The following is a 56,089-nucleotide window of genomic DNA, read 5'->3' on the forward strand; positions in this document are numbered from 1 at the left end:
CGAGGCGTACCCAGCGTTTACCAACGATGGGATCGACGAGCTGAAGGAGCGGATCGCCGCCCATACGGCAGAAAGTGATCTGCTCCCGAGGAAACCGTAGCTCCCGCGTCCTTCGCCGGATGGATACCCCGATTGTGAACATCGGGCCTGTTCAGGCCGATCAGACAGACCTGACCGCGCCGCTCGACCGTGATCTTGCGCCCGTCCGACGGCGGGTTCGGGCCGTCGATAACGCGTTCCGAGGCCTGCGAACCCTCGGCCGGAGCACCCTAGGCGAGCAGGCCTGACACCGACCCGACAAGGGAAGACATGACGAGCGCGCGCCGCGACGGTCGGGGCATCGGAACTGACATCGGCATCACCTTATGCTTCGAAGACGTAACTCGGTGCCAGGCCTCGCCAGCCGAGCCGAACGAGGCCTGAACCTCGAATACCGCGGCATCCTCGACCGCGAGAACGGAGGCCATTGACGATAGATGCCGACCATAATAGATGATGGTCTTAATTTCAAACCGTCGACTGGCCGTGGGGGAACTGGCTATGGATGCGAGGTGGGTGATCGGTCTGGCTGGGGTGGCCGTCACGGTTGTTTCGGCCTGCTCCCCGGCCGAGACGGCCGTGACGCCGGAGCCTCCGTTGGTGCAGGTCGCCGAGGTCGCCCCGGGCATCGGTGGGGTGTCGCGCTACACCGGCGTCATCCGCGCGAGGACCGAGAGCAACCTAGGCTTCCGGGTCGGCGGCAAGATCTTCGAGCGTCTCGTCGATCCGGGTGACCACGTGCGCCTCGGCCAGCCCCTTATGCGCCTCGACCGCACCGACTTCACCCTGGCCCTCAACGCCGCCCGATCCTCCGTCGAGGCGGCGCGCGCGCAGATGATCAAGGCCAAGGCCGACGAGGAGCGCAGCCGGAAGCTCGTGGGCGATGGCTGGACCTCGAAGCAGACCTACGACCAGAACAAGGGCGCGGCGGACTCCGCCATCGCCCAGTTCGCCAACGCTGAGGCGCAGGCCAGCCAAATCGAGAACCAGGCCGGCTATTCCGAGCTCAAGGCCGACGCCGACGGCGTCGTCATGGATGTGCCTTCCTATCCGGGAGAGGTGGTCGCCGCCGGCCAGACCGTGGTGAAGCTGGCGCGTGATGGGGCACGCGAGGCCGAGATTTTCCTGCCGGAGGCCAGCCGGCACCTGGCGAAGGGCGATGCCACGGCGACGCTGTATGCCGATGGCGAAGTGACCTTTCCGGCCCGCCTGCGCGAGTTGTCGGCCATCGCCGATCCTGCCACGCGGACTTACCGGGCCCGCTACATCCTTTCCGGCGACGGCGAGGACGCACCGCTGGGCGCCACCGTAACCCTGCAACTCAAGTCCCGGGAGGTGGCTCGCGCCGCCACGGTCGAGGTGCCGCTCGCGGCCCTCTTCAACCAGGGAACCGGCGCATCGGTCTGGCGCTACGACGCCGCCACCGAAACCGTGAAGCCACAGGCCGTGAAGGTCGCCCGCATGGGCGAGGAACGCGCTGACGTCGTCGGTGGCCTCAACCCGGGGGACCGGATCGTGGCGCTCGGCGCCCATCTGCTGAAGCCCGACCAGAAGGTCCGCCTCGCGCCCACCAGCATGACGGGAGCCGTGCGGTGAACGCGTCCCACTTCAACCTTTCGGCCCTGGCGGTGCGCGAGCGCGCCGTCACCCTGTTCCTCCTGATCGCCCTCGTCGGCGCCGGCTTCTTCGCCTTCGAGAAGCTCGGGCGCGCCGAGGACCCGGCGTTCACCGTCAAGGTCATGACGGTCTCTGCCGCTTGGCCCGGAGCGACCGCCGAGGAGATGCAGCGGCAGGTCGCCGACCCGCTGGAGAAGCGGCTGCAGGAACTTGTCTACTACGACCGGGCCGAGACGACGGTCCGTCCCGGCCTGATGGTGACCAAGGTCATCTTCAAGGACCAGATGCCGCCGGCCAAGCTGCAGTCGGAGTTCTACCAGGCGCGCAAGAAGCTCTCCGATCAGGCTTCCAGCCTGCCCCGGGGCGTGATGGGTCCTCTGTTCAACGACGAGTTCTCGGACATCTACTTCGCCCTCTACGCTGTGCAGGCCAAGGGTCTGCCACACCGGCAGTTGGTGCTTCGGGCGGAGGACATGCGCCAGCGGCTGCTGCGCGTGCCCGGCGTCGAGAAGATCAACATCCTCGGCGAGCAGGCCCAAAAGATCTTCGTCGAGGTCTCCTACCAGCGCCTCGCGACCCTGGGCATCACCGGCCAGCAGCTCCTGGCGGCGCTCGCCAACCAGAACGACGTGACGCCCGCCGGCTTCGTCGAGGCCGATGGCCCGCGCGTGTACCTCCGCCTCGACGGCGCGATCGACAACCTCGACGCCATCCGCGACCTGCCGGTGGCGGCCGGCGACCGCAGCCTCAAGCTCGGCGACATCGCGCAGGTGAAGCGCGGCTACGAGGACCCGAAGACCTTCGAGATCCGCAACGACGGCGAGCAGGCCCTGATGCTCGGCCTCGTGATGAAGCCCGGCTTCAACGGGCTGGCCCTCGGCGAGGCGCTGAACGCCGAGGAGGTGGCGATCCACCACGAAACGCCGCTGGGCATCACCTTCACCAAGATCACCGACCAGGCGAAGGTCATCGACGACGCCATCCACGAGTTCATGGTGAAATTCTTTACCGCGCTCGGCGTGGTGATCTTCGTCAGCCTGGTGGCGCTGGGCTTCCGGGTCGGCATCGTGGTCGCCCTCGCGGTCCCGCTCACCCTCTCGGCCGTGTTCGTGGTGATGATGCTCACCGGTCGCGACTTCGACCGCATCACGCTCGGCGCCCTCATCATCTCGCTCGGCCTCCTCGTCGACGACGCCATTATCGCCATCGAGATGATGGTGGTGCGCATGGAGGAGGGCTACGACCGCATCGAGGCCGCGACCTACGCGTGGAGCTCGACCGCCGCGCCGATGCTCACCGGCACCATCGTCACCATCGCGGGCTTCCTGCCGGTCGGCTTCGCCGCCTCCACGGCGGGCGAGTATGCCGGCAACATCTTCTGGGTGGTGACCTTCTCTCTGCTCATTTCGTGGATCGTGGCCGTGACCTTCACGCCGTATCTCGGCGTCAAGCTCCTGCCGGACATCAGACGAGTCGAGGGTGGCCACGACGCAATCTACGCCACGAAGAACTACGAGCGCCTGCGCCGGGTCGTACGGCTCTCGGTCGACCATAAGTGGATGGCTGCGGGCGTCACCTTGGCGCTCTTCGCCGGGGCCGTGGTGGCCATGGGCAAGGTCGAGCAGCAGTTCTTCCCGAACTCGGAGCGACCCGAACTCATCGTCGAGGTGACCCTGCCGGCAGGCTCGGCCTTCGCCACCACCGAGGCCAGCGTGAAGAAGGTCGAGGCGGCGGTACGCGACCTGCCGGAGGCCAAGGAGATCACGAGCTACATCGGCCAGGGCATGCCGCGCTTCGTCCTGTCCTTCGATCCCGAGCTACCGGACCCCGCCTTCGCGCAGATCGTCGTCCAGACCGCCGACGCCCACGCCCGCGACGTGCTGCGCGGCAAGGTGCGCAAGCTCGTGGACGACGGCCGCTTCCCCGAGGCGCGGGTGCGCGTCCTGCAGATCGTGTTCGGGCCGCCGGTGCGCTTCCCCGTCGCCTTCCGGGTGGTCGGCCCCGACCTCGACGTCATCCGCCGCATCGCGGCCGAGGTCGCCGGAGTGATGGCGACCAACCCGAACATGCGGATGGTCCACCTCGACTGGGGCGACAAGACGCCGACCTTGCACCTGACGCTGGACCAGGAGCGCCTTCGCCTGATCGGCCTGACGCCCAAAGAGGCCGGCCAACAGCTGCAGAACTACCTCAACGGCACGCCGGCGACCCAGGTTCGCGAGAACTTGCGCTCGGTGGACGTGCTCCTGCGCAGCCCCGGTCCGGAGCGCCGCTCGCTCGGCGACATCGGCGACCTGACGCTGGCGACGAAAGACGGTCGGCAGGTGCCGGTCTCCCAGGTCGCCCGCCTGGAAACCCGCTACGAGGACGCGGTGCTCAAGCGCTACAACCGCGAGACATACATCCGCGTTCAGGGCGACGTACTCGACGGCAAGCAGCCGCCGGACGTCCACTTCCAGGTCCTCCCCCTGCTGGACCCGATCAAGGCGAAGCTGCCGCCGGGCTACCGCATCGACACGGCCGGCTCGGTTGAGGAGAGCGCAAAGGCGCAGATGTCGCTGGCTGCGGTGTTCCCGCTGATGCTGATCGTGACCCTGACGGTCATCATGCTCCAGGTGCGCTCGTTCGCCACCATGTTCATGGTGCTCGCCACAGCGCCGCTCGGCCTCGTCGGGGCCGCGCCGACGCTGCTGCTCTTCCACCAGCCCTTCGGCTTCAACGCGATCCTCGGCCTCATCGCGCTGTCGGGTATCCTGATGCGCAACACGCTGATCCTTGTGGACCAGATCCACCACGATCAGGCGGCGGGCCTGGGGGACTACGACGCCATCGTCGAGTCGACGGTGCGGCGTGCCCGTCCGGTGATCCTGACGGCGGCCGCCGCGATGCTCGCCTTCATCCCGCTCACCCACTCGGTGTTCTGGGGGGCGCTGGCCTACGTCCTCATCGGCGGCGTCGGGGTCGGCACGCTCCTGACGCTCCTCTTCCTGCCCGCGCTGTACGCCCTGTGGTTCCGGGTGAAGCGCGAGCCGCGAGAGTCGCAGGGCGCTACCCGAGCCGACACGATGCCGATGCCGGCCAAGGGCTGAAGCACGAATGACCATCCAACGACGTCCTGCCGACGGGACGTCCCGAGATCGCGCGCTTGTCCTCCGAGCGTGCGGTGCATCGGCCGACCTGCGCTTCGCCCCCTCGCGCAGGTCGGTCGACAGCCTCAACCCGAAGCCTGGGGGGGATTGGACGGAGCAGCACGTCCGACCTTCCACAGGGGCTTCAATACATGACCGCTCGCATCTATATTGGGCTCAATCTCATCGAAGGACGGTAGGATGCCGAGGGTCTCACAGGAGCAAGCCAAGCTGAACCGCCAGCGCGTGGTCGAGGTCGCGTCCTCCCTGTTCCGGGAGCGCGGACTGAACGGCATCGGCGTCGTGGACATCATGGCGGCCGCAGGCCTGACCCATGGCGGCTTCTACGGTCAGTTCGCCAACAAAGAAGCCCTCGCGGCTGAGGCGTTCGACGCCGCCATCGGCAACGAGTACAGGGCGGATCTCGACACCTTCATCGAGAACTACCTGTCTCTCGGCCACGTGCGCACACCCGGCAGGGGCTGTCCCGTCGCGGCACTGGTGAACGATATCGGGCGCGAGCCGCCGGGAAGCGTGCTGCGGTCCCGGTTCACCCATGCGGTTAAGGGGCTCGCCGGACTCATCGCGGATCGACTTCCCAAGTCGTCGAAGGAGCGACGCAGGCAGCGGTCCTTGATCGCGTTGTCGACCATGGTCGGTGCGGTCGTGCTCGCGCGCGGCGTCGACGACGAGGCCTTGGCCGACGAACTGCTCGCGACTGCGCGCGCCACCATCACCGGCTGAACCATTTCTCGCTAGCATTCTTCGGCGCCCTCCCTCTTCCGAGACGAATCCCGGTTGACCCATCCCGGGCGCTTCAATAGATTACGATCATAATCTACAGCGTCGATTCCTGGCCGAGGCCGATGGGCATGGCTGGCCGACGCGCCTGACCTACCCGGAGGAGTGCGCAATGAAGAACTCACCTCGCCAAGTGCGACGCGGCTTACGTTTTCCGGCGGCGGTGGGACTGTCGCTCATCGTCGCGTCCTTGAGCGTGACCGCCTTCGCCGCTGGTGGGACGACGAACGTCCGGTTGCCGGACGGAAGTCGCTTCCCGGAAAGCGTGACCTCCGACGCGAACGGCACCCTCTTCGTGAGCAGCATCGCGGATGGTGGCGTGCTCAAGGTTGCCGCGGATGGCGCCGTCACGGCCCAGTTCCTGAAGCCGGGCGACCACGGCACCCGGTCCACCTTCGGTTTGCTGGCGGATCCCAAGCGCGGGGTGCTCTGGGTCGCCTCGAACGACGCCACGGCCCTGGGAGCGAAGGGGCCAACGGACACGGAAGGGGCGTGGATCAAGGCCTTCGACGTCGCGACCGGTGCCATGAAGACGAGTGTCAGGCTGCCGGGCGCCAAGGCGCTCGCGAACGATATGGCCCTCGACGGCGACGGCTCGCTCTACGTGACCAACACCTTCGCCCCCCAGATCCTGCGGCTCAAACCCGGTGCGAAGGAGTTCGAGGTGTTCGTCGAGAACCCGGTGCTCGCCAAGGGGCTCGACGGCATCGCCATCGGCGGCGACGGCAACCTCTACGTCAACACCTTCATGGGCGGCGAGCTGTTCCGCATCGCCATCAAAGAGGGCGTCGCCGGTGAGGTCACGCAACTTGAGACGACGCGGCCGCTGAAGTTCCCGGACGGGCTGCGGACCTTCAAGGACGGCTTCCTGATGGTCGAGGGCAGCGGTGCTCTAAGCCGCGTCACGGTCTCCGGAAACGCCGCCAAGATCGAGCCTATCCACCAGTTCGCCGGTCCCACCGGTGTGACGGTCGCAGGTGACAAGATCTGGGTGGCCGAGGGGCAGTTGGGCCTGATGTCCAAGCCGGTCGAGGTCGGCAGCGAGGCGCCGAGCTTCCATCTCCGCTTCGTGGACGCGCCATAGCGCGTCGCCCGACTGTCTCCGTCGAACGGGGCTGCGTCGGGCGCAAAGCTTGATGCCCGACGTTCGATAGTTCACCGTGAAGGTCCAGCGATGATCGACGAAGTGCCTCCGAAAACGCATGCGCCTTCACGGCGCAGGACGGTCGAGTGGGCCGATCCACGCACCATCGCCACGGCGGGACAGAGCCTTTCTGGTATCGACTTCCTGCGCGCACTCCTGGCGGGGGAAATTCCGCCGCCGCCTGCGATCCAGCTGCTCGGCATCGAGTTCGTCTCGGTCGATCCTGGCACGGCCAGCATGCGCATGCCGGCCGCGGAGTATCTCTTCAACCCGCTGGGGTCCGTCCATGGCGGGTCCCTCGCCACGCTCCTCGACAGCGTCATGGGGTGTGCCGTGCATTCCACGTTGCCGGTCGGTCGCGGCTACACGACGCTTGAGTTCAAGATGAATTTCATGCGTGCGGCGACTGGGAGGTCCGGTCTGCTGACCGCCTCCGGACAGGTCATCCACTCCGGGCGGCAGCAAGCCGTGGCCGAAGGCCGTCTCAGCGACGAGTCCGGCCGCCTCGTCGCGACCTCAAGCACGACCTGTCTCGTGTTCGATCTGCCCGGGGCCGCGAAACATGGGTCGGCCGGCTGACCGAGCAGAAGCTTTGACCCCCACAGTCCACGCGAGCGAGTTCCACAGATGACGTCACGCCAGATCGTTCTCTGCCATCCCGTCCGCACAGCGATAGGGGCCTATGGCGGTAGCCTCAAGGATGTCGCCGCGACCGAACTCGGTGCGGCTGCGGTCCGGGAAACCCTGCGCGGAGCCGGCCTCGACGCGGGCCGGCTCGGCAGCGTGACGATGGGCAACGTCGTGCAGGCCGGCAACCGCATGAACCCGGCCCGGCAGGCTGCGGTGAACGGCGGCGTGCCGGTCAACGTGCCGGCGCTGACTGTCAACCGCGTGTGCGGCTCAGGCGCGCAGGCCATCGCTACAGCGGCCGACGAAATCCGGCTTGGCCATCACGACGTCGCGGTCGCGGGCGGGATGGAGAACATGGACCGGGCGCCGTACCTGATGGAGGGCGGGCGCTGGGGCCATCGGATGGGTCACGCCCAAATCCTCGATAGCATGCTCAATGACGGCCTCGTCGATGCATTCTCGGGCGAGCATTCAGGCTGGCACACCGAAGACTTGGCAAGCCGGTCCCAGATCGGCCGTGAGGCGCAGGATGCGTGGGCGGCCCTCTCTCAGGCACGGTTCGCGAGAGCGCAAGCGGCGGGCGTATTCGAAGCCGAGATCGCACCCATCGAGGTCAAGGGCCGCAAGGGCGCCGAGACCTTCGCGCGGGACGAGGCGCCGCGTCCCGAGACAAGCGTCGAGACGCTGGCCAAGTTGAGGCCGGCCTTCCGCAAGGACGGGACGATCACGGCCGGCAACGCACCGGGTCTCAATTCGGGCGCGGCGGCGATGATCGTGGCCGAGAAGGGTTTCGCCGAGGCCAACGGCCTCGACGCCTTCGGCCGCCTCGTCGCCTACGGCGTCGGCGCCTGCGAGCCGGGCCTGTTCGGTCTCGGGCCTGTCCCGGCGGTTCGGCAGGCGCTGGAACGGGCCGGCTGGTCACTCGGAGACCTCGACCGGGTCGAGATCAACGAGGCGTTCGCGGTCGTGCCGCTCGCCGTCGCGAAGGAACTTGGCCTACCCGAGGACATCGTCAACGTCGAGGGCGGGGCCATCGCCCACGGCCACCCCATCGGCGCGACCGGCGCGGTCCTGACGACCCGCCTGCTCCACTCATTGCGCCGGGATGGCCTCCGGCGCGGGATGGTCACGCTGTGCATCGGCGGCGGCCAGGGCATCGCACTGGCCATCGAGGCGGCCTGAGCCGATGCGCTAGACGGCGCCAACCCGCCGTTCTGAGCGCATGGGCTTGCGGTTCATGATCTCGCGAGAGTTCCACCATGGACACACGCACACGCCGCCTGCTGGAAGCGCCTCTCGTGCCGACCCTGGCTCGGATGGCCGCGCCCAACGTCGTGGTGATGGTGGTCCAGACCTCCGTAGGGCTGATCGAGACGTACTTCGTGTCGACGCTCGGCACCGACGCACTGGCCGGGATGGCCCTCGTCTTCCCGGTGGTGATGCTGGTCCAGATGCTCTCTGCCGGCGGCATAGGCGGAGCGATCCAGTCGGTGGTCTCGCGTACCCTCGGTGCGGGCCGGCAGGCGGACGCCGGACTTCTGGCGTGGCACGCGACGGCAATCGGCCTTGGGCTCGGGATAGCGACCAGCCTCGTCGCAATCCCGTTCGGGCCATCCCTTTACGCGCTCATGGGCGGGGAAGGCAGCTCGCTCCAGGCCGCGACCACCTACGCCAGCATCGTCCTCGGCTGCGCGGTCCTCATCTGGCTGTTCAACGCCCTGTCGGCGGTGATCCGAGGCACCGGCAACATGGCGCTTCCGGCTATGGTCACCTGCGTCGGGGCTATTGTGCTGGTCCCGCTCTCGCCCGCGCTGATCTTCGGCTGGGGCCCCCTTCCGGCGCTCGGCATCAGGGGTGGGGGCGTGGCGTTCGCCGCCTACTACGCGGTCGGTACAGCGGTTTTCGCATTCTACCTGTGGTCAGGTCGCGGCGTGCTGCAGCCGACCCGGCGAGTGCCAAGGCTGACTTGGGCCCCGTCGCGGGAGATCCTGCGCATCGGGGTGTTGTCGGGCATCGCCAGCGTGACCTCCAACGTCACGGTCATCGCCGCCACCGCCTTCGTCGGGGCGGCCGGCCCTGCCGCCGTAGCCGGCTACGGGACCGGCGCACGGCTCGAATACCTACTCGTGCCCCTCGTCTTCGGTCTCGGCTCGCCCATCGCGGCCGTCGTCGGCACGGCGCTGGGGGCCGGCGACCACGCCCGCGCGCGTCGGGCCGCCATGACCGGTGCGGCCGTCGCGGGCGTCCTGACGGAGGGCATCGGGATCGCGGCGGCCCTGCATCCGGCGGCCTGGCTCGGTTTGTTCGGAGACGACCCGGCGATGGTCGCCACGGGCTCTCTCTACCTGCGTGCCGTCGGCCCGTTCTACGGGTTCTTCGGCGCCGGCCTGGCCCTCTACTTCGCCGCCCAGGGCGCAGGGCGTGTTGGCTGGCCGGTCGCCGCCAGCCTGCTCCGGATGGTGGTAGCTCTCGGCGGTGCATGGACCGCCTCGGCGCTCGGGTTCGGGCTGACCGGCACCTTCTTCGCGGTGTCGGCCGGGTTCGTCGTGATGGGTCTTGTCAACGCGGCCGCATTCGCGTCGGGCAGCATGATCCCACGTGCCGCCTTCGGGGAACCATCCTTTGGTCCGCTGCCTCTCGCGCCTGCGAAGAAGCCCTGAACGCCCTGCCTTTGGGAGACATCATCGATGCGTGCCACGTTCGATTGGCGACGTCTTGGCGACCGAGCGCTCCGTCTCCTGCTCTCGACGGTCTTCACGGTCGCGGGCGGGATGAAGGTCGCGGCGGCGGAGTTCGAGGTCTCGAATTTCGAACGGTTCGGCTACGCGAACTGGTTCATGTACGCCGTGGGCATCGCCCAATTGCTCGGAGCGGCCTCGCTCTGGGTCCAGCGCTACGTCGCCTACGGGGCGCTGTTCCTGGCCACCATGATGGCCGGCGGTGCCGTCAGTCACCTCCGTGCCGGCGATCCGGCCGTCATGGCGGCTCCGGCGCTCGTGCTGCTGGCGCTTCTGTGCGGCCTGGCCTTCACTCGGCGAGGCGAGCTTTCCACCGCCTGACGCCGGATCAGGGAAACCCGTGGCGACCGAGGTGCACGGCGCCGGCTCGGTCGCGTCGAAGGTCGCGGCGGGACGAAAACTTCGCCGGCCGAGCCTTGATAATAAATATTATGGTCTTAATCTATTAGTGTGGGCGGCAGTCGGCCCGCCGCCTCAACGGGAGGACATCGTGGCCCAGGGAAACATCAAGACCGCAATCGTCACGGGCGCAGCCTCCGGGATCGGACTGTCGACCGCGCAAGCCCTGGGGGCCGCGGGCTACCGGGTGTTCGGGACCAGCCGGAAGGCTGCCCCGGACATGGGTGGCGGAAGCAGGATGCTCGTGTGCGACGTCACCGACGAGGCGTCCGTGGCCGACATGGTCGAGACGGTCTTCGGCGAGACTGGTCGCGTCGACCTTCTCGTGAACAACGCAGGCTTCGGCATCAGCGGCCCAGCCGAGGAGACCTCGGTCGCGCAGGCCCAGGCCATGTTCGACGTGAACCTGTTCGGCGTGATCCGGACGACCCAGGCGGTCCTCCCCCTGATGCGCGCCCAGAAGGGTGGCCGGATCGTCAACGTCAGCTCGGTGCAGGGCTTCATTCCGGCCCCGTTCATGGCGCTGTACGGCGCCAGCAAGCACGCGGTCGAGGGCTACTCGGAGTCCCTCGACCACGAGGTCCGTGGCCAGGGCATCCGGGTCGTGCTCGTCGAGCCTGCCTTCACGAAGACCGCCTTCGACCAGAACCTGGTCCAGCCGGACAAGCCCCTCGACATCTACGCGGCGGACCGTGCCAGGCGAGGCAGGTTCTGGAGCGAGGTCATGAAGACGGCCGACGCACCGGAGGTCGTGGCGAAGGTGATGGTGACGGCCGCCACGGCGGAGGCACCCAAGCGCCGCTACACCGCGGGACCCAAGGCCCGGCAGGTCAGCTTGCTGCGCCGGTTCGTCCCAGCCAGCGCCTTCGACAAGGCTCTCAGGAAAGAGATGCAACTTCCGCCGGCAGCATAACTACTGGGATCATCCTGAAAATCAGCCACTATTACAACCGAGGAAGCACATGAAACTGCAAGACATCGACTATGCCCGCTCGACTGCTCTTGTCACAGGTGCCAGTTCAGGCATCGGTCGCGCAATCGCATTCGAGCTCGCCGCACGCGGGATCAGGAAAATGGTGGTCGTCGCCCGCGGCGAGGAGAAGCTCGCCAAGGCCGCGTCCGAACTCAGGCAATCGGCCCCGGGCATCGACGTGCGAAAGATCAGCATCGATCTGTCGAGGCACGACGCGCCGGCGGAGGTTCAACGGCAAGTCGAGGCTTGGGGCTGGCAGGTCGACCTGCTGGTGAACGACGCCGGCCTGGGCCGCAAACAACTGTTTGCCAAGGATATGGAAACGGACGTCTCGCTTCTGACCGTCGACCTGATGATAAGGGCGGTCGTGGATCTCTCACTGCGCTTCCTCCCGCCGATGGTCGAGCGGGGTCATGGCGGCATCCTGAACGTCTGCTCGACGGCAGCCTACAATCCCGTCCCCTTCACCGCGATGTACGCGGCGAGCAAGGCGTTCATGCTGTCCTGGTCCCAGGCCGTCCGCGAGGAGAACCGCGACACGGGCGTCCGGGTGGCCTGCATCGTGCCCGGCGTGACGGAAACCAACCTCGACGGCGATGGGCACGGAGAACGTCGCGGGCTCCTGGACGCGGTCGGCATCGATCAACCGGAAGATGTCGCCAAGGCGGCCGTGGACGCCCTTGAGGAGAACGCCGCCCAAAGCATCGTTGGCCTCAACAACAAGCTCGCGAAGGCGGTCCAGGGATTGTTGCCCGACGCGCTCAATGCCCGCTTGATCAGCAAGGCCCGGGGCGCGCCCGAGGAGAGCGACAACGTCGGTCCGAACCAAGGCTGAGGCACGACACCTCGTCAGGCGGCCGTCCGACGACCAACGTCGCCCCTGACGGAGGAGAAGCGTGAAATGAGTGGACGACGGCCACCCACCGCGAAGGCGTTCGCTCGTCCGGTGGGTGGGAACGCCATTCAGAACAATGCCGCTCGTCTCGGGCAAATTGGAACGATGCTTCGCACCCCACGTGCATGCTGGCTGAACTCGATCTCACCCCGTGTTCACGGGAAAACTCGAAGTCTTATCCCGGCCCGCGATTTCCAGCCGTCAATCCATATCGCTGCTTTTCGTCCACGGCATCAACGTCGGCGCCTGGGTGTGGGAAGACCACTTCCTCGATTATTTCGCCGAGGCTGGGTTCAACGCCTATGCGGTGAGCCTGCGCGGCCACGGACGCAGCTGGGGCTCCGAACACATCCGGGAATGGACGCTGGCCGACTACGTCGATGACCTGGTCGAGGCGACCGGACAAATCGAGGGGCCCCTCGTGCTGGTCGGCCATTCGCTCGGCGGTGCCATCGTCCAGAAGTTCGTCCAGGGTGGGGGACGGGCCGCCGGCATGGCCTTGTTGGCTTCGGTCCCGCCTTGGGGGCTCGTTCCGTCGGCGATCCGGATGGCCGCTCGATCACCGCGGATGCTCACCGTTCTGCTGGAGATGTCATCGGGACGCCGTCCTCCGGCCGACAAGGGGCTGCTACGGCGGATGCTGTTCACGCCGGATACGCCTGACGTCGAGCTCGATGGGTTTCTTTCCCGCGTCGGCCCCGAGTCGCCGAAGTTGGGGTTGCAACTCCAAGGCTGGCCGCCGCTCGCCCCCGCCCCCTTGCTTGCGCCGAAGGTCTTCGTGCTCGGCGGAGCGGACGATGCCATCGTCCCGAGCGACGAGGTCTGGCGGACCGGTCTATATTACGGATGCTTCCCCGAAATCATACCGGGGCTCGGCCACATGGTCATGTTGGGACCTCTATGGAGGGCATCGGCGGTTCGTCTTGAAGAATGGCTCAAGGTAACAGTCAGGTGATTGTAGTCCATTGTCTGCTTTTGGAAGCCGTCAAGCCGACAGTAAACGACCGCGTTGGGTCGCGTGCGGAACGTCCGCATACGGCCGCATCACCGGAGCATCAGTTCGGGTGTCTCCTCGCCTCGTCGGCATAGGCCGGCGAGGAGACAGACGATGGGACATTCTGCACACGATCCGGCCGTCAAAGGACGGCCGGCCTGGAATGCTGGCCGCAAACTTGGCGCCAAACGGGCCCTCAAACCTCAGCAGGTCTGGGCCGTCCGGTTCTGGCTCGACCGCGAACGGCGCACACGCGACCGGGCAATGTTCGACCTTGCCATCGACAGCAAGCTGCGCGGCTGCGATATCGTCAAGCTAAAGATCGGCGATCTCGTCAGTGGCGGCCGCGTTCGTAGCCGGGCTATCGTCATCCAGCGCAAGACCGGCCGACCGGTGCAGTTCGAATTGCTCGAAACCGCACGAACCAGCATCCTCGCATGGCTGGAGGCCAGGGGTGGTACGCTCGACGACTACGCTTTCCCCAGCAGGCTCGACGGCGTCACGCACATCAGCACCCGGCAGTATGCGCGCTTGGTCGATGAGTGGGTGACTGGCATCGGGCTGCGCAGCGAGGATTATGGCACCCATTCCCTTCGCCGCACAAAGGCATCGTTAATCTACAAGCGAACCGGCAATCTGCGCGCCGTCCAGATCCTACTCGGCCATACCAAGATCGAGAGCACGGTCAGATACCTCGGCGTCGACATCGAGGATGCCCTGACCTTGGCAGAGGGAACTGAGATTTGAGCGTTCGGCCCCTCGGCTTTCGTGTCGAGGGGCTTCGGAACCGGTCCGGCAGCAAAGCGCCCATTCCAGTCACCTGACGCCCCTCGTGCGCGTCTCCGAAGCGGACATCGGTCAAGCCGGCGGCCACAGTATTCTAATGTCGGGGCCGATTGTCATGGTAAGCCGCGGTTCCGGTCAGCCGCCCCGGCACGAAGCCGCACGGTGGTTTCCGGGGACAGCCCGGCCTCGGTCCCTGGCGCGCGCCATGCCGCCGGCGATCACGAGGTGTCAGGCAACAGGAGGCATTCACGCGATGATAGCGACCGCGCCGCATCCTCCTCGCTGAACCAGGAGCGCCGCGTCGAACGAAGGGCCTCCGCACGTCCGGACCGCCCATGCTCAGGTGCTACTCCTACATCCGGTTCTTGCGTCCCGAACAGATGCGCGGCGACAGCCTGCGGCGGCAGACCGAGGCCGCCGAGAAGTGGGCCGCCGACAACGGCATGGTCATCGACGAGAGCCTGACGGACCTCGGCGTCAGCGCCTACCGAGGCCTCAACAGACTGAAGGGCGCGCTCGGCAAGTTCCTCGAACTCGTCGCGAAGGGCCAGGTGCCGAAGGGCTCGTTCCTGATCATCGAGAGCCTGGACCGATTCAGCCGCGAGGACGCCCTCGACGTCATCGGGGAGTTCTCCACGGTCCTGAAGGCCGGCATCACCATCGTCACGCTGCTCGATGCGGGTCCGAGGGAGCTAGGACGCGCCAGTCGGTACGGATGCGCCGGCCCTCCGCGATCCGTACCGTGAAGCCGCTTTCGTCGAAGAACTCAAGCAGTGGCATGGTGATGTTGCGGCCGATGCCGGCGGTCTCGCGGAAGCGTCCGACGGTGAGAAGGCCCTCAGGATGCTCGCGCGCCACCGCGTCCGCGATCCTCGCCAGTTCGGTGACCGCCCGCGGCAGGGCGTAGTAGTTCTTCGAGACACGCAGGAGCCAACCGAGGCGGCCGACCTTGTCGAGGAGGTGACGCAAATTATCCGGCTCGCGGCCCAGGCGCTCGGCGAGGACGGTGAGGCGGGGCTGGTCCAAGCCCGCCTCCTCCAGCACGGCGCGCACCGCATCGTAGACGACGGCGTCGGCCGGACGCAGGCGCGCCACGTGGCCGGGGAGGTGCAACAGCGGGCCGTGCCGCACCAGTCGTCCCGTTTGCAGGAGGCCATCCAGCGCCGGAGGAAGGGCCGGTCGTTCCCGGGGCGGGACGGCAGCCCCGATCTCGGCGCGCGTAAGCCCGGGATTGTCGGGCTGCGCCATGTGCGTCCAGGCCAGGTCCGACACCACGCTCGCGGCCAGCGCCGTGACCCGCGCGCCTTGGAAGGCGAGCCGCGGAGCGCCCTCCGCGACGACTGCCCCCACGTCAGCGAGGAGGGCATCCAGTGTCGCCACGGGCAGGTTACGCAAGCGGGCGAAGCCGGCGAGATCGATGCCAGGTCCCGAGGCGGCGAGAAGACTACGGACGGCGAGATCGTCATCCGGGGTGTCGAGGGCGTCGACGACCGCCCGGCGTTCTGGGTTCCAAGGGGCACGACGCGGTCCGTCCACGTCGATCACCCGACCGCCCCCGAGCGTGCGCACGGCCGAGATGTCACGCAGAATGAAGCGGTCCCCGGCGAGGGCGCCGATCTCGCGGTCGAGCGTGATCAACGCTCGGGCCGACGCGCCGGGCTCCACCGACCCACTCCCGGCGAGCAGCAACCGTCCGGTCACCGAGGCCGCGCCGAGATGGAGATGCACCGGGGTTCGGTGGCGTAGGGGGCGACCTTCGTGCGGTAGCGTGCGCACGGATACGTCGAGGCGGATCGCCGGCCCGTGCAGTTCCGGCGCCAGGACCCACGTGCCCCGGCTCACGTCGTCCAGGGACAGGCGCGGGCCGACCAGGTTAAGGGCGCAGCGCTCCCCGGCGCGCGCGGTCTCGGCTACCGCGTCGTGGACGCGCACGCCCCGAACCCGGACCTCGCGCGCCCCGGGCGAGACGAGCAGCCGGTCGCCCACCCGCACCGTGCCCGCATGTACGGCCCCGGTCACGACCAACCCGGCACCGGGCACGGTGAAGTGCCGGTCGACCGCGAGCCGGAAACCTCGCTCGGCACCTGTCGGCCAGTGGGAGCCAACTGCGGCCTCCAGCAGGCGGGCAAGGTCGTCGATGCCTGATCCCGTCAGCGCAGAGCAAGCGACGACCGGTGCCTCCCCGAGCCCGGTACCGGCGAGGAGGGCGTGGATCTCCGCGGTCACCGCCGCGATGCGGTCCGGATTGGCGCGGTCGGCCTTCGTCACGGCGACCACGCCGCGGTCGAGGCCAAGAAGGTCGAGGATGGCGGCGTGCTCGCGCGTCTGCGGCATCACCCCGTCGTCGGCGGCGACCACCAGCAGCGCGCAGGCCACGCCGGTGGCGCCCGCCACCATGGTGCGCACCAGGCGTTCGTGCCCCGGCACGTCGACGAAACCGAGCGGCACCCGCAGGCGACCGTTCCTCGGAGCGTAGGCGAAGCCGAGGTCGAGGGTGATGCCCCGGGCCTTTTCCTCGGGCAGGCGGTCGGCGTCGACCCCCGTCAGGGACTTCACCAGGGCCGTCTTGCCGTGGTCGATATGGCCGGCGGTGGCGACGATCATGCGGCCTTCTCGTCCGCGAGAGGTGGCGGCGCGGGAGCCCCCCGCGCCGCCTTCCGCCTCAACCCTTGATCCGGGTCTCGGCGAGCTCGGACATGCAGGTGTCGTAGGGCGTGAACTCCACCCGGTCCGACACCGCGAACAGCGTGTACGGCGAGTACAGGAACAGGGCCTTGGCCTCGTCCTGCAGGTACCGCTCCACCTCGCGCACTACACCCTCAGTCCCGGTCTCCGGCGTATGCAGGAGCTTGTCGTAGAGCGCGTCGAACCTCGGATCCTCCGGACCCTGGCGCAGGGTCGCGTCCTTCCCGAAGAACTCGCGGTGCACGCAGGCCACCGGATATTGAGGCGTCCAGTCGAAGTACCATTCGAGCTTGACGTCGAACTCCTCCGGCAGGTCGCCCCGGTCGCTGACGAAGCGGCAACCCAGGCCGACCTTGGCGAGGCACTGGCCGATGGCGTCCACCACGCCCTTCCAGGCGGGCGAGGCGACGAAGACGAGTTCCCGTCCCCCGAGCCCCAGGCCGTCGAGCGTGCGCTTGGCACCCTCGGGGTCGTGCGGCATCGGCTTCAGGCCCGGGTCCGCGCCGTAGCGGCCGGGCTGGATGAAGGCCGGGATCACCGTGCCGTAGCCGTGCGCCCCGTGCTGGAGCACGAAGGCCTGGTCGATGGCAAGGTTGAGCGCTCGGCGGGCCTCCTGGTTGCGCCAGGGCGAGTCCGGAGGGTTCTCGTTGAAGACGCCCGTCAGGATCGTCTTCGCCTTCTTCGTCTGGATCCTGCCCTTGTCGCTCGCCGGGAAGGCGTGCGCCTCGTCCGGCATCAGGTCGAACACCACGTCGACCCGGCCGTCACCGGCCGCCACCGACTTGATGCCCTCGGCCTTGCCGATGACGTTGTCGTAGACAATCCGGACCGTCGGCCTGCGGGCCGGGTTCCAGTACGTCGGGTTGGGCTCCATGACCACGCGGTCGGAGCGGCTATCGATGAGCGAGACGCCCTCGGTGAGCACGAACGGGCCAGTCCCCCACGGACCAGGCGCGTCGATGACTCACCAGTGACCTTCGGCCGACCCCGTCTTCGGGTCGACGAAGCCCCACTCGTTCCAGAACCGCGTCGACGGCAGGTGCATGCCGCGCAGCTTCATCAGCGCCGCGGAGTCCCCGCCGGGGAAGCGCATCCGGATGGTGCGGTCGTCCACCGCCTCGCAGGTCACGTCACGTGCGAAGTTCAGGAAGGCGCCCGGCGGGTGCGGGTTGGTCCATTCCTGGACCTTGTCGAAGCCGAGCTTGAACATCGCCGCGTTGAAGGGTTCGCCGTCCTGGTAGACCGCGTCCCGCATCTTGAGTTCGAGGGTCTCCCCGTCGACCCAGCGCCAGCTCTCGGCGAGGCTCGGCTGGCCGATCCCGTCGTGGTCGACGCGGTTGGCTTCCTCCATCGTGTTCCAGGTGATGGAGAGCCAGTTGACCGGCGACGGGTCGACCACCGTCACCGTGTTGTGGGATCCCCAGGGCTGGCCGCCCCCCGGATCCCCGGTCGCTCGCGCGTCCATGTCTCTTCCTCGTATTCTGCCCGCATGGCGTGCGGGCACCGTCCGGCCCTTAGCGAGCCGACAAGTTGGAGGGCGCCTGCCGGTTCGCAGGGCCCTCGATTGGTTCGCCCGGGTCGCCGGTCAAGCCGCCGTCCGACCCACGCAAGATAAGGTCGCCTTCGCAGGGGGTATCGCCGCGTGCGTGCGGCACATCCTCAGTCGGGCTCGCCTCCCCGGGCGATGCCCGCCGCGGCGACGCGGTCAGCGAGATCCTTCAGCTCCTGGCGCAGATCGGCGAGGTCGCGTTCGCCGAGGCCGGTGCGGCAGACGACGGCCTGCTGAGCCTCCGAGACCCTGTCCTCCAACGACCGACCCGCCTCCGTTAGGGTGACGAGGACGACGCGCCGGTCCTCGGCTCGGGCGCGAATGACGAAACCCGCCGCCTCCAACCGGTCGACCAGGGGCGTGATCGCGCTGGATGTGAGTTGCAGCCGGGCGGCCAGGTCGTGCACCGCCGTGACGCCGTCCTGCCAGAGCGCCAGCATGACGAGGTACTGCGGGTAGGTCAGGCCGACCTCGCCCAGCAGCGGCCGGTAGGCGCGCACGACTGCGTTCGTCGCTGCGTAGAGTGCGAAGCAGAGCTGGTCGTCCAGCCGTAGCCCGTGTCGCTTCGTAGACGTCGCCATGGACCGGCGCTCCGTTCAGACCTTAATCATTCACGCGTGAGCGAAGCTGTCAACCGGCGGTCTCAGCGCATCGCCTTGAGGGTGGGTAACGCGGGCCTGACCCGGTTCACGCTGAAACCTTTCGAACCTGACCTCCGTACAGGTCAACGTATGCCCGGCCAGGGCGCGGCGCGGGCCCTGCTCCGGCGCCCGACAAGCTGTGCCCAATCGCCAGCGTTCAAGGATATTTCATTCGGAAAAACAGGAACTTACGACGCAATCGCCATCTTGCCCCACTGTGCGAAGGGGATTCCTTCCCCGTACAGGAGACATCGAATGAAGATCACCACCCTCGCGCTCGCCGCCTCGGTCCTCGGCAGCCTCACGCTCAGCATCGGCGCCGCCTCGGCCGCCCCGATGGGCCCGAACGGTCTTCAGGCCGGCCCGGCGGGCGTCACCCAGGTCCGCATGACCCACGGTGACCGGATGATGATGAAGAAGCGCATGATGCATCGGAAGATGATGCGCCGGCACATGATGAAGAAGCGCATGATGAACCGCATGTAAGCGGCCACAAGAAACGCGGCGTACCGGCCACGGGTCGGGCGCCGCCCTCCCTCGCCAAACCATGAGGGTTCCAGACAGGAAGCAATCGGTGGACGCCGCATTCCGGACCCCGCACATGGAAGCACCGGGAACGGGACGGGTACGCAATGCGCCCTCAGTCACGGAGGACAGCATCAAGGGTGCGGCTCGGCAGCCGGGCCTACCGCTCGGCGATGAGGTCCTTGATGCGGGTGGCGAGCGTCTCCAGCACGAATGGCTTGGTCAAGACCTGCATCCCGGGGCGCAGGTAGCCGTTCCCCAGCACCGCGTTTTCGGCGTAGCCGGTGATGAACAGCACCTTCAGGTCGGGACGACGCTCGCGGCCGGCATCCGCCATCTGCCGTCCGTTCATGCCTCCCGGCAGACCGACGTCGGTCACCAGCAGGTCGATGCGCACGTCCGACTGCAGGACCTTCAGCCCGGCGACGCTGTCGGCGGCCTCGATGGCGGTGTAGCCGAGGTCCTCCAGAACCTCGGTGACCAGCATGCGCACCGAGGGCTCGTCGTCGACGATTAGCACCGTCTCGCCCTGGCGAGCCTGCCCGACCTCCTCAAGCCTGCGTGCGACCTCGTCCTCGTCCGCCTCGCCGTAGTGGCGCGGCAGGTACAGGCAGACGGTCGTGCCCTCGCCGACCTCGGAGTAGATCCTGACCTGCCCGCCGGACTGCTTGGCGAAGCCGTAGACCATGGACAGCCCGAGGCCGGTGCCCTCGCCGGTCGGCTTGATCGTGAAGAACGGCTCGAACACCTTCTCGATCAGGTCCGGCGCCATGCCGGTGCCGGTGTCGCTCACGCAGACGCCGAGGTACTGGCCGGGGGCGAGGTCGTGCAGGCGGCCGCCGGCCTCGTCGATCCACCGATTGGCGGTCTCGATGGTGATGCGCCCGCCGTCCGGCATCGCGTCCCGGGCATTGATGCACAGGTTGAGCAGCGCGTTCTCCAATTGCCCCGGGTCGATCAGCGCCGGCCACAGCCCCGCGAGGCCGACGACCTCCAGGTGGACGGCTGGACCGACGGTGCGCCGGACCAACTCCTCCATGTCGTTGACGAGGCGGTTCACGTTGGTGGGCTTCGGGTCCAGGGTCTGGCGGCGGGAGAAGGCCAGCAGGCGGTGCGTCAGCGCGGCGGCGCGCTTGGCCGCGCCCTGGGCGACCGTCATGTAGCGGTCGAGGTCGCCCAGCCGCCCCTGGCCCATCCGGGTCTGCATCAGTTCGAGCGAGCCGGAGATGCCCGCGAGCAGGTTGTTGAAGTCATGCGCGAGGCCGCCGGTGAGCTGGCCGACCGCCTCCATCTTCTGGGACTGGCGCAGGGCCTCTTCCGTCTTCGCGAGGGCCTCGGCCTGCCGCTTGATCTCCGTCACGTCGCGCACGGAGGCGTAGATCAGGCCGTCGCGCGGGACCGCGTTCCACGACAGCCAGACGTAGCTGCCGTCCCTGTGGCGATAGCGGTTCTCGAAGGTGAGTTGCGCCTTCCCGTGCGCCAGGCCGCCCGCCGCCGATACGGTCGCCTCGACGTCGTCGGGGTGGACGAAGTCGAGGAACGGGCGCGCCTTCATCTCCGCGTCGGTCCACCCGAGGGTCCGGGGCCAAGACGGGTTGAGGCTGACGAAGTAGCCGTCGAAGTTGGCCACGCAGAGCAGATCGGACGAGGCCTGCCAGATCTGGTCGCGCTCGGCGGTCCGGGCGGCGACCTGGCGGGCGAGGTCGGCCTCGGTCTGCACCCGGACGGTCACGTCCTGCACGAAGACGTGGAACCCGTCGATGCGGCCGCCGGCGTCCCGGCGCGGCAGGTAGCGGATCTCCGCGACGCGGTGGCGCCCGTCGCGGTGCGGCCAGTCCATCTCGAAGGTGACCGGATCGCCGCCGAGCGCCCGGTCGATGAAGGGCCGGCGCGCCGCGTAGGCCTCCGGCCCGACCAGGTCGCGGACGTCGCGGCCGACGATCTCGCTTGCGGGCACGAAGAACCAGTCGTCGTAGGCCTCGTTGGCGAACCGGTAGACGAGGTCGTCGCCGATGAAGGCGATGAGCACCGGCAGGGCGTCCGCGATCAGGCGGAGCTCCCGCTCGCCGGCCTCGGCGCGCTGCTCGACCCGCCGCCGCTCGGTGATGTCCGAGAAGAAGACCGCGACCCGGTTGGCGCCGGGCGCGCCGGTCCGCAGGGCCCGCACGTCGAACCAGCGCCCGAACACGTCGGCGTAGTGCTCGAAGTGGGCCGGCTCGCCGGTCAGCGCGACGCGCCCGTAGGTGTCGAACCAGTGGCGCTCCAGGCTCGGCGCGAACTCGCTGACCCACTTGCCCGCGACGTCGGCCCCCGTCTGCGCGACGAAGGCGGGGTTGGCCTCGACGATGCGGTAGTCGACGGCGCGCCCGCCCTCGAACCTCATCTCGATGATGCAGAACCCGACCTCGATGCTCTCGAACAGGGTGCGGTAACGGGCGTCGCTTTCCCGCAGGGCGGCATCGGCGAGGGTGCGTTCGGTGACGTCGTGGCCTTCCACGAAGATGCCCTCGACCCGACCGTCCGCGCCCGCGACCGGCTGGTAGACGAAGTCGAGGTAGCGCTCCGTGACCGGTCCGCCCGGGCCGTCCGGCAGGGCGAGCCTCGCGCCGGTCGCCCGATGGGGCCGGCCGGTCCGGAAGACCTCGTCGAGCAGGTCGACGTAGCCCTGGGCGGCGGCCTCGGGCAACGCCTCGGCCACGGTGCGTCCGACCACGTAGCGCCCGCCCACGGCGCGTTGGTAGGCGGCGTTCGTCAGGGTGAAGCGGTGCTCGGCCCCGCCGAGCAGGGCGATGAAGCTCGGGGCCTGCTCGAACATCTGCGCGAGGGATGCCGAGTGCCCTCGCAGGAGGCGGACCTCCGCTTCGAGTTGCTCGCGGGACATCGTCCCAGGGTCCGGTCGCGTTGCATTCATAAGGGCTGGCTTGGTGTCGGCCGACGGCAAGGGGGGCCGAGGGCGGATATGGAATCGGCTTCCGGCTGAACCGTTCGGCGGCTTGTCGGATGCGCGGATCGTCCCGTACCGCGGCGTCGCTACCGGAACGCCGCGGTACGGGGATCCTCGTCAGGACGCGCTGATCGGGCCGGGCGGCTGCGGTGCCGGCGGCTCCGACGGGGAATCCCCCTCGGGCGGGGCCGGGTCCGGCGGTGGGTCGCCGATGGGCGGCAACGGCTCCTCCCCAGGGCGCGGCGTATCGGATTGCATGCTTGTCCCCCCTCGTCGGCCGGTATGGCGACGGTCAACAACGCGCGTAGGCCGCCGTGGGTGCGCCCCTGGCCGACGCTTTCCACGGTTCGGTGGCGGCTCAGCCGAAGGTCAGCGCCAACCGCTCCCTCAGGGCCTTGCGCAGCGCCCGGCTGAGGTCGGCGACCGAGTACGGCTTGCCCAGCAGCGGGAAGCCGTCGGTGCCCTCGGAGGCCAGGACGTGGCTGTACCCGGAGGTCAGCACGACCGGCAGGTAGGGCCAGCGCCGCCGGATCTCCCGGGCGAGGTCGACCCCGTTCATGCCGGGCATCACCACGTCCGAGAAGACCACCTCGAACCGCTGGCCGGACGCCTCGATCTCGGCCAGGGCCGCCTGCGCCTCCTTCACCCACACGGCCTGGTAGCCGAGCTCGACGAGCGCCTGCGTCGCGAAGGAACCGACCTCCACGTTGTCCTCGACCACCAGGACCGGCGTCCCGTGTCCTTCCGCCAACGGTCCCGGATCGTCCGGCACGGCTTCGCATGCCTCGGTGTCGGCGGCGCGCGGCAGGTACAGGGTGAAGGTCGTCCCGACGCCGACATCGCTGTCGACCGCGACGTCACCGCCCGACTGCTTGGCGAAGCCGAACACCTGGCTGAGGCCGAGGCCGGTGCCGTGCCCGACGCCCTTCGTCGTGAAGAACGGCTCGAAGATGCGCTCCAGCAGGTCCGCATCGATGCCCGCGCCGGTGTCCGAAACCGACACCGCCACGAAGTCGCCCGGCACGGCCGCGTGCGCCCGCAGGGCCGGGATGCGATCGGCCCGCCGGACCGCGATGCGCAGACGCCCCTCGCCCTGCATCGCGTCGCGGGCGTTCACGACGAGGTTCACCAGCGCCGTGTCGAACTGGCTCGGGTCGGCGTCGACGTGGCAGGAAAGCGGCCGGCCGAGCCCGTCCGAGCCGGCACCGGTGTCCGTCTGGACGCGGATGCGCGCGCCGGTCAGCGTGCGGACCATGTCGGCGATGGCGGCCACCGACTGCGAGGCATCGAAGACGGTCGGGCGCAACGCCTGCCGACGCGCGAAGGACAGCAACTGGCTGGTCAGCCTGGCGGCCCGGTCGACCGTGTCGGAGATGGCGTCGACGTAGCGGACCCGGCGCTCGTCCGCGAGGTTCGGTCGCTTGAGTAGGTCGGTCGAGGACTTGATGACGGTCAGCAGGTTGTTGAAATCATGCGCCACGCCGCCGGTGAGCTGCCCGACCGCCTCCATCTTCTGCGATTGCCGCAACTGCTCCTCAAGCGCCCTGCGCTCGGTCACGTCCCGGCCGGTGGCGTGGAAGCGGTTCCCCTGCGGGATGGCGTTCCACGAGATCCAGCGATGCCCGCCGTCCGCGGTCCCAAACCGGACGTCGAGGTCGGAGACGTGCCGGCCCGCCCGCAGCGCCTCGAAGGCATGCGTCGCGGCCTCCCAGTCTTCGGCGTGCACGAGGGTGTCGATCCGGACGCCGACCAGGCCGCCGGCCGGCCAACCGAGCAGGTCGGTCCAGGCCGGGTTGACGGCGCGGCAGGTGCCGTCGAGGTCGCACACCACGAGGAGGTCGCGGCTCGTCCGCCAGACCAGGTCGCGCTCGACCGTCCTGTCCCGGTCCCGCGCCTCGCGCCGTGCCTCGCCCTCCTGCCGGGCGGCGGCGTCCTCAAACAGCACCGCGACGCGGCGCTGCGCCTCGTCGCCGACGCGGACCGCGTGGACGTCGAACTCGCGTCCCTGCGGCGAGGCGGCGCCCCGGAACCGGGCGTCGCGCCCGGTCCGTACGACGTCGCCGAACGCGTCCAGCCAGTGATGCCCGTGCCCGGGCTCAAGCTCGCTCATCCACCGGCCCGTCGCGGCCGCGAGGCCGGATTGGCGTTCGAAGGCGGCGTTGATCTCGACGAAGCGGTAGTCCTCGGCCCGGCCCTCCGCGCCGAAGCGCACCTCGACGATGCAGAAGCCGGCCTCGCCGTCCTCCAGCAGGCTGTGGAACGAGGCGCCCTGCCGGACGGCGCGCCCCTCCGGCTCGCGGAACCGGGTCAGGTCGAGCTGGCTGCCGAAGAAGAACAGGAGTTCTCCGTGAAGCCCGAAGACCGGGCTGACGTAGAGCTCGTTGACGAAGGTGCTGCCGTCGCGCCGGTAGTTCAGCAACTCCACCACCACGTCCCGGCGGGCGGCGACCGCTTGCCGGATGCGGTCGACGTGGGCCGGGTCGGTCTCCGGACCCTGGAGGAAGCGGCAGTTCCGCCCGATCAGCTCCTCGGCCGCGTAGCCGGAGAGTTCCAGGAAGGCGCGGTTGGCGAAGACGATGGGGTTGTCCGGCAGGTTCGGGTCGGTGACGATCATCGCCATCCGCGTCTTGTCGGCGGCGGTGAACAGCAGGTCGGACCTGAGGGTCCCGACGCCGGCCCCGCTCGCCGTGGAGGGGGCATCCGGTTCGCGGCCTGCGCGCAGGCGGGAGTTCTCCGCCAGCAACTCGCTCTCGCGCCGGCGCAGCCGCGCGACCTCCCCCCGAAGATCCTCGTCGCTCATGCCCCGGTCTCTAACCACCGTTCGTGCGGAGGCCAACGCCATCGGGGGCGCCGGGCCGGAAGTCGGGTGCGTCCTTTGGTCTGGCCGAGGCCGGAGCGGCCGAGAATTTCGTCGGCATCATCGTCCCCCGGCCCTGGCCGCCTCGGCCCGGTCGACGGCGTCGCGGAAGCGGCTCTCCAGGAACGGCCGCTCGACAAAGGGCACGTGGCTGGGCAGGTCCCCGGGCCGCGGTGTTACCTGCGCCGACACGACGACGACGGCCACGTCCGGCCGGCGACGGATGACCTCGCGCGCCAGCGCCAGGCCGTCCATCCGCCCCGGCATGCGCACGTCGGTCACCACCAGCGCGACCCCGTCGTCGAGCCGTTCCAGGGCCTGGGCGGCGTTGTGCGCCTCGACCACGGCGTAGCCCTCCGCCTCCAGGAGATCGCGGACCTCCAGGCGGAACAGCATCTCGTCCTCGACCACCAGGGCCGTCTTCGCGTTCGGGGCATCGGTCATGGCAGGCGGCAACGGCCCGCCCGGCCCTTCGTTGCGCCGCACCGTCAAGCGACCGCCTGGAAATCGGCCAACGACGCCTCGACGACACACACGACCCCCTCCGGCCGGTAGTCGAGGGAGAGGCTGGCGTTGACCTGCGCCGTCAGCCCGCGCTCGATCAGCCGCGACCCGAACCCCTTTCGCGATGGCGGCACGACCGGCGGGCCGCCGCGCTCGGTCCAGGCGATGCGCAGGCGCGGCGCCTCCTCCGGCCCGACCAGCGAGGCCGTCACGGCCACCGTCCCGCCGGGCACCGACAGGGCCCCGTACTTGACCGCGTTCGTCGTCAGCTCGTGCAGCGTCAGGGCGAGGGACAGCGCGGCCTTGCCGCCGATCTCGACGTCCGGCCCCTCGAACGCGACGCGCCGACCGGCCGATTCCTGAACGCCCACGCCCTCCCGGACCACCGCGGCCAGGGATGCGCTCTCGGCGGCGCCCCCGAGGAGCACGTCGTGAGCCTTGCCCAGCGCGACCAGCCGGCTTCCCAGGACCTCCCGCGCCGCGTCCATGTCGGTGGCGCCGCGCAGGGTCGAGGCGGCGATGGCCTGCACCATCGCCAGCAGGTTCTTCATCCGGTGCGAGAGCTCCTGGTTGAGGAGGTCCTGCCGTTCCTCGGCCCGGCGGCGGGCATCGATGTCGGCGACCGCGACGACCGCGCCGACGACCGTGCCCGCCTCGTCGCGCATCGGTACGCCGACGATCTCGACCCACAATCGCGTGCCGTCGCCACGCTGGTACGCGCAGCGCATCTCGGCGTGTTCGATGCCTTCCCGGATGATGCGGCTGAGCGGGTACTCGGCGGCCTCGACCGGCCGTCCGTCCTCATGGAAGGCGACCCACTCGCCGTAGCTCTCGGCGTCGGCCGAGGGCAGGACGGGATGGCGGAAGATCTCCTCCAGCCGGCGGTTGCCGGCGACGATCCGGCCCGACGGCGCCTCCGCGAACAGGATGCCGACGGGCACGGTGTCCAGCACGGCGCGCAGCGTCGCCTCGCTCGCCTGCAGGGCCTGACGGGCGCGGTGCTGGTCCGTGAGATCGCGCGTGACGGTGCCGTAGCCGAGCTTGCGCCCGTTGGCGTCGCGCACGGGAAAGAGGTTGTACAGGACCGGGACCGCAGCCCCGGTGACCACGTGGCGGAAGTGCAGTTCGCCTTCCCAGAAGCCGTCCCGCTCGACCGCCGGCAGCACCTCGTCGAGGACACGCGTGCGCTCCTCCGGCACGAAGTAGTCCACGATGGGCATCGCCCGGGCCGCGGCGAGGTCGGGCAGGCCGATGAGGCGCCGACCGGCCTCGTTGACGAAGTCGACGCTCCCGTCGGGGGCGGCCAGGCCGATGAAGTCCTGGCTCTGCTCGACCAGGGCGGCGAGGCGGCGCGTCTCGGCATCGGCCCGGCGCTGGTCGCCGACGTCGGCCACCACGGTCACCGCGGCCTGGATCGCGCCGTCGGCGTCGCGCACCGGACCGCTCGACACCTCCAGGAGGCGCACCTCGCCCGTCGCGGCGTTGCGGTAGCGCATCTCCTCGCCGCGCACCGTCTCGCCCTTCCGCAGGGCGCGCAGGGTCGGGTACTCGGCCGGCTCGTACCTTTGACCGTCCGGGTGTAGGGCGCCGTAGGAGACGTAACGGGCGTCGCCCTCCGTCCCGAGCCCATGGCCGAGGATCTCCTCGGCCTTGGCGTTCAACGATGACGGCATGCCGGCCTCGACCCCGGCGATGGAGATGCCGACGGGGGCCTGTCGAAAGATCGCCTCCAGCAAGCCGCGCTCAAGCCCTAGGCGGCGCTCGCTCTCCCGCATGGCGTCCTCGGCCCGCTTGCGCTCGGTCAGGTCGAGCATCGCGCCGATCATTCGGCAAGCCCGGCCCTCCGCGTCGCGCATGACGTGGCCGCGGTCGAGAACGTTGGCGTAGGACCCGTCCGCCCGCCGGAATCGGTACTCGTCCGTCCAGGTCGTACCGACGCCATCGATGACCGCGTGGATGGAGGCATCGATGCGGGAACGATCCTCGGGATGGATCTGCGCGATCCACCAGTCGCCGGTCGGCTCGACCGTCGCGGGCGCATGGCCGTACGCCTCGGTCAGGGCCTCGTTCCACAGGACGTGCCCGGTGGCGAGGTTCCAGTCCCAGATCGCGTCGTTCGTGGCCCGGGCCGCCAGCCGGTAACGGTCCTGGCTTTCCTGGAGGCGTGCGGCGGCCTCCTTCTGCTCCGTCCGGTCGCGCAGCATCTTCACGAAGCCGATGGCGGCGCCGGCCTCGTCGCGCAGCACCATCATCTCGCCGTTGGCCCAGAAGCGCTCGCCGTCGCGGCGCAGGTGCCAGCGCTCGTCGATGCCGGTGCCCTTCTCCAGGGCCGACTGCATCTCCATGGCCGGGATGCCGTCGCGCCGGTCCTCCGGCGTGAAGAAGGCGTCGGCGGTCTCGCCGCACATCTCCTCGGGGCGCCACCCGAGGATACGGGTCGCGCCGGCGTTCCAGTCGGTGACCTTGCCGTCGAGGTCGAGCAGGATGATGGCGTAGTCCTGCGCGCTGTCGAACACGGCGCGGCGCCGGTACTCGGTCAGGGCTGCCGCCCGGTTGGCGGCACGCTCGCCGGCCTCGGCAAGGCCGGAGGCGACGGAACCGGCAAGGACGCCGAGAACCTGCAGGTCCTCCCCGGCGAAGGCGTCCGGGCGGCTCGATTGCAGCTTCAGGACCCCGACCACGACACCGCCGCGGCGGACGGGCACCAGCATGCACGAGCGCTGTCGTAGCCGCTCGGCCAGTTCAGGCTCGACCCGGTCATCGCACAGGACGTCGGGGACGAGGAGCGGGACGCCTTCACGGTAGCAGGCACCCGCGAGGCTTCCCCGGAGCGGGACGCGAAGCCCGAGGTGCGTCGCGAGGCTCTCCGTCACGGCGCGATAGACGAGGGAATCCCCCTCGCGGATCTCGACCGTGCCGGCCTCGGCGGCGGGGACGGCGCGCATCGCGCCCGCGAGCACCGCCCGGAAGCTCTCGTCGAGGTCGCCGCCCGCCGCCGCGACGCCGGCCAGGGTCACCGCGACAGCCTCGCCCTGGCGCCCGGCGCGGTCCCGGTCCGACAGGGAGCGGCGCAGCAGGAGCTGGTCCATGACCTGCCGGGCGAGCGCCTCAAGGTCCCCGACCTGTTCCGGCGAGAGGCCCGCCGGGCGCGGGGCGTGGTCGATCACGCACAGGCTGCCGAGCACCTGCCCCTCGGGCGTGCGCAGGGGTGCGCCGGCGTAGAAGCGCAGGCGTGGCTCGCCGGTCACCAGCGGGTTGGCGCGGGTGCGCGGGTCGCGGGTCAGGTCGGGGATCTGCAGGACGCCCGGTTCCGTGAGGACGAACTTGCACACCGAGCGGTCTAGGTCGGTCTCGCAGGGCGGGAAGCCCACGCGCGCCTTGAACCACTGGCGGTCGCGGTCGACCAGGCTGACCAGCGCCACCGGCGCGCCGCAGAGGCGGCGTGCGAGATGGACGATGTCGTCGAACCCGCGCTCGGGGGGGGTGTCGAGGATGTCGAACGCGGCGAGCGCGGCCAGCCGCGCGTCCTCCTCGACCCGGGCGGGACGCAAGACCTGGTTCACGGGGTCGCGTCCTTCACGAGCGCGGACGGGGGGCGCAGCCGTTCCGGGTCGCCGATGTCGACGGCGATGATGCGGCCGCCCGGGGCATAGACCGCTCCCATCACTTCCTCGAAATGCCGCCGGACCGCGGCGTGGCACTCGCACGAGCCAGCCTCGGCGCGCTCCCGGTCCGGGAGGGTGATACGTCCGTGGCCGATGACGATGAGGCCGTCGCGCTGCATGCGCCCGAGCACCTCGGTCAGGTAGGCGCGACGCACCCCGAGCATGTCAGCCAGGAGTTCGTGGGTGACCGGCAGTTCGGGCGTGCCGACCCGGTCCTGCAGGGTCAGGAGCCAGCGCAGGCAGCGGCGCTCGATGGTGTGGGCGGCGTTGCAGGCGACCGACTGCAGCACCTGCGCCAACAGGCAGTCGGCGTAGCGGACGAACAGGTCGCGGATGCCCTTCGATGCCTGCTTGGCCTCGGACAGGCGAGCGGCGTCGATCCGGATGACCGGTCCGCCGACCTGGACGACCGCCTGCGCGAACGCCGGCAGGTACCCGTGACTGACGACGCCTCCCATGGCGCCCTCGCGGCCGACCGTGGCGGTCTCGACCGACTTCCCGTCCATGAGCGGCACCACCAAGGTGACGACGCATCGCTGGGCGGGGAAGGTGACGTGGCTGACGTCGTCCCCAGCGCGGAACAGGACGTCGCCACGTCGGACCTCGCGGCGCTCGGCGTGGGGCGCGAGCAGGGCGCGGTCGCCCGCGTCGAGGGCTTCGAGCAGCAGGTTGCCGTCGATGGCGGGCGAAGGTCGTAGGGTCACGGGGGATGGTCGCGGCGCTAGCGGTCGGGTTGTCCACTAGCGGACTTCCTGGCGCAAAGATGTCCGATACCTGACAACCGGAAGGAAGTTTTGTCCTTTCGCCCACGGTCGTGGTGAAGGAGGGATCATACCGGTACGAAATGACCCTGGCGGCGTTAGGGAGGGCATGCCGGTCGTTGCCCGGCGGCAGGGAGTTCAGCGTATGCCGACGGACGTGACGGACGCCGCGAAGCCACCGGCCCAGGTGCCACCGCCCCTCGTGCCCGGCCTGCGTGGCCTCCTGACCCTTGCGGTCGGTGTCGTGCTCGTGGAGGCCCTGTACTACGGGCGGGAGGTGTTCATCCCCCTCGTACTGGCGGTGCTCCTCAGCTTCGTCCTGGGTCCGGTGGTCAACCTGCTGCGAAAGGCGAGGCTAGGCCGCGTGCCCTCCGTCATCGTCGCGGTCCTCCTGGCCCTCGGGGTCATCGGCGGGATCGGGGCCGTCATCGGCACACAGGTCGCGGGCCTCGCGGGCAACCTGCCGCAGTACCAAGCGACCGTGCAGAAGAAGTTCGCCGGGTTGCAGGAGGGCTGGCTGGGCGAGGCCAACCGGATCATCGCGAAGTTCAGTCACCAGGTCGAGACCGCGACGCAGAAGGCCGACGCTTCCGGCACCGCAGCGGCGACGGGTCCCGCCGGGGACACGCCCAAGGCGCAGTTGGTGCGCATCCAGGAGCCCGAGATCTCGCCCCTGGAACTCGCCAGGAAGGTGCTCGGCCCGGTCTTCGAGCCGTTGACGACGGTCGGCATTGTGCTGGTCGTCGTCGTGTTCCTGCTCCTGCAGCGCGAGGACCTGCGCAACCGCATGATCCGGCTGTTCGGGTCGAGCGACCTCCACCGCACCACGGTCGCCATGGACGACGCGGCGAAGCGGCTGGGGACCTACTTCCTGGCGCAATTGGGCATGAACGCCGCCTTCGGCGTCATCGTCGGAATAGGCCTCTAATTCATCGGCGTGCCCAACCCGCTCCTGTGGGGCGTCTTCTCGGCGCTGATGCGGTTCATCCCCTACATCGGCGCCTTCGTCTCCGGGATCTTCCCGGTCGCCCTCGCAGCGGCGGTCGATCCGGGGTGGTCGATGGTCATCGCGACCGCCGCCCTTTTCATGGTCGCCGAGCCCCTGTTCGGTCAGGTTGTGGAGCCGCTGCTCTACGGGCACTCCACTGGTCTCTCGCCCTTCGCGGTCATCGTCTCGACCCTGTTCTGGGGCTTCCTGTGGGGACCCATCGGCCTGATCCTGGCCACGCCGTTCACGGTCTGCCTCGTCGTGCTCGGCCGCCACGTCGACAGCCTGGAGTTCCTCGACATCCTGCTCGGCGACCGGGCGGCCCTGACCCCGGTGGAGAACTTCTACCAGCGCATGCTGGCCGGCGACCCCGACGAGGTGCGCGACCTCGCCGAGGGCATGCTCAAGGACCGGTCGCTGTCGTCCTACTACGACGAGGTCGCGCTCAAGGGCCTGCAACTCGCCGCCAACGACTACGCCCGGGGCGTCGTGACGCCGACGCAGCTTGAGAACATCCGCTCGTCGTCGCGCTCCCTCGTCGAGGACTTCGAGGACCACGAGGACGCCGAGCCCAGCATCGACGGCAAGGCCGCGAGCCCGGCAGACACCCCGACGCTGGCCGAGCGGAGCCATCCGAAGACCGAGGCCGTGCCCGGCCAAGCGCCCCGGCGCGAGGAACTTCCCGAGGCGTGGCGGAGCGAGGCCCCCGTCCTTTGCCTCGCCGGCCGCGGCCCCCTGGACGAGGCGTCGTCGGCGATGCTGGCGCAACTGCTGCGCAAGCACGGGCTCGGCGCCCGCGTCGTGCCCCATGCCGCGGCGTCCCGCGAGGGCATCCGCGAGCTCGACGTCACCGGCGTGGCGATGATCTGCGTGTCCTACCTCGACATCGCCGGCAACCCCTCGCACCTGCGCTACCTGCTGGAGCGGTTGAGGCGCCGCACCCCGGGCGTCCCGGTCCTGGTGGGCCTTTGGCCGGTCGGCGAGAAGGTCCTTACCGACGCCGCCGTGGGACGCGAGGTCGGCGCCGACGCCTACGTGTCCTCGCTGCGGGATGCGGTCGAGGCCTGCCTCAGGACCGCCGAGGGGAAAGGAAACCCGGACCGGGAAGCCGCCTGACCGAATCTTGAAGTCGGTTCGAGGCTCCCCGGCATAGTTGCGGCAGAGGCCTGCCCCATCGTCGAGGTCATCGTCTGGGGACGGGCTTCGGACTTCACTTCCACGGGACCGGGCCCGGAGCCGCCGTAATCGCGTGGCAACCGGGCCGGGGCGAGGATTTGGTAACCATTATCCCGTCCTGCCTCATCCAGGTTCGTCGCGGGGAAGCCGGTGTTCGGGACGTTCGTGGGGAAACGTGGGATCGCCGCCGCCGCGGCCCTCTCGCTCATGGCCGGTTGCGCCGGGCGCCCGACCGGCGTGCTGCTTCCCGTCGCGGCCGTGGAGACCGTCCCCGGCACGTCGCGCGTCGACATGCTGGTCGCGACCACGCGCAAATCCGCCGCCGACCGGGGCGTGCTGTTCTCGGGCGAGCGCGGCGACGCCGTGACCTACACGGACCTTTCCGTTTCCATCCCGCCCGACGGCACCCGCCAGCCCGGCTCGGTGCAGTGGCCCAAGACCCTCCCCGGGAACCCGGCGACCGACTTCGTCGCCCTCCGGGTCGAGCCGGTCGAGCGCGCCAAGGTCCCCAGCTGGACCGGCCGGGCCGTCCGGCGCGGGGCCAAGCGCCACGTGCTGGTCTTCGTGCACGGCTTCAACAACAAGTTCGAGGACGCCGTCTTCCGCTTCGCGCAGATCGTCCACGATTCCGGGGCGGAGGTCGCCCCGGTGCTGTTCACGTGGCCCTCCAAGGGCTCGGTCCTCGCCTACGGGTATGACCGGGAGAGCACCAACTTCTCCCGCAACGGCCTGGAGACGCTGCTGCGCGACCTCGCCCGCGACCCGAACGTCGGCGAGGTCACGGTTCTGGCCCACTCCATGGGGAACTGGCTGACCCTGGAGAGCCTGCGCCAGATGGCCATCCGCGACCGGCGCGTGGCGCCCAAGATCCGCAACGTCATCCTCGCCGCCCCGGACGTCGACATGGATCTCGCCCGCGAGGCGTTTCGCGACATGGGTCCGAACCGGCCGCGGCTGACCCTGATGGTGTCCGGCGACGACCAGGCCCTGGCAATGTCGCGGCTGGTCTGGGGCGACAGCGTGCGCCTGGGCGCCATCGACCCGAACGTCGAGCCCTACCGGTCCGAGCTTGAGCGCCAGAACATCGGCGTCCTGAACCTCTCGACGGTAAAGGGCGACGACCCGCTGAACCACGGCAAGTTCGCCTCCGGGGACGTCGTCGCCCTGTTAGGCAAGCGTCTCGCGGACGGTCAGCCGATCTCCGATGGGCAGGTCGGCTTCGGGGACAAGCTGGTGAGCACGGCGGCCGGGGCCGCCTCGACTGTGGCGACCGGCGCGGCCTTGGCGGTTGCGGCCCCGGTCGCCCTCGTCGATCCGCAGACGCGCGAGACTTACGGTGAGCACCTGTCAAACGTCGGATCCGGCCTCCGGGACACGGTCGGCTCAACGGTCGATTTGGCCGGCGCGCCGGTGAGGGCCATGACCGGCGGCCGCTAAGCCGGCAAAGCCACGGGCAACGTTGAAGCCGGGGTTCCGGCACGGGGGAATGGACGATGGCGCGTCGGGTCGGGTTGGCCGTTTTGGTCGGGATTTCGGCATGGTCGGGCGCCGCCCAGGCCCAGGGGCTGGAACGCGGGGCGCAGGAAGGCGCCAACCGCGGCGAGATGATCGCCGGTCCCCTGGGCGCCGTCGTCGGCGGTGCGGTCGGTGCGGCGGTCGGCACGGCCAACGGCATCCTCGGCATCGACCGGCGTGAGCGCTTCCGCGTCTACGCCACGGGCGAGCGACGTCCGTCCTTCGCCTATCCGGGCACCCTGAAGGTCGGGACCGTCCTCCCCGAGGACGGGGTCGTCTATTACGACGTCCCCCCCGAGTTCGCCCTGCCGAACTACAACTACACTGTGGTGAACGACCACCCGGTGCTGGTGGACCCGCGCACGCGCCGGGTCGTCGAGGTCATCGACTAGGGTGCCGGCCGGCGCGGCGAGCCGGCTCGCCCGGTACCCCGCTCCTCATGATGGCCGAGCGCCCTAGCCCACGGCTGGGACGGCGAGGGATAGTCAGCCGGAGGCATTTCGGGGTGCCGACCGTTCCAGGCATTGGGCGCTCGGGGTCCTCACCGAACCCTCAGGAACCGCGCCGTTCAGCCGGGGCTTTCCCCTCAACCCTGGGGCGGGCCCGGGCGAAAAAGGAACGCCATGTCCACGGATACCGAAAAGCACCGCGAGTTGCTGGGCGCGCTGCGGGATGCCCAGGGCAAGGGCGACGGCAGCTTCGAAAAGGCCGTGACCGCTGCCTTCGAGCATGTCTTCGAACACCTCGGGCGCCTCAACGACCACGTCGCTCTCGGCGGCCCTGATGGCGGCGACCCCCATCTTAAGCCCGGCGAATCCCCAACCCTTCGATAAGGGCCGGGCCCCGCATAGCAGGTGCGATCCGGCCCGAAGGCTCAAGGTCTCATCGAGGCACCTTCGCCCGGCGTCGGTTCGGCGCCTGCCGCGCCCGGCTCGGGTCCCTGGGCGGAGGAAGGGGGGCTGGCCCTGTTGATGTCCACGAGCGCGCCGATCATGCCCAGCAGCGCCCGACGCTCTGGCGCCCCGTGCCCGGTCGAGAGGAACGTCATTAGGTCGCTCCGGGACGGCGTACCGCCCGAGGGGCCGTTAGGTTCGTGTTAGACGAACACATCCTCTGCGTTTTCCCCACGACAGAGGAACCGGCGGTCGCCGTTGGACGAGGCGTATATTTGGGTTCGGAGGACGGTCATGATCTCGGGCCTGGGACAAAGCCCATGTCGTGTCGGGGGACGCGTACCGGCGGTTCAATTTCTTCCGGCCCGCCGTGTTCCCGTGCCCGGCATGCGTGAACGGAGCGACGTCGGGGTCTTACCGGAAAACCTCGCGCGACCGACGACGCGCCGGTGCGCGGACGCGGACGCGGACGCCCTCGACTTGCCTCGCGCACCCGTACGCCCGCGATGCGCGAGCCGTTGACGCTTGGGTGGGCGCTCCCTTCCAGGCGAAGCGCCCGGCAGAGCGGGTGGCCGGCGGTATGGTGATGGGCCGGACCGCCATAGGGGGCGCTTAATGGGCCACACCATGCTGATGTCACGGCCACCGCATTCAAGGCCACTTCGCCTTCCAAGCGGATTTCACCATCCAAGCAAACAGTGGAATCTGCAGGGTGGATGATCCGAAACGAGGCACACTGAGATGAGGCCCCGGGCCGCAACAAAGGTCTGCTTCCTCGTTTCTACTGCTGAAAGCGGTCGTTCCGCTCTCGGCCAGACTAAGTCATGCCGGAAATCCAGTTCGCGCTATACCGGCCGTTCGTCCTGGCGCCCAAGGCAGTCGTTCCACCTCTGCCGAGTCAACTCTTGGAAGCGGACATATCCCGGGCGCGGATGGCGTCAGCCGATTGCGCCGCCACGATCGACGCGAACGGTCGAGCCGGTAGCAAACGGCGTGGTTGCCAGGAACAGACCGCGTTGGCGTACATGGCCGCCCGGTCCTTCTCCGGCATGCGCGACCAAAGCGGTGTCTCGATCAAGCCAAGCGAGACCGAGTTGACCCGCGTTGGCGCGAGTTCCAGCGCCAGACCGCGGGCAAGGCTCTCAAGCGCGGCGTTGATCGCGCCCTGGAGTGGAGCGGCGGCCTGCAGGCGTTCGCTCATGTAGCCCGAGACGAAGGTCAGCGAGCCGCCGGGCCGGAGCTGCACCGAGCGGGCGATCCAGTAGGCGCCCCAGAACTTGCTGTCCATCGCGGCCTACGCGGCGTTCAAGGCCAGCTTCCGCACCGGCCCGCACGCCGTCTGTGCGACCGACACGGCGATGTGGTCCCAGGGCGCATGACCGGCGAAGAACCGCTCGATCCCGTCGGCGTCGCAGGTGTCGAGCACGACGGCGCCGGCGCCGAGGGCCGTACCCGGGAGGAGAAGGCGGAGCGTAGGCGGGCTCTCCGTCAGAACGTGTGGCCGGCGATAATCCGGTGCATCTCGGCAGCACTGCCGAACAGCCGGCACATGGCGCGGAGCATTACCTCCTTGGACTCGGCATCGTCGCCCTCCACGCCAAAGTAGACAGACCAGAGCTCGTTCTCGGTCGTCTCCACCTTCGCGTCGAAGATTTCAGCTTGCGCCGTCGTCTTGCCGTCACCCCAGTTGCGCGCGGTGCGCAGCAGCGTGCCGGTGCAGGAGGTCGTGCGCTCGCCCGGCCGGTAGGCCACGATGCGCGGGTTCGCCATGTCGCGGGGCAACCGTGGCAGGACCAGGGCCTCGACCGCCTGCTTGACCGTGGCATCGGGCTTCGGCGTGACCGTTCCCGGCAGCGGCGTCCGGGGGAAGCGCCTGTCGGCACGGACCTGTCGATGGCCGACGACGACGCCCAGACGGGTGCCACGCGGCAGCCCAAGACGGTCGACGGTCCGGGAGAGCAGTGTCCCGAGGCTGGTCTCGACGATACGGCGACGTTGGATAGGCATGGGGCGCCCCTTAAATAGCGATGGGGGCGCTATATCGCAGGCTGTGAAATAGCGGGCAAGGGTTTATTTCGACGCCGGCGTGGTCTGGCATGTGGCCTGCGGGCGACCTGCGGCGGTTCATGCTTACGCCGCCAGAGGGGCGCGCCGGAGATTCGGCGCGCCCCTCTGGCCGGACCGTGCGCCGGATCAGGCCGCCGCCGGAGGCGTCTCCGGGTCGTGCGGCTTCCGCTTCATGCGGCGGAAGAACGACACCAAGTTGTGCGACCCGGTCTTAATGCGGACCACGCTGAGCCCGGAATGCAGGAGGACCTGCTTCGTCGCCTCACGGTCGGCCGACTTCAGGCCATCAGCGGCCGCCAAGCTACCGACCAGGGTGAGGCCATGCTTCTTCAGGGCAACCCCCGAGATGCCGACCATGCCGACGTAGGGCGCCCAACTGCACACGCCGAACAGGAGCGGCATCTGGGCCTGGATCTCCTTGAAGTGGTCGTCGGCGAAGAGTGCCAACTGGCCGAAGCCGGCCGCATACACCACCGCTGTGGGGACCGTGAACGTCGGTACCGCAGCCGCCACGATGGTCGCTCCCACGACCGCGAAGCAGCCCAGCGCCACGCCGGCAAACAGGTACGCCCTGAGCGTCCGCCCCTCCTTCTTGTCGGGCACCCAAAAGTGCCTGAAGTAGGTTCCTGGGCTGATCGCCCAGTCGATCTTTCTGGCCGTCCAAATCACCGCGTCCTTCGCCTTGACGGCAACCATTTTCACCGTTCCGGCGACGTGCTTGGCTGTCTCGCGAACCTTCATCGTGGCAACTCCAGGTAGGACTGCGCTGCGCGGTTATTCAGTGGTGCCGAACGTCTGTCCCTCTGATTGCAGTTAAGGTGCCCGGACGCGCAGGACGCGTATCCTGTGTTTGACCTGGGCATTGCCGTTACAAGGCGCAAGAGGAGGTGCCGCGAAACGTGACGGGGCTCTATAGATGGTTGGTCCCGAGATGCGGCGCACGGTTATAGGACCGTGCCGCCGTCCCGGTCGCAGACGTCATGGACCTTGACCTCGACACCACCGCGCCCGCGGAAGTGCCATGTGCGCGACGGTGGTTCGTCGCTGGCCGGCTCGCCCTGCGGGGATAGGATGGGCTCGACGGTGATCTCGGGATACCAGCGCTGGATTGCCTTCCAGATGCCTGGAAACCGCTCCCCAAGGCCGCTCGGGTTCGTCGGTGACTTGCCCAGCAGGTCACCCACGATGCTCGGGTCGACCGGGCGGGTGGTCTCCCGCTCGGCACCCCGGTAGTGTCGCTCGCCGTCGATGATGACCTCTCGGATGTCGATCTCGATCAGCATGTCGCCTGCTTCCGCGCCGGCGTCGGGGCCAGCCTGATCGGACCTGGGCACGGCATCGGTCGAAGGCAAGGCGGCATGGCCTGGCATTGGCCACGATGCGCGCGGGACACTCCCCTCGTATGTAGCGAGACCCGGAGTAGACGCCCCTTGATGACAGTCATTGCGTCAGGTGCTGGGCGACAACATGGGATTGAACGTCCGTTCTACCGTTTCGCTCACTCGGAAGCCGACCGGCAGGTTTCGGCCAATTCCAGGCAACTGTAGAGCGTCCGCTTTCTTCGAACCCCCTCCCAAAACCGGAACAGCAGCAATCCACCCAACTCAGTCATGTCATTTGGTCCGATAGCGGATCGCTCTGCAGCTCAGGCAACTGGCTCTCTCGTTCAGATACTCAGCGTCCGCCATCGCTACCGGCAGGCGCATCGGCTTCGGCTCGCTCAAAGCACGCTTGCGCGAACCGTCGAACGAGCCGATATCCGGCACCTTGCCCGGCGGTGATCGATTTCGGAGCGGTTGCGCGTTCGATGGAGATATGCGGCGACAGCTTGGATGAGATCCTAATCGACCTGTACCAATCCCTATTGGGATCAGGCCGTCCCAACACCGGCTCCCGCGGCTCTACTTGTGAGGTCTTGGGAGCCGCGATCCGGCTCCGGAAGCCCCGGGCGCGCCTCAGTCGGTCCGAAAACCGAGGGAAGCCTTTCAGCGCGCTCGCCGAATTCCTTTGGTATCTCTCGGGTTCGGGCGATCTGGAGTTCATCCGGCCTTACATCCCAGACTATGAGGAGGAGGCAGTCGACGGGAAGATCCCGGGCGCCTATGGCCCCCGCATCTTCTCCATGCGGTCCGGCATCGACCAGCTCGACAACGTCACGAAGCTTCTCAAATGGAAGCCAACGTCTAAGCGCGCCGTCATACAGCTTTTCAATGCGGAGGACATCGATCTCGATTACGCTGTCGCGCGGGGCGAAGGCTTCGTCTACCGCGAGGTGCCTTGCACCATCAGCCTGCAATTCCACCTGCGGGAAGGGCTGCTGCACCTATCAGCGAACATGCGTTCCAACGACGCCTACAAGGGGCTCCCGCACGACGTGTTCTGCTTCACCATGCTCCAGGAGATGATGGCGAGGCGCCTGGGCGTCGAACCGGGCGAGTACCTCCACTACGCGGGCAGCATGCACATCTATGAACCGGATCTCGACAAGGTCCGCGGCTACGTCTCGGAAGGTCATCAGAAGATAGTCGAGATGCAGCCGATGCCCCCGGGTGATGCGTTCGGGCTCGCCGAGACCCTCGTCGCGGCGGAGGGCAGGATCCGAGCTGGGGAACCCCGCTCTGCGGCCGAGAGAACCTTGGGCCCCTATTGGACAGACTTCCTCCGTCTCCTGGAGGCGTTCTGGGCCTCCGGCGACGAGGCCAAGCTCGATACGCTCAAGGCGGACATCACGCCGGCCTTTCGGATATTTGTCGACAGCCGTCGCGACAAGCCGAGGCGTCGTCCCATGCCGCGCCAAGCGCTGTTCGTCAGGGGGAGGAGGCTCTGATGTGGCCGAGCTGGACCCCAGAACACGCGCGTCTGACCGCGGCCCTCCGGGCGCATGCGGGCCCGCTGCCGGGCTTGGCAGACCCCCGTGCCCTCGACGTCCTGGCTTGGCAGTTCGTGGCGAGCCTTCGGCGCGAAAGGTACTACAGGCAGGTTCAGGCGAAGCCGATCTCCGCGGATCGAGCCAACCCGAACGACGCGAGCTTCGACGCCGAACGGGCTGTCACGTACCATGTCCGTCAGGGAGACCTGGACGAGGCAGGATGGCTCATCTTCCTCATGACCCATTTCGCGCGGCCAGCCGACAGCGGCTGGCGACGCTTGCAAGACGTGTACGGCCGCCTCGGCACGGGCCGATGGGATTGGGTTACGGTGAGCGCGGATTCCGGGGCTTTCACGACGTGGCTTGGCGCGAACTGGATGTCGGTCGGCGGCAAGTTTGGGAACCATAGGAAGTACGAGAGCCTCAGACCCGACTCGAACCGGCCGATATCCGCGGTCGTCGCAGCCTATGTGCGCTGGATCGGACCAGCCGGCCACGCCCGGTTCTACGCCGACGTCGTCAGGCGAACGGGCAACGACCCCCACGCCATCTACGATGCCCTCTATCGGGAACTACGCGTCCCCACCTTCGGCAGGCTCGCGAAATTCGACTATCTGTCCATGATCGGCCGGTATGGCATCGCCCCTATCGCGGCGGGCTCGGCCTACCTCCAGGGGGCCACCGGCCCAGCAAACGGTGCCCGCCTGCTGCTCGACGGCCGGCGGGACGGCCCTTCGTCGATCCAGAAGCTGCAGGCTGGCCTCGACGCCCTGGACAAGGACGTCGGCGTCGGGATGGCGGTCATGGAGGACGCGCTCTGCAACTGGCAGAAGAGCCCGACCAAGTTCATCCACTTCAAGGGCTAGGACAGGGCCGGGTCGATCTCGTCCCAGGTCCAGTTCCGCCGCAACTTGTTGAGCCGGCTGTGCGGGATCAGGCCCCTATGCTGCATCTGGCCCACCGTAAGGCCCGGGGCGACGCGCAGCTCGCGGCTGAATCGAATGACCGGCTCGTGGTCTGGCCGAAGGCTCGCGAGTTCCTGCCGCCGGTCCGGCGGGATGATGTGGTCGTCAGCGAACACGTTCGCCTCGCGTTCGGGCTCGTCCTCGTCTGCGCCCTCCTCGTCGACGAACGTGCGCCCCCCGTGCAAGAGAAGGTGGCCGATCTCGTGGAGCAGCGTGAACCAGAAATGGTCGTCCGAGCGGTGCCTGAAGCTCGCCAGGACCATGGCCTTGGTCGGGGAAAGCATTCGTGCCGCGCCGCTCGCCCGGCAGCCCTCGGGCGCCCTCACGACCGCGAGCGCGACGCCGAACCGGGCCAGCAGATCCCTTAGCCGCGGGAGAAAACGCACGGGCTGGCCGATCCGGCTGAGTCCGACAATCTCGCCGATCGCCGCGCGCAGCCCGTCGGGATCCCATGCGGCCGTCGAGACCAGTGCGGCCTCAACCTCACCCTGCCGCAGCCACATGGCGGTGGCGCCGGGATGCACCTCGAAAGCGGCAGACTCGCGAAAACGCGTCTCGCAGCGCAAGGCCCCATAGCGGCGGGACCACGCCTCCGCGCCATTGACGTCGAAGAACACGAGCCGCCGCTCGACGGCGGCGCGGCGGCTGTCATCGGCCGTGCGGCCGTGGATGGCCGGTCCAGCTGACGCCGGCACCGGAACCTTCGCCAGCCACGCGTCGCCGTCGGTTGCCAGCACAGCGTCGACCACGCGGCCGAGACAGGCCTCGTACAATCCCTGCCGACGCAACCAGAACGCCGCCGTGCCGCCCACGCTGGCCGCGAGGCCTCCCGCGACGGCGTCGTCGATCGCGACGTCGCCTGTCAGCAGGCCGCGGAGCGTTGCGAGGCCGCCCGGCAACTCCCGTGCGACATCGGAGGGGGCCAGCCGCTTGCGCTGCATCAAGGCCAGCAACGAATCGGCGGGTTTTGAGAACCAGTCGCGGTCGAAGGCGGGCTCGGTCATCATAGGCGCGGCGGCAAGGCCGTCAGCTTGAGATATTTGACGGTCGACCAATCGGGGCTCCCGTCGGGATGTTTGAGATAGCGCGAGCCGACCGGCACGAGGACCGCATGACGCTCCGGTCCCACGGTCACCTCGATTTCGTCGCTCGCGGAGACTCTAGCATCGTCCACCGCAAGTTCCAGGAACTCATTAGCGGTATCCAAAGCCTCGATGTCTGACAGGATCGTGAGGAGCGAGCGCGCATCGGCCAACCCGAGCTCGCGCTCGGCGGCATCTTGAGTGGCGCACAACGTGCGCAGGGCAGCGGTTTCGAACGAGACGATCACGTCAGGTTGATGTGAGCCAGAAGGGCTGGTCCGAAGCGATCGTCGGGATCCGGCGCGCGGATCAAAAGGGCATCTGACCTACTGTTGACGGTAGGAGCATGCCCGGTTCTCGCCGGCGGGACAAGGTCGTCCGTTCGCCCCCAGCCGCTTTCGGATCAGCTGCGACGGCGACGTCCTTCGCGAACCCTGAGCCTGGAGGGACCGAAGGCCGTTCTGCCGTCCGAGCTCGCCGTGCCGGCCGGCATGGCCCAGCACGAGCTCACCACCAACGCCTTGCGCCATGGCGCGCTGGCCGAACCGATGATCGACATGCCCGTGGTAATCCGGTCCTTCTACCTTTACACGCCGGCGAAACACCTTCAGAGCCTCCACCATCACGAGGACATCGTCATCGCCGCGCGCCTGCAGGACGCGGAGTTGGGACGGCGGGCGATGCAGCTTCACCTGAAGATGTCGCAGGCCCATGTCTAGCATCACGGAGCTGCTTACTGAGTTAAGTATTTGAAGTAATCTTTATTATTCTCTCTAAAATATGTGTTTGTTTGTCGACAATTGTTACATTGTAGCTATTATTTTTTCGCCTTTGCTTCCCACTTTTTTGGCTTTCCCCGCCTTTTTTGGAACTAGAGGATCTTTCGCCGGCAGTTTCGTCCTCATTAGCATCATCAAAAATAAAATAGTGTCCCGGATTTTTGTCAACTATTTCTGCTAGCTCATCTAATCTTTTTGTTATCTTCCGAATATTATCGATGAAAATATCTCTCTCTTGTGTTCCTAAAACACAAAATGACTCCCCCAGCAGATATTTGACATACTCGACATGTTGTTTTATCGGCGCTTGATACTCTTCGCTTATTGATATTGGCTCGGTTCCTCTTGGACCATTTCGTTTGACAACGATTTCTTGACTAACAAGACGTGTTACTACTCCGCTGATAGTGCTTGGGGAACTTCCTGTTAATGCAGAAAGTTCTTTTGCTGTTAGTGGACCAGATTCTGACAGTCTCCAAATAATGCTTCTAGTCAATTTATCTTTTGACAACGCAAACGCCTTTTCCATAAGGGCATTGTTTTTGCGCCTTAGCATTCCCAAAAGCTGATCCAATTCTACAAATTTATTTGCGTTGTGGCCCAAGATCAGGGCTTGGTCATCGGCCGGTACAAGTAATAGAGATTTTTCCTCATTTGACATTGATCGATCTCCTATCAAGTTGCTGCATCTGAATTAAATGAAGATTATTTCGAACTAGTTCACGCTCGAACTGGTTGCACTGGGAGTGTCATTGGTTGGCACATGGCAGTCGAAGCCGAACTGCTGAGCTTGGCGGCATCGGCCATCTCCAACTTGACCAGGATCGTGCGCAGCTTTTGAGTGAGAACTGGTTCGGCGCAGAACTGGTCCGCGTCATGAACAGCTGTGGTAGGAGCTCTCTTGGACGAGCAATCATCGTCCTTTTTGACGATAATTTCGTCTGCCGCGAAGCAAAAAGTTCCTTATGTGAGTTAAATTTCTGATTTCCGAGGCGTCCGAAGGCACGATGCCACGAAGCTTTCGTCGAACGCCATTGAGCTTCTGCAGCTAGACTTGGTCATTGCGTCCAGTGGTTTTTTGCAGCCCCGACAGATCAGAGGTCCATGGGAGGGCTTGGCCTCCCCAAAGTAGCGGGGAGACATGTCCGATATCTGACCTGTCCGAAGCGCGTCGCCACCGCGCTCGACCAGATCGACGACCTTCCGGACGAAGCCGTCGTTCTGGCCCTCCTGAACGATCGCCATCAACGGCCTGCCTTGCCGCCGGAGGGATGCTCGGCAGGAGTAAGACGCGAGCCGTTGCCGACGTTCTTGACCGGCACGGCTTCAACACCGTGCTCGTGGAACGTCCGTTCGACGGCGGCTTCCGACGGCGGGCCGAGGACGACCCGGCCGTACTGGTCTGCGGCGTGGACAACGCGCTTGCGAGGTCGCAGGTCGAGGTGCCGGGTTTCCCCCTGGTAGTCGAGGCCGGCATCGGCGCCAGTGCCTAGGACTTCCGGGCGCTCAGGGTCCACACGTTCCCGTCGCCGAAGTCCGCAGCCGAGATATGGGGACGGGGTGGTCACGCATGGGGCGCGGCCGACCTCTCGCGGCCGGGGTATCGCCGCCTTTCGGATGCCGGCGGCGACATCTGCGGCCTGACGAGGCTGGCCTAGACGGCCGTGGGGGCGCCTTTCGTCGGGCCGGTAGCCGGGTGCCTGATGCTGGCGCAGGTGTTGCGGGTGCTGGCTGGAGATGCCCCTGACACCCTGGTCGATCTCGCCCTCCGTTCGATCAGGTCGAGGCGGGCAGTTCCGAACGGCCGGTTCACGCTCTTCAACCCAGGCTTTCAGGTGGTCGCGTAAGCGGCAGGGTGGTTAATGCGCCACCCTTCCTTCAATTCCTACCTAATCCCAGCGGCGTAGTAGCCGCGGCCGATCGGATAGAAGTAGTCCTTCGGGCCGACTCGATCGGCCATTTTTTTGGCGAACAGCCTCGTGCCGTCCTTCCAGTAGACATCAGCCACCCGGACTGCGTCCGGCGGCAACCTCTTTTTTATCTCAAAGGGCTTCATCGGGCCGAACTGAAGCAGTAGACCTCGAACTTTCTGCATGACTGCGTCGCCACCTGACGAGGCCAGGGCCTTCGGAGCAGCAGGTCCGAAATTTTTCTCTTCCAGCATGTTCTGTGCGTCGAAGATCGAGCTCGCACGACAATCTTGGGAAAATAGATCGTTCGAAGCATCGAACTTCGGCATAGGGCGGGCGCGATCTGCCCTCATGGTCTTCTTCGCCGGCTTAGCAGGTCGAGTTCCGTGGCCGCCAATAAAAATAAACGACAGCTGCATCAATTTTCCTTCCTTTGAATTTCCGCCGCATAATTGCAGCAAAACTCGCGAGTTCGCCGCTAACCTAAAGCCGGAATTATCCTCAGGAAAGTAGGTACGCGTACGTACTTGACGCGGCGTTTTTGCTTGATAACCAAATGCACTCGGCTCGACGCAAAATGAGGGCTTGAGCAAGTCAGCAGAACGACCGAACGGCGAGAAGATTGAACTTGATCTCATCCGATAAATACGGGGCAGCCGCATCCCATGGCCGTCCCATGGAGATGCCATGGGCTTATTGGGCACGCGATGGGGCTAGGTGCCGGGCCGGGGACAGGCGCGCCAGCAACGCCCTGGTGGCTTCGGCTGAGGTGCACCCCCGGCGGCGGCGGAGGATGACGCCGGCCTTCACGATAAGGTCCGAGACCCTGAAGGCGGCGCCATCGAGGGCCGCCGGGTTGACCGTGGAGGCATGCAGGCCGGCGAGGCCCGCATAAGCCACCAGGGCCTCGCTGATGGCCGCATCGACGTACCGGGGCTCGATCTCGCCGGCTTCCCTGGCGGCGGCCCTGGCGGTCCTCTTGCGGTCCCTGTCGGCCTTGCGCCTGGCGGCCTTCGTCACAGCCGGGTGCGACGGCGCTGGCGTGGGGGAGACGGCGTAGGAGGGCGTGAGCGTCATCATGCCCACAGGCTGCAGCCGGGGCGTGAAAGGGACAAACTCAGGCGGTGGCGGTGGCGGTGGCGGGCTCGGGCATGAACCGCGCCTGCATCGTCATGATGTCGGCCACGAGCGTCTCCATGGCCGTGTGCGTGACGGCGGCCGAAGCCGTAGCTTCGAGGCAGTACGTCGCGAACGGGACCGACATCGCCTCGCCCCGCGCCAGGGCGATGCCGGCGACCTTAAGCGCCCATCTGACGGCGCCGCCTGTCTCCTGATCGAGGGCATGGAGGCGGGGCGACGAGACCTGCCAGGTCCTGAGGAATCCTCGCAGGGCCTCAGTAGCGGCATCGACCTCGATGACACGGCGCGGGATCGAGCGCTCCTCCATCACCGGCTGACCGCGCTGGTCGAGGCATGGCTTGCCCCTGTTCAGGCCCATGACCGCGTTGACGGGAACGAGCTCGGTGCCGCCCGTCGCGCTGCCGTAGAACGCCGTCAGGAGGGCGGCGGCCTCGGCGCTCAGGCCGTTGTAGCCGGAGGCGTGGATGGCGATGGCCGCCTCGGGCGTGAGCGGCCTGCGCTCCAGCGTGGCGGGAGAGGAGAAACGGATCGGCTCGGGCGCGGGCGGCGGCACGGGCATGGGCGGGATGGGACGCTGCGGGAGCGCCGGCGCGGTCGCGGGACGGCGGCCCGGGCGGATGACGGTGCCCATGACCAGAGACCTCCATGTGTCTAGCGTGGCGCCAGCGAGCAGGCGCTGGATGCCGGCGAAGTCTCGCCAAGCCTCGCCGTCGTCCGGGACCATGAAAGCGGGCGCTCCCGAGCTCGCCAGGGACAGGGCGGGAACAGTAGCGGCCAGGTGAGCCAGGGTGCCCTCGACAGGCCCCTGAGGGGACTCAGCGGCGGCGGCGATCAGGTTGAGGATCGAGAGGGCGGCTTCCTGATCCTCTGTGCCCCACCGGTCGGCCGTGATGCTGTCGGAGCCCTCGACGACATACTCGGCCCAAGCCCACACATCGTGCCGCCACTTGGCATCGCCCCGGCGCCGGGACGGGCGCATGCTCGCCACGGGGAACCAGCGCGGATCCGTGCGCCCGCCCGCCGCGAGCTCGCGCATCGCCGGCACCCCGTTGGGATGCCCGAGGGCGCGAGCGACGGTGTCGACATCGTCCTCGTGCGCCGGGCCGGAAACGACCTGCAGGGCCGCCTGGACGAGCTCGCCGGTCTGTGTGCCCCAGACGCCCATCCGGGACGGGATCAGTCCCACCGGCAGCGCCCGGGGCGTGCGCGCCAGCAGGGCATCGCGACGGTCGGCCGGGATGCGGCGGCCGCGCCCCACGATGACGACGTCGCCGACGGTCTCGATGTGGAGCCCAAGGCCTGCAGGGATCTCCGCCAGCGCGTCGCGCACCCGGCGGGCGTGGACGCACCGGCCGGCTTTCGAGGCCTGCTCCGGCCACAGGCGGCCGGCGAGACCTGCCAGCGTCACGACCGACACCGTCGACGCCGGCAGGTCATGGTCAAGGGACCAGACGAGGTCGCGGACCGTGGGGCGCAGGGCGGCGATGGCGGCCTCGCGCCGGGGCTGGCCTCGAAGGCTGGCCAGCTTCCGGGCGACTGCGGTGCGGCTGTACGAGCGCAGGCGCTGCCCGTCGGGCCCGACGCGTGTCGAGGCCGGCATGGCCCGATGGACGTCGTCGACGGTGACCGCCGGCCCTTGCTGACCCGGCATGAGCCCCTGCAGCGCGTCCTCGACGTGTACGGCCAGGTCGGCCTGGCGCGAGGCTCGGCTGTTCAGGCGGGGCGTGACGGGCTTGATGATGGCCTTCCGGCTGGCCCGGCGCATCGAAAGGCAGAATCTGTTGACGCGGACGACGACCTGCTCGGCCCGCGCCACGGCCGGATCGAGACCGAGGTCGGCGCAAGCCTGAGCGACCCGTGCTTGAAGCCAGTCCCACAGGTCGATCTTGTCCACCCCCTGCAGGACGGCACCGGCCGAGCGCCGGGCCAGACGGTCCTGCGTCCACGCCCGCGCGGCTTCGGAGACGCTGTTGAACACGGCGGCGTTGTCGACGCCGTGGCGCCGGACGAACTTGCCGTAGAACTTCGTGAGGTTCCCGATCGCGCCGGCGACGTCGGCATCAGTCAGGTCGGCCGCACCGGCGACGTCGCAACGGATGACGGCGGCTTCTGCGAGGAGATGCTCGTACAGGCGGAACCGGTCGACCGTGCCTCGCGACGCGGCGAGATGCGTCCGCGTCCACGCGAGGGCGGACGCGTTCAGCCGGTCGAACAGTTCGAGGGAGGCGGACATCGACGGGGGACCTGGCTGGCCCGGTCCGTTGGTGCGGCCGAGCTCTTCACGACTGATAGGATACGTCTCGCACGGCACAGGACAAGGCCTATCGTCTACGTATTGGCCCGGTTCGAGTTGTTAACGGCCGAGCCTGTGGCGCCGTCGGATCGCCTACCCGATCTTCGCAAGCGTCTCGCCCGAACCTGGATATGGCCCGCCACGCCCCGGGACAGCGTCGCCAGTCGGCTCGATCATCCTTCAACTATATGGATACGTCCGCCACGGCATAGGCCCCTCTGCATCCCCTCAGGGCATGTTGTTAATGCCCGGGTCCGAACGCCCGTTCGGCCGCGCCAATCCCATACCGTCGGGACCCGCCGCCCGGCCGATCTTTCCACGATTATGGGATACGTTCGCCACGGGATGATCCCCTCGATCTCCCTCTAGCCAGGTTGTTAACGGCCACCCCTGGCAGGGACTGATCAGCGCCCCGGGCGGCACGGTCCAGCTTGCATCCCGCAATCACCGCCGCCCGAGACCCTGGAGATTTGGGTACGCATTCCTTGCAACCCGCTTGAGTTGCCTCTGGTCGCGTGCCGGACGAATCGCAACGCTCCGGAGGTATGCGCACCCCCCGCCCTTCGACACCCGCCCCGTTCGTCTCCGCCTCGGAGGCCCGGATGCGTGACGTGATCCTCGACCGGATCTGTGACCTCATCGACGACGGGAAGGTGACCTACGCCTCCCTCTGGCGGAACTACAAGACGATCCGCCAGCGCATGTACCTGAAGCTGGCCCGCCGGGAATACTGGCACTTCAGCCTCAAGACCGCGCTGCTCCTGGCCGAGGCCGCCGGCGTCGGCGTCATGCCCTCCATCGAGGCCGGCGGCCACATCCGCGTCGCCATCCGGTGAACCTGCCCGGCCGCGCGGCACAGGCATCGGGGGATGCAACGCGCGGTGGGAATGATCGGGAAGACTATCCCCGATCTCAGTGAGCCGCGAGTTGCGTGATGGCCCTGAATAGCCTCTCCGAAACCATCATCGCCGCCGTGCTGGCCGCGGCGCCCCACGCCGGCATCGAGCCGGCAGGCCTCCTCACGGTCACGCAGGTCGAGACTGGCGGCCGCCCTTTCGAGACCGCCGACCTGGATCCGTCCGATGGCATCGAGACGTGCATGCTGTTCGAGCGGCACCGGTTCACGAAGAACCTCGCCGCCCTCGCGCCCGAGCTCCTCCCTGAGGCGAAGAAGCAAGGCCTGGCGATCCCGAAGTGGCTGGGCCCGGGCAGCTCTCAGTACGCCGACCAGAAGACCAGCGCCGGCCGGCTCGCCGTCATCGCCCGCGCCGCGGCCCTCCATCCCGAGGCCGCGTACCGCTCGTGCTCGATGGGCCTGTTCCAGGTCATGGGCGAGAACCACGGCGCCGCCGGGTTCGGCTCCGCGGTCGAGATGCACGATGCCCTGACCCGAGGCGGCATCGAGGCCCACATCGGCGCCGGCGTCGCCTTCATGCGGTCGAAGGGCCTGACGAAGCACTTGGCCGCCCGCAACTGGGCCGCGTTCGCGAAGGGGTACAACGGCACCGCCTACCGCAAGAACGCCTACGACAAGAAGCTGGCCGATGCCTATGCCGAGTGGTCGACAAAGCTCCGCGCCGCCCCGGCGCCGGCGGCCGTGGCCGATGCCTCCACCCTGAAGCTCGGCGACGCCGGCCCCCGCGTCCGCGCCCTGCAGGAGACGCTCGTCGGGTTCGGCATCGCCCTGAAGCCCGACGGCAAGTACGGCCCGGCAACCCGCCGCGCCGTGGCGGCCGCCCAGGTCGAGCTCGGCCAGCCCGGCGACGGCGTCGCGTCCCCCGCGTTCGTCGCTGCCCTGGAAGCCGCCCCCGCCATCGCCAAGGGCGCCCGCGAGGTTGCGTCCAAGTCCGAGGTCAAGAAGGTCTCGATCACCGCCCGGATCGGCGACCGCCTGCACAAGCTCGGATGGGGCGGGGCCACCGGCGCCACCGGCTACGTGGCGCTGTTCAGCGACAAGGCATCGTCCGTGAAGGACGGCATCGACCAGGCCCGCAGCGCCAAGGAGACGATCACCAGCCTCGTCGGCGACGGGGTCACCGCGACTGCCACGTCGTGGCTGGTGGAGCACTGGCAGGCCCTCGCGCTCGCCGGGGGATGCGCCACCGTCGCCGTCATCGGTCGCACGATTTTGAAGGCCTCCGTCGAGGCCTACCGCGAGGGGAGGCTCGTCGCCTGATGTCGACCTGGATCCTGATCAGCGCCGGCGTCCCGGCCGCGGCCGCGGTGGCGCTCATGTTCTCCCCGTGGGGCGCGGCCGCCCTGGCGCTGCTGGCCAACAGCCGCCTCGCCCGGGGCGCGGCCATCGCGGCCGCCATCGGCTGGGCCCTGCTCGTGGCGGCCGCCCGGATCCGGCGCGCCGGGCACGACGAGGCCCTCGCCGAGGTCCAGCGGGCCAACGCCGCGGCCAAGGCCGACCGCGAGCGCATCGAGGCCCAGGTGAAGGCGATGCCCGCCGACGCCGTCACCGAGGAGCTCTCTCAATGGTCAAGGTGATTTTGGCCACGACTCTGCTGGCCGCGACGCTTGCAGGGTGCGCCACCTCGCAGGGCAACTTCTGTGACGTCGCCTCGCCGCGGCGTCCCTCGAAGGCCCAGATCGCGGTCATGTCGGACGAGGCCAAGCGCGAGGACCTCGCCTTCAACCGGTTCGGCGCCGCGCACTGCGGGTGGAAGCCATGAGGTCGATCCGGAGCATCCCCACGGTGTTCACCCCGAGCCGTGCCCTGGAATGGCACTGCGCGGGTACCGACGCCCTTCTGGCCCTCGTCCTGGCCCTGCCGGGCAAGACCTTCTCCACCGGCGCGGTGTGGGATCGGTTCGCCGCCGTCATGCCCGAGAACCAGTGGGCCTTGCTGATCGGGGCCGTGGCGTTCGTTCGCATCGCGGCGCTGGCCATCAACGGCCACTGGCGCCGCACGCCGCTCCTCAGGGCCCTCACCGCCGCGATGGGCGCGGGCCTCCACGCCTACCTCGCCACCCTCTTCTACGTGCCGTCGGTCGGGGCCTTCGGGACCGGCGCCGCCTTCTCGGCCGCGCTGGCGATCTCCGACATCCGGTCCGCCTTCAAGGCCGGACGCGACATCGTCGTCGCGGGCCGGGTGTTCGAGATGATGCGGTCAGCCCCTCCGGCCCCGCTCCCGAGGAGCTTCGCGCCGTGAACCTGTCAGCCATCCTGGCCGCCTTGGAGCCCTGGAAGGGCGTCATCGCCTCGGTCGGCGGCGTGCTGGCCGGCGTGCTCGGCATCGTCGGCGGCATCCTCAAGCAACGGAAGGTGGTGGATACCACGGCCTCCGATACCGCGCCCCCGTTCGGCCCCCCGACTCGCGGTGATGCGGCTGCACGCCGACGACCGCGACCTGATCGGCGACGCGCGCGAGGCGGCGAACGAGCTGACGCGCGCGGTCCGCAGGCTCACCGGCGTCATCGAGGACCAGGGGGAAACCTGTCACCGCTCCCGTCCCCGGGATCCCGAATGAGCGACGCGGCCGCCCTGCAGCCCGCGCCCGACGCCGGCGCCGACGACGACCTCCTGCTCCGGCTCGCCGACATCCTGTCGGGCCGGCGCGACGGCGGCCGCCTCTCCCTCGATGAGGCCGAAGCCCTCGCCCCGCGGACGACCTACGAGCCCGTGGACATGGCGAACGTGCTCCTCCCGCTGGCCATGAGGCGGACGTGACCCAGCGGTTCCGGCGCTTCGGCGACCCCCACGGTGTCTACCCGGCTCCGCGCGAGATCGACCCGACGAAGGTCGCCGACCTCATGGACGTCTCCGGTCGGGACGTGTGCCTGGAGCGCTGGCACTGGATCTGCCCCCGGGACCTGAGCGACCTCGCGACCGAGGGGCGGCGCCTGATGCAGGCAGGTCGGAGATGGCCGGGGCCGCGCGCCACCAGGGCCCGGGGCCCGCGTCCAGGCAGCGAAAAAACGAATCGCTAGACTCTGTGTAGCCCCTCGCCGAGGGGCGGCCCCCGCGGGTGGTGGAACACCGCGACGGGGGCCTGACCGGCACAGGGATGGACCCCTATGACCTCGGCTGACCGCCACTCTACCACGTCGCTCGTCCCCGTCACGGGCGCGGGCGCCATGTCCACCTTCCATTTCGAGACTCACGCCATCCGCGTCGTCCAGCGTGACGGCAAACCGTGGTTCGTCGCGCAGGACGTATGCGACGCCCTCAAGCTGACGAACGCGTCGGCCTCGACGGCGGCCCTCGATGGGGACGAGCGGTCTAAGATGAACTTAGACCGTCGCGTCGGCCCGCAGATCGTCGTCTCCGAGAGCGGGCTCTACACACTCATCCTCCGGAACCGCGGCGCGGTCATCGAGGGCACGGTCTCGCACCGGTTCCGGCGCTGGGTGACCGGCGAGGTCCTCCCGCAGATCCGGCAGACCGGGGCGTATGCCCCCAACCTCGACGACCCCGCCACCCTCCGGCGCCTGCTGCTGGGCAAGCTGGATCGCATCGACGCCCTGGAGGCGCAGGTCGAGGAGAAGACCCACGCGCTGGCCATCGCGCACGAGGTGATCGAGCAGGAGGCCCCCAAGGTGGAGGCGTACGACGCGCTGATGGACGACAAGAGCACGGTCTGCCTCGCGGATGCGGCGAGGTTGATCGGCGGCCGGCAGGAGCTCTTCTTCTCCTGGCTCCGGAGCTCCAACATCGTCTTCGACAAGGCCGGCGAGACTTTCCCTGATGCCGATCACAGGGCCGACGGGCGCTTCGACGTGAAGATCACGAAGCTGTCCCGGAACCGGTACGCCAGCCAGACCCGCGTCACCCGCCAGGGGCTCGTGTGGCTCCGGCATCGCTGGGCGGCACACCTCATCGTCCTCGCCAAGGAGGCCGCGGCGGCCCGGATCCAGGGCGAGTTGGGGGTCTGAAACCGCTGCACGAAAAAGGTAGCGAAGGCTCGATAGCTACTAAGGCCGGGGCGATCCCCCGGCCTTCTGTGTTTCAGACCGATGGGGATCAGTCCCCCGTCCCAAGGTCGACCGATCCTTCGGCGCAGGCCTTCGCGTTCCCGAAGACCTCGTTGCTGACCGGGTTGTAGACCTGTCGTCCCAGCGGCGGGACGTCGATCAGGACGAGACCCATCGACCTCACAGCCCAGCCGGCGCCGGTCCGGGCAGACCAGCGTCCCGTCCGCGTGTCCCTCGTCTCGCACCGTGCCTTGACACGCCACTCGCCCACGCCGGTCCGGACGAAATCGAGCGAGGTCGTCAGCTCGTCGTGACCGCGGCGCTCGACCGTCCCGGCGCTCCACCGGGGCTCGTCCATGACGCCGGCGAGGGCGGGGGCGGTCGCCACGAGGGCGACCGCAAGGAAGAAGGCACGCATCTCAGACCTCCACGACGAAAGACGGGTCGAACGCCGGGTTCTCGATGTTCGTCCGCCGCGGCAGAGCCGGCGACGACTCTGTGACGTACCCCCGCGGGTTCGCGACGACACGCGTCCGGCCGACGGTGTAGTCACGGCACTCATGGATGTGCCCGTGCACCCAAAGATCGGGGGCGTGGGAACCCTCCAGCACCGCCGAGAGGTCGCTCGCGTATGCGGCATCGAGGGGCTCACGCCACCCACCGCCGCGGAGCGACCGCTCGTGGGGAGCGTGGTGGGTGACGACGACCGTTGGCCCAGCGTGCGGGAGTGCCAGGGCTGCCTCGATCCGGCGGCGCTGCTCGCGATGGAGACCCTCGGAGTACCTCGGCAGGAACTTGCTGTAGTCCTGCGGCCCTCGGCGCCACTTGATTGCTCTGACGTCGTTCATGCCGCTCGGGCCCGCGGCGGTCTGGACAGCATTCGACCGCTCGTCCGGCCGCAGCGACCAGTCAGTCCATAGGGTCCCCCCGACGAAACGCACGCCGGCAAGGACGGCCGTCTCGCCCTCGACGAGGAGCGTCACGCCAGCAGCCGCCGCGAGCTCGCGGGCCTCCGCAACTTCCTTCTGGTAGGTGCATCTGTAGAAGTCGTGGTTGCCGGGGACATAGACCACGGGCCCCGGGCACCGCCCCCGCAGCCACGGCAGCACCCGGCTGCAGAGCCTCGCCGACACGTCCCCCGCGACGACGGCAACGTCGTGCTCGGGCGGGTCGAGATCGAGGGGATGCACATCAAGGTGCAGGTCCGAGAGGACCCACAGGCGAGCTGTCATGGCAGAATCCTCCGGTCCGGCTCTAGAGGAGCGCGAGGGCTTTTCCGGCTGTCGTGAATGCTATGACCCTAGCGACAACAACTTTCGAAAACCCTGGGCGCGAGGTGAAAAACTCATCAAACCACGGGTTATACCCAACCTCGATCGCACCGGGTGGGGTGCCGTCGTACGGGATCCGCACCCCCCTGGCGTAGGCATGCACGGACCTGGTGCCGGTTCGCAGGCAGGCGAGGCGGCCGCCGGGCTGGACCACCAGGCGCACGTCCCGGAGCGAGATCTCTTGGACGTGCTCGATGACGCGGCCGCCCTCACGTACCGACCAGAGCCGGCGCGTGAGGTTGCGATAGACGTCCGTCACCGCCCCGGCCCGACGGGCTCGAACGCCAGGGCGACGTTCTCCGCCGCGGCGGCGATGCCGGCGGCCGCCGCGGAACTCAGGACGCCGGCATCGCGCAGGCGCCCTGCCTCCATCGCCCGGGCCCGCAGGCCGGCACCGGCGAGGCGGCAGATCCGGCCAGCCTCCCAGGCCGCCTGGATGCGGGCGGCCGCTTCGGCGATGGGATCACCGGGGGGCATGGCGCGCCTCCGACAGGGGGCGGCACTGGCCGGCGAAGCTGACGACCCGGTTGGCGAGGACAAGGCCCTCGGCAAGGGTCACCTCACGGGTGGTGACGAGGCGCGCTAGGTGCCCGAGGTACTCGTCGAGCACCGGCCCGACGCGCTCGTCGCAGGCGCCGGAGGAGCGGTGGGCGCGGAGGGTCTCGCGCAGGTAGTCCCACACGGGGGCGTGCTGACGGGTCATGCTCGCCTCCCTAGTGGCGCGGCGCGAGGACGGCGCGGGCCGAGACGACGGCCTCGACCAATCGGCGCAGGGCCCTGATGCTGGAGCCTGGGCGAAAGTTCTCCAGGACCGCAGTGAGCTCCTCGCCATCTAGGCCGGGAAGCCAGTCCTCGTCCTGCCCGGTCTCCTCGCGCAGATCGGCGAGGATCTCGTCCACTAGCACCGGCAGGGACTCTCGCGTCGGGGGCGGCATCTGAAGGACCAGGAACCTGTCCAGCAGAGGGGCGGAGACGCCCGCGAGGGTGTTCGCCGTTGCCACGAAAGTCGCGCCTGACAGGTCCGTGTCGCACTCCAGGTAGGGGTCGTGATACCGGCTTGCGTGGTCGAGCATGCTGAGCATGCCGTCCTGAGCGTTGCCGTTGTGGCGGCTCGTCCCAACCTTGTCGATCTCGTCCACCACGATCGCGACCGAGGCCATCATCGCCTTCCTGATGGCCTGCAACGGCACAGATGCTCTCCCGGTACCCCACTGGCGATTGGTACCGATCAGGGACGAGTCCGCCACGCCGGCGCACGAGTAGACCGTGACCGTAAGGCCCATCGCTTCGCAGAGCTCCCGGGCCAACCGCGTCTTCCCGCAGCCGGGCGGACCGACCAGCAGGACGGGCCGCAGGCGCGCGTACCGCTGCCCGACCGCCAGCGCGAGCATGCGGTCTATCACCGCCGCGGCGTGCGGGTAGCGGGAGACGAGGCGCGCCCGCACCGCCGGCAGATCCGGAGGCGGGACGCATGGCAGGCGTCGGCCGGCCATCGGGGCATACTCCGCCTTGGGCGTGCTGCCACCCGACGGGCGGCCGCCGTCCTTGGCGCCGCCCGGCAGGTGCTGGACCGTCGCGAGGACTTGCAGGCTCGGCCCGTCGAGGTCGCCGAGATCGTCGCGCCGGAAATCCACGTGGTCAGGATCGCGGGGATCGAGCCCCGTGTCGTCCCGGACGGCGCCCCGGGGCTCGTCCGTCCCGGAGGCCTGGGTATCCTCACCGCGGAGCCTGCGCCAAAACTCGACGACGTCGGCGTCGCGCTCCATGTCAGGGACGACGAGCCCGCGCAGCTTCGTGATGTCCGCGTCCTTCGCTGGGTCGTAAGCGTCGGCGACTTGCCGGTGCCCCACTTCCCTGAGCACAGCGACTGTGGTGAGCATCAGGTAC

Annotated in this window: 54 protein-coding genes and 2 pseudogenes (1 of these 56 cut by a window edge); 30 read left to right on the top strand and 26 right to left on the bottom strand. The window is 68.4% G+C overall.

Features of this window, described 5'->3' with window-relative positions:
• Window positions 1-540: 540 nt before the first annotated feature.
• From ACLBX8_RS14165 to ACLBX8_RS14225, 13 genes are all read left to right on the top strand, one after another.
• Window positions 541-1,635, top strand: a complete 1,095-nt coding sequence (locus tag ACLBX8_RS14165) for an efflux RND transporter periplasmic adaptor subunit (RefSeq protein ID WP_447715344.1) — start codon at window positions 541-543, stop codon at window positions 1,633-1,635.
• A complete protein-coding gene (locus tag ACLBX8_RS14170) occupies window positions 1,632-4,745 on the top strand; it encodes an efflux RND transporter permease subunit (protein WP_447715345.1) in 3,114 nt (1,037 codons plus the stop codon). Before ACLBX8_RS14165 ends, ACLBX8_RS14170 begins: the two co-directional genes overlap by 4 nt.
• 240 nt (window positions 4,746-4,985) lie before the next feature.
• Window positions 4,986-5,528 (top strand): TetR family transcriptional regulator, encoded by a 543-nt coding sequence (locus ACLBX8_RS14175; RefSeq protein WP_447715346.1) that lies wholly within the window; start codon window positions 4,986-4,988, stop codon window positions 5,526-5,528.
• 253 nt (window positions 5,529-5,781) lie between these two features.
• Window positions 5,782-6,669 carry a Vgb family protein gene (locus ACLBX8_RS14180; RefSeq protein WP_447715347.1) on the top strand — a complete coding sequence of 296 codons (888 nt, stop codon included), beginning with the start codon at window positions 5,782-5,784 and terminating at the stop codon, window positions 6,667-6,669.
• A 90-nt stretch (window positions 6,670-6,759) separates the two neighbouring features.
• On the top strand, window positions 6,760-7,308 hold the full coding sequence (locus tag ACLBX8_RS14185) for a PaaI family thioesterase (protein WP_447715348.1): 549 nt from the start codon (window positions 6,760-6,762) through the stop codon (window positions 7,306-7,308).
• Between the two features lie 48 nt (window positions 7,309-7,356).
• Entirely contained in the window at window positions 7,357-8,541 is a 1,185-nt protein-coding gene (locus tag ACLBX8_RS14190; protein ID WP_447715349.1) for a thiolase family protein, read from the top strand.
• Between the two features lie 77 nt (window positions 8,542-8,618).
• A complete protein-coding gene (locus ACLBX8_RS14195) occupies window positions 8,619-10,019 on the top strand; it encodes an MATE family efflux transporter (protein ID WP_447715350.1) in 1,401 nt (466 codons plus the stop codon).
• 27 nt (window positions 10,020-10,046) lie between these two features.
• Entirely contained in the window at window positions 10,047-10,418 is a 372-nt protein-coding gene (locus ACLBX8_RS14200) for a DoxX family protein (RefSeq protein WP_447715351.1), read from the top strand.
• Between the two features lie 169 nt (window positions 10,419-10,587).
• Complete coding sequence (locus tag ACLBX8_RS14205) at window positions 10,588-11,409, top strand: oxidoreductase (RefSeq protein WP_447715352.1); 822 nt, start codon at window positions 10,588-10,590, stop codon at window positions 11,407-11,409.
• 49 nt (window positions 11,410-11,458) lie between these two features.
• Window positions 11,459-12,304, top strand: coding sequence for an SDR family NAD(P)-dependent oxidoreductase (locus ACLBX8_RS14210; RefSeq protein WP_447715353.1), 846 nt, complete (start codon window positions 11,459-11,461; stop codon window positions 12,302-12,304).
• Between the two features lie 211 nt (window positions 12,305-12,515).
• Complete coding sequence (locus tag ACLBX8_RS14215; protein WP_447715354.1) at window positions 12,516-13,319, top strand: alpha/beta hydrolase; 804 nt, start codon at window positions 12,516-12,518, stop codon at window positions 13,317-13,319.
• Window positions 13,320-13,472: 153 nt separating this feature from the next.
• Window positions 13,473-14,105, top strand: coding sequence for a tyrosine-type recombinase/integrase (locus ACLBX8_RS14220; protein WP_447715355.1), 633 nt, complete (start codon window positions 13,473-13,475; stop codon window positions 14,103-14,105).
• A 374-nt stretch (window positions 14,106-14,479) separates the two neighbouring features.
• Window positions 14,480-14,890: a recombinase family protein gene (locus ACLBX8_RS14225; protein ID WP_447715356.1), complete on the top strand. Its 411-nt coding sequence runs from the start codon at window positions 14,480-14,482 to the stop codon at window positions 14,888-14,890.
• Here ACLBX8_RS14225 and selB read toward each other — a convergent pair.
• The 3 genes and pseudogenes from selB to ACLBX8_RS14240 all read right to left on the bottom strand — a co-directional run bounded on the left by selB (window position 14,808) and on the right by ACLBX8_RS14240 (window position 18,959).
• The gene (selB, locus tag ACLBX8_RS14230; RefSeq protein WP_447715357.1) at window positions 14,808-16,748 is read right to left on the bottom strand and encodes a selenocysteine-specific translation elongation factor; all 1,941 of its coding nucleotides are present in this window, start codon (window positions 16,746-16,748) and stop codon (window positions 14,808-14,810) included. The genes ACLBX8_RS14225 and selB overlap by 83 nt on opposite strands.
• 58 nt (window positions 16,749-16,806) lie before the next feature.
• Window positions 16,807-18,294: pseudogene (locus ACLBX8_RS14235) on the bottom strand (ABC transporter substrate-binding protein).
• 194 nt (window positions 18,295-18,488) lie between these two features.
• Entirely contained in the window at window positions 18,489-18,959 is a 471-nt protein-coding gene (locus ACLBX8_RS14240; protein ID WP_447715358.1) for a MarR family winged helix-turn-helix transcriptional regulator, read from the bottom strand.
• Between the two features lie 315 nt (window positions 18,960-19,274).
• Here ACLBX8_RS14240 and ACLBX8_RS14245 point away from each other — a divergent pair, with 315 nt between their 5' ends.
• Complete coding sequence (locus tag ACLBX8_RS14245; RefSeq protein ID WP_447715359.1) at window positions 19,275-19,505, top strand: hypothetical protein; 231 nt, start codon at window positions 19,275-19,277, stop codon at window positions 19,503-19,505.
• Between the two features lie 199 nt (window positions 19,506-19,704).
• On the opposite strand, the gene ACLBX8_RS14250 is transcribed toward ACLBX8_RS14245, so the two are convergent.
• The 5 genes from ACLBX8_RS14250 to ACLBX8_RS14270 all read right to left on the bottom strand — a co-directional run bounded on the left by ACLBX8_RS14250 (window position 19,705) and on the right by ACLBX8_RS14270 (window position 30,218).
• Entirely contained in the window at window positions 19,705-22,425 is a 2,721-nt protein-coding gene (locus tag ACLBX8_RS14250; protein WP_447715360.1) for a PAS domain-containing protein, read from the bottom strand.
• A gap of 421 nt (window positions 22,426-22,846) precedes the next feature.
• Window positions 22,847-25,288, bottom strand: a complete 2,442-nt coding sequence (locus tag ACLBX8_RS14255; RefSeq protein ID WP_447715361.1) for a PAS domain S-box protein — start codon at window positions 25,286-25,288, stop codon at window positions 22,847-22,849.
• A gap of 117 nt (window positions 25,289-25,405) precedes the next feature.
• Window positions 25,406-25,789: a response regulator gene (locus ACLBX8_RS14260; RefSeq protein ID WP_447715362.1), complete on the bottom strand. Its 384-nt coding sequence runs from the start codon at window positions 25,787-25,789 to the stop codon at window positions 25,406-25,408.
• A gap of 44 nt (window positions 25,790-25,833) precedes the next feature.
• Window positions 25,834-29,412: a PAS domain S-box protein gene (locus ACLBX8_RS14265; RefSeq protein ID WP_447715363.1), complete on the bottom strand. Its 3,579-nt coding sequence runs from the start codon at window positions 29,410-29,412 to the stop codon at window positions 25,834-25,836.
• On the bottom strand, window positions 29,409-30,218 hold the full coding sequence (locus ACLBX8_RS14270; RefSeq protein WP_447715364.1) for a Crp/Fnr family transcriptional regulator: 810 nt from the start codon (window positions 30,216-30,218) through the stop codon (window positions 29,409-29,411). The genes ACLBX8_RS14265 and ACLBX8_RS14270 overlap by 4 nt, the downstream gene beginning before the upstream one ends.
• A gap of 202 nt (window positions 30,219-30,420) precedes the next feature.
• Between ACLBX8_RS14270 and ACLBX8_RS14275 the strand changes: the two are divergent.
• From ACLBX8_RS14275 to ACLBX8_RS14290, 4 genes and pseudogenes are all read left to right on the top strand, one after another.
• A pseudogene (locus ACLBX8_RS14275) lies at window positions 30,421-32,379 on the top strand (AI-2E family transporter).
• A 267-nt stretch (window positions 32,380-32,646) separates the two neighbouring features.
• Window positions 32,647-33,876: an alpha/beta hydrolase gene (locus ACLBX8_RS14280; RefSeq protein WP_447715451.1), complete on the top strand. Its 1,230-nt coding sequence runs from the start codon at window positions 32,647-32,649 to the stop codon at window positions 33,874-33,876.
• Between the two features lie 56 nt (window positions 33,877-33,932).
• Complete coding sequence (locus ACLBX8_RS14285; RefSeq protein ID WP_447715365.1) at window positions 33,933-34,346, top strand: DUF1236 domain-containing protein; 414 nt, start codon at window positions 33,933-33,935, stop codon at window positions 34,344-34,346.
• 231 nt (window positions 34,347-34,577) lie between these two features.
• Window positions 34,578-34,787, top strand: a complete 210-nt coding sequence (locus tag ACLBX8_RS14290; RefSeq protein ID WP_447715366.1) for a hypothetical protein — start codon at window positions 34,578-34,580, stop codon at window positions 34,785-34,787.
• A 958-nt stretch (window positions 34,788-35,745) separates the two neighbouring features.
• Here the strand turns inward: ACLBX8_RS14290 and ACLBX8_RS14295 are convergent.
• The 5 genes from ACLBX8_RS14295 to ACLBX8_RS14315 form a co-directional block, all read right to left on the bottom strand.
• Window positions 35,746-36,135 (bottom strand): SDR family oxidoreductase, encoded by a 390-nt coding sequence (locus ACLBX8_RS14295; protein ID WP_447715367.1) that lies wholly within the window; start codon window positions 36,133-36,135, stop codon window positions 35,746-35,748.
• A gap of 6 nt (window positions 36,136-36,141) precedes the next feature.
• Entirely contained in the window at window positions 36,142-36,273 is a 132-nt protein-coding gene (locus ACLBX8_RS14300) for a hypothetical protein (RefSeq protein WP_447715368.1), read from the bottom strand.
• A gap of 62 nt (window positions 36,274-36,335) precedes the next feature.
• The gene (locus ACLBX8_RS14305) at window positions 36,336-36,854 is read right to left on the bottom strand and encodes a hypothetical protein (RefSeq protein ID WP_447715369.1); all 519 of its coding nucleotides are present in this window, start codon (window positions 36,852-36,854) and stop codon (window positions 36,336-36,338) included.
• Window positions 36,855-37,040: 186 nt separating this feature from the next.
• Window positions 37,041-37,655 (bottom strand): hypothetical protein, encoded by a 615-nt coding sequence (locus ACLBX8_RS14310; RefSeq protein WP_447715370.1) that lies wholly within the window; start codon window positions 37,653-37,655, stop codon window positions 37,041-37,043.
• A gap of 203 nt (window positions 37,656-37,858) precedes the next feature.
• Window positions 37,859-38,197 carry a hypothetical protein gene (locus tag ACLBX8_RS14315; RefSeq protein ID WP_447715371.1) on the bottom strand — a complete coding sequence of 113 codons (339 nt, stop codon included), beginning with the start codon at window positions 38,195-38,197 and terminating at the stop codon, window positions 37,859-37,861.
• Window positions 38,198-38,829: 632 nt separating this feature from the next.
• On the opposite strand from ACLBX8_RS14315, the gene ACLBX8_RS14320 reads away from it, so the two are divergent.
• A complete protein-coding gene (locus ACLBX8_RS14320; protein WP_447715372.1) occupies window positions 38,830-39,741 on the top strand; it encodes a thymidylate synthase in 912 nt (303 codons plus the stop codon).
• Window positions 39,741-40,649, top strand: a complete 909-nt coding sequence (locus tag ACLBX8_RS14325) for an alpha-glutamyl/putrescinyl thymine pyrophosphorylase clade 3 protein (protein WP_447715373.1) — start codon at window positions 39,741-39,743, stop codon at window positions 40,647-40,649. The genes ACLBX8_RS14320 and ACLBX8_RS14325 overlap by 1 nt, the downstream gene beginning before the upstream one ends.
• Here ACLBX8_RS14325 and ACLBX8_RS14330 read toward each other — a convergent pair.
• Window positions 40,646-41,803: an ImmA/IrrE family metallo-endopeptidase gene (locus tag ACLBX8_RS14330; RefSeq protein WP_447715374.1), complete on the bottom strand. Its 1,158-nt coding sequence runs from the start codon at window positions 41,801-41,803 to the stop codon at window positions 40,646-40,648. The genes ACLBX8_RS14325 and ACLBX8_RS14330 overlap by 4 nt on opposite strands.
• Window positions 41,752-42,078, bottom strand: a complete 327-nt coding sequence (locus ACLBX8_RS14335; protein WP_447715375.1) for a hypothetical protein — start codon at window positions 42,076-42,078, stop codon at window positions 41,752-41,754. The genes ACLBX8_RS14330 and ACLBX8_RS14335 overlap by 52 nt, the downstream gene beginning before the upstream one ends.
• 231 nt (window positions 42,079-42,309) lie before the next feature.
• On the opposite strand from ACLBX8_RS14335, the gene ACLBX8_RS14340 reads away from it, so the two are divergent.
• Entirely contained in the window at window positions 42,310-42,549 is a 240-nt protein-coding gene (locus ACLBX8_RS14340; protein ID WP_447715376.1) for an FCD domain-containing protein, read from the top strand.
• 22 nt (window positions 42,550-42,571) lie between these two features.
• Here the strand turns inward: ACLBX8_RS14340 and ACLBX8_RS14345 are convergent, their stop codons facing one another.
• From ACLBX8_RS14345 to ACLBX8_RS14365, 5 genes are all read right to left on the bottom strand, one after another.
• A complete protein-coding gene (locus ACLBX8_RS14345; protein WP_447715377.1) occupies window positions 42,572-43,270 on the bottom strand; it encodes a MarR family winged helix-turn-helix transcriptional regulator in 699 nt (232 codons plus the stop codon).
• 583 nt (window positions 43,271-43,853) lie between these two features.
• Window positions 43,854-44,126 (bottom strand): hypothetical protein, encoded by a 273-nt coding sequence (locus ACLBX8_RS14350; protein WP_447715378.1) that lies wholly within the window; start codon window positions 44,124-44,126, stop codon window positions 43,854-43,856.
• A 368-nt stretch (window positions 44,127-44,494) separates the two neighbouring features.
• Window positions 44,495-45,181, bottom strand: a complete 687-nt coding sequence (locus ACLBX8_RS14355; RefSeq protein WP_447715379.1) for a hypothetical protein — start codon at window positions 45,179-45,181, stop codon at window positions 44,495-44,497.
• A 31-nt stretch (window positions 45,182-45,212) separates the two neighbouring features.
• Window positions 45,213-45,599: a hypothetical protein gene (locus tag ACLBX8_RS14360; protein WP_447715380.1), complete on the bottom strand. Its 387-nt coding sequence runs from the start codon at window positions 45,597-45,599 to the stop codon at window positions 45,213-45,215.
• A 37-nt stretch (window positions 45,600-45,636) separates the two neighbouring features.
• On the bottom strand, window positions 45,637-47,892 hold the full coding sequence (locus tag ACLBX8_RS14365) for a hypothetical protein (protein WP_447715381.1): 2,256 nt from the start codon (window positions 47,890-47,892) through the stop codon (window positions 45,637-45,639).
• A gap of 662 nt (window positions 47,893-48,554) precedes the next feature.
• On the opposite strand from ACLBX8_RS14365, the gene ACLBX8_RS14370 reads away from it, so the two are divergent.
• The 9 genes from ACLBX8_RS14370 to ACLBX8_RS14410 all read left to right on the top strand — a co-directional run bounded on the left by ACLBX8_RS14370 (window position 48,555) and on the right by ACLBX8_RS14410 (window position 52,832).
• Entirely contained in the window at window positions 48,555-48,788 is a 234-nt protein-coding gene (locus ACLBX8_RS14370; RefSeq protein ID WP_447715382.1) for a hypothetical protein, read from the top strand.
• 98 nt (window positions 48,789-48,886) lie between these two features.
• Window positions 48,887-50,128: an N-acetylmuramidase domain-containing protein gene (locus ACLBX8_RS14375; RefSeq protein ID WP_447715383.1), complete on the top strand. Its 1,242-nt coding sequence runs from the start codon at window positions 48,887-48,889 to the stop codon at window positions 50,126-50,128.
• Window positions 50,128-50,445, top strand: a complete 318-nt coding sequence (locus ACLBX8_RS14380) for a hypothetical protein (RefSeq protein ID WP_447715384.1) — start codon at window positions 50,128-50,130, stop codon at window positions 50,443-50,445. The genes ACLBX8_RS14375 and ACLBX8_RS14380 overlap by 1 nt, the downstream gene beginning before the upstream one ends.
• Window positions 50,433-50,630, top strand: coding sequence for a hypothetical protein (locus tag ACLBX8_RS14385; RefSeq protein ID WP_447715385.1), 198 nt, complete (start codon window positions 50,433-50,435; stop codon window positions 50,628-50,630). Before ACLBX8_RS14380 ends, ACLBX8_RS14385 begins: the two co-directional genes overlap by 13 nt.
• On the top strand, window positions 50,627-51,109 hold the full coding sequence (locus ACLBX8_RS14390; protein WP_447715386.1) for a hypothetical protein: 483 nt from the start codon (window positions 50,627-50,629) through the stop codon (window positions 51,107-51,109). The genes ACLBX8_RS14385 and ACLBX8_RS14390 overlap by 4 nt, the downstream gene beginning before the upstream one ends.
• Window positions 51,110-51,280: 171 nt before the next feature.
• Window positions 51,281-51,427, top strand: coding sequence for a hypothetical protein (locus ACLBX8_RS14395; protein ID WP_447715387.1), 147 nt, complete (start codon window positions 51,281-51,283; stop codon window positions 51,425-51,427).
• Window positions 51,424-51,627, top strand: a complete 204-nt coding sequence (locus tag ACLBX8_RS14400; RefSeq protein ID WP_447715388.1) for a hypothetical protein — start codon at window positions 51,424-51,426, stop codon at window positions 51,625-51,627. The genes ACLBX8_RS14395 and ACLBX8_RS14400 overlap by 4 nt, the downstream gene beginning before the upstream one ends.
• Window positions 51,624-51,887: a hypothetical protein gene (locus ACLBX8_RS14405; RefSeq protein ID WP_447715389.1), complete on the top strand. Its 264-nt coding sequence runs from the start codon at window positions 51,624-51,626 to the stop codon at window positions 51,885-51,887. Before ACLBX8_RS14400 ends, ACLBX8_RS14405 begins: the two co-directional genes overlap by 4 nt.
• A gap of 87 nt (window positions 51,888-51,974) precedes the next feature.
• A complete protein-coding gene (locus ACLBX8_RS14410; protein ID WP_447715390.1) occupies window positions 51,975-52,832 on the top strand; it encodes a phage antirepressor in 858 nt (285 codons plus the stop codon).
• Window positions 52,833-52,920: 88 nt separating this feature from the next.
• On the opposite strand, the gene ACLBX8_RS14415 is transcribed toward ACLBX8_RS14410, so the two are convergent.
• The 6 genes in view from ACLBX8_RS14415 to ACLBX8_RS14440 are tightly spaced (at most 22 nt apart) and all read right to left on the bottom strand, a layout consistent with a single transcriptional unit that may run on beyond the window.
• The gene (locus ACLBX8_RS14415) at window positions 52,921-53,289 is read right to left on the bottom strand and encodes a hypothetical protein (RefSeq protein ID WP_447715391.1); all 369 of its coding nucleotides are present in this window, start codon (window positions 53,287-53,289) and stop codon (window positions 52,921-52,923) included.
• 1 nt (window position 53,290) lies between these two features.
• Complete coding sequence (locus ACLBX8_RS14420; protein ID WP_447715392.1) at window positions 53,291-54,103, bottom strand: metallophosphoesterase; 813 nt, start codon at window positions 54,101-54,103, stop codon at window positions 53,291-53,293.
• Between the two features lie 22 nt (window positions 54,104-54,125).
• Complete coding sequence (locus ACLBX8_RS14425; protein ID WP_447715393.1) at window positions 54,126-54,461, bottom strand: hypothetical protein; 336 nt, start codon at window positions 54,459-54,461, stop codon at window positions 54,126-54,128.
• Window positions 54,458-54,679, bottom strand: coding sequence for a hypothetical protein (locus tag ACLBX8_RS14430; protein WP_447715394.1), 222 nt, complete (start codon window positions 54,677-54,679; stop codon window positions 54,458-54,460). The genes ACLBX8_RS14425 and ACLBX8_RS14430 overlap by 4 nt, the downstream gene beginning before the upstream one ends.
• Window positions 54,666-54,905 carry a hypothetical protein gene (locus ACLBX8_RS14435; RefSeq protein ID WP_447715395.1) on the bottom strand — a complete coding sequence of 80 codons (240 nt, stop codon included), beginning with the start codon at window positions 54,903-54,905 and terminating at the stop codon, window positions 54,666-54,668. Before ACLBX8_RS14435 ends, ACLBX8_RS14430 begins: the two co-directional genes overlap by 14 nt.
• A gap of 10 nt (window positions 54,906-54,915) precedes the next feature.
• Window positions 54,916-56,089, bottom strand: the 3' portion of a protein-coding gene (locus ACLBX8_RS14440; protein ID WP_447715396.1) for an AAA family ATPase. The gene runs 437 nt beyond the window's last position; only the last 1,174 of its 1,611 coding nucleotides appear in the window; its start codon lies beyond the right edge, outside the window; the stop codon is at window positions 54,916-54,918.

The organism is Methylobacterium sp. D48H (assembly GCF_053345715.1).

Bases quoted from the DNA above. Each gene is read 5' to 3' on its own strand.
- ACLBX8_RS14165 (WP_447715344.1), top strand. From the start codon at position 541: ATGGATGCGAGGTGGGTGATCGGTCTGGCTGGGGTGGCCGTCACGGTT.
- ACLBX8_RS14175 (WP_447715346.1), top strand. From the start codon at position 4,986: ATGCCGAGGGTCTCACAGGAGCAAGCCAAGCTGAACCGCCAGCGCGTG.
- ACLBX8_RS14185 (WP_447715348.1), top strand. From the start codon at position 6,760: ATGATCGACGAAGTGCCTCCGAAAACGCATGCGCCTTCACGGCGCAGG.
- ACLBX8_RS14190 (WP_447715349.1), top strand. From the start codon at position 7,357: ATGACGTCACGCCAGATCGTTCTCTGCCATCCCGTCCGCACAGCGATA.
- ACLBX8_RS14195 (WP_447715350.1), top strand. From the start codon at position 8,619: ATGGACACACGCACACGCCGCCTGCTGGAAGCGCCTCTCGTGCCGACC.
- ACLBX8_RS14200 (WP_447715351.1), top strand. From the start codon at position 10,047: ATGCGTGCCACGTTCGATTGGCGACGTCTTGGCGACCGAGCGCTCCGT.
- ACLBX8_RS14210 (WP_447715353.1), top strand. From the start codon at position 11,459: ATGAAACTGCAAGACATCGACTATGCCCGCTCGACTGCTCTTGTCACA.
- ACLBX8_RS14220 (WP_447715355.1), top strand. From the start codon at position 13,473: ATGGGACATTCTGCACACGATCCGGCCGTCAAAGGACGGCCGGCCTGG.
- ACLBX8_RS14225 (WP_447715356.1), top strand. From the start codon at position 14,480: ATGCTCAGGTGCTACTCCTACATCCGGTTCTTGCGTCCCGAACAGATG.
- selB (WP_447715357.1), bottom strand. From the start codon at position 16,748: ATGATCGTCGCCACCGCCGGCCATATCGACCACGGCAAGACGGCCCTG.
- ACLBX8_RS14240 (WP_447715358.1), bottom strand. From the start codon at position 18,959: ATGGCGACGTCTACGAAGCGACACGGGCTACGGCTGGACGACCAGCTC.
- ACLBX8_RS14245 (WP_447715359.1), top strand. From the start codon at position 19,275: ATGAAGATCACCACCCTCGCGCTCGCCGCCTCGGTCCTCGGCAGCCTC.
- ACLBX8_RS14250 (WP_447715360.1), bottom strand. From the start codon at position 22,425: ATGTCCCGCGAGCAACTCGAAGCGGAGGTCCGCCTCCTGCGAGGGCAC.
- ACLBX8_RS14255 (WP_447715361.1), bottom strand. From the start codon at position 25,288: ATGAGCGACGAGGATCTTCGGGGGGAGGTCGCGCGGCTGCGCCGGCGC.
- ACLBX8_RS14260 (WP_447715362.1), bottom strand. From the start codon at position 25,789: ATGACCGATGCCCCGAACGCGAAGACGGCCCTGGTGGTCGAGGACGAG.
- ACLBX8_RS14280 (WP_447715451.1), top strand. From the start codon at position 32,647: ATGGCCGGTTGCGCCGGGCGCCCGACCGGCGTGCTGCTTCCCGTCGCG.
- ACLBX8_RS14285 (WP_447715365.1), top strand. From the start codon at position 33,933: ATGGCGCGTCGGGTCGGGTTGGCCGTTTTGGTCGGGATTTCGGCATGG.
- ACLBX8_RS14290 (WP_447715366.1), top strand. From the start codon at position 34,578: ATGTCCACGGATACCGAAAAGCACCGCGAGTTGCTGGGCGCGCTGCGG.
- ACLBX8_RS14295 (WP_447715367.1), bottom strand. From the start codon at position 36,135: ATGGACAGCAAGTTCTGGGGCGCCTACTGGATCGCCCGCTCGGTGCAG.
- ACLBX8_RS14305 (WP_447715369.1), bottom strand. From the start codon at position 36,854: ATGCCTATCCAACGTCGCCGTATCGTCGAGACCAGCCTCGGGACACTG.
- ACLBX8_RS14310 (WP_447715370.1), bottom strand. From the start codon at position 37,655: ATGAAGGTTCGCGAGACAGCCAAGCACGTCGCCGGAACGGTGAAAATG.
- ACLBX8_RS14315 (WP_447715371.1), bottom strand. From the start codon at position 38,197: ATGCTGATCGAGATCGACATCCGAGAGGTCATCATCGACGGCGAGCGA.
- ACLBX8_RS14325 (WP_447715373.1), top strand. From the start codon at position 39,741: ATGTGGCCGAGCTGGACCCCAGAACACGCGCGTCTGACCGCGGCCCTC.
- ACLBX8_RS14345 (WP_447715377.1), bottom strand. From the start codon at position 43,270: ATGTCAAATGAGGAAAAATCTCTATTACTTGTACCGGCCGATGACCAA.
- ACLBX8_RS14355 (WP_447715379.1), bottom strand. From the start codon at position 45,181: ATGCGGCTGCCCCGTATTTATCGGATGAGATCAAGTTCAATCTTCTCG.
- ACLBX8_RS14360 (WP_447715380.1), bottom strand. From the start codon at position 45,599: ATGATGACGCTCACGCCCTCCTACGCCGTCTCCCCCACGCCAGCGCCG.
- ACLBX8_RS14365 (WP_447715381.1), bottom strand. From the start codon at position 47,892: ATGTCCGCCTCCCTCGAACTGTTCGACCGGCTGAACGCGTCCGCCCTC.
- ACLBX8_RS14370 (WP_447715382.1), top strand. From the start codon at position 48,555: ATGCGTGACGTGATCCTCGACCGGATCTGTGACCTCATCGACGACGGG.
- ACLBX8_RS14375 (WP_447715383.1), top strand. From the start codon at position 48,887: ATGGCCCTGAATAGCCTCTCCGAAACCATCATCGCCGCCGTGCTGGCC.
- ACLBX8_RS14380 (WP_447715384.1), top strand. From the start codon at position 50,128: ATGTCGACCTGGATCCTGATCAGCGCCGGCGTCCCGGCCGCGGCCGCG.
- ACLBX8_RS14385 (WP_447715385.1), top strand. From the start codon at position 50,433: ATGGTCAAGGTGATTTTGGCCACGACTCTGCTGGCCGCGACGCTTGCA.
- ACLBX8_RS14390 (WP_447715386.1), top strand. From the start codon at position 50,627: ATGAGGTCGATCCGGAGCATCCCCACGGTGTTCACCCCGAGCCGTGCC.
- ACLBX8_RS14395 (WP_447715387.1), top strand. From the start codon at position 51,281: ATGCGGCTGCACGCCGACGACCGCGACCTGATCGGCGACGCGCGCGAG.
- ACLBX8_RS14400 (WP_447715388.1), top strand. From the start codon at position 51,424: ATGAGCGACGCGGCCGCCCTGCAGCCCGCGCCCGACGCCGGCGCCGAC.
- ACLBX8_RS14410 (WP_447715390.1), top strand. From the start codon at position 51,975: ATGACCTCGGCTGACCGCCACTCTACCACGTCGCTCGTCCCCGTCACG.
- ACLBX8_RS14415 (WP_447715391.1), bottom strand. From the start codon at position 53,289: ATGCGTGCCTTCTTCCTTGCGGTCGCCCTCGTGGCGACCGCCCCCGCC.
- ACLBX8_RS14420 (WP_447715392.1), bottom strand. From the start codon at position 54,103: ATGACAGCTCGCCTGTGGGTCCTCTCGGACCTGCACCTTGATGTGCAT.
- ACLBX8_RS14430 (WP_447715394.1), bottom strand. From the start codon at position 54,679: ATGCCCCCCGGTGATCCCATCGCCGAAGCGGCCGCCCGCATCCAGGCG.
- ACLBX8_RS14435 (WP_447715395.1), bottom strand. From the start codon at position 54,905: ATGACCCGTCAGCACGCCCCCGTGTGGGACTACCTGCGCGAGACCCTC.